This is a genomic window from Glutamicibacter bergerei (genome assembly GCF_054495185.1).
This window is the reverse complement of record NZ_CM137131.1, coordinates 288358-346028: the sequence shown is the minus strand read 5'-3', so window position 1 is coordinate 346028 and position 57671 is coordinate 288358. Positions and strand designations below refer to the sequence as shown.

Here is a 57671-nt window from a genome sequence, read left to right as displayed (position 1 = left end):
ACTCGCTGGCTTAAATTCTTTGAATCACGCGCACAGCCACTGATCACATGCACCTCAAACAAGATCCGAGATTTTCATCGTGACCGATATTAAGGGCTCTCTCGCCCGCGGGCTCACGGCCCGCCACATCCGCTTCATGGCACTTGGCTCTGCCATTGGTACCGGATTGTTCTACGGTTCCTCCGCTGCCATCCAGGCCGCCGGACCGGCAGTACTCTTCGCCTACATGATTGGTGGCGCGGCGGTATTTATCGTCATGCGCGCCATGGGCGAGATGGCGGTGAAACATCCGGTTTCTGGTTCTTTTGCACACTACGCGTCGCGCTATCTAGGCCGCTTCGCCGGGTTTGTCACCGGCTGGACCTTCACCTTCGAGATGGCGATCGTTGCCATTGCCGACGTGACCGCTTTCGGTATTTACATGCGTTTCTGGTTCCCGCAGGTCTCACAGTGGATCTGGGTTCTTGCCGTGGTGCTACTGATCGCGGTCATCAACTTGATGAAGGTTAAGGTCTTTGGCGAAACCGAGTTCTGGTTGGCAGTCATCAAAGTCACCGCAATCGTTGCGATGATCATCGGTGGCGCAGCATTAATCGTCTTCGGTTTCACCGCACCGGGTTCGGAAACAGCTACTGGTTTTGCAACCTTAATGAGCGCCGGCACACTATTTCCTAATGGATTCATGGGGCTACTACTGTCGTTCGCTGTAGTGATGTTCGCCTTCGGTGGCATCGAGACCATCGGGATCACCGCCGGTGAAGCCGAAGATCCAGCGAAGTCTGTACCAGCTGCGATCAACACCGTGCCCTGGCGCATCCTGCTGTTCTACGTAGCATCGCTTGCCGTAGTCATGATGCTCTTCGACTGGCGTCAGATCGATGGATCAGCCTCACCATTCGTGCAGATCTTTGATGCACTGGGCCTGCCTGCTGCTGCACACATATTAAATGCAGTGGTTATTACTGCCGCAGTGTCTGCGATCAATGCCGATACCTTTGGTGCCGGACGCATGATGTTTGCGATGTCACGAGAAGGCCATGCTCCGGCTTCCTTCGCAAAAATCTCCCGCCATGGAGTGCCGTGGATGACGGTAGTCATCATGTCCTTGGTGTTGCTGGTCGGCGTAGTTCTCAACGCCCTGCTGCCAGAATCGCTGTTCATGATCATCGCCTCGATCGCCACCTTCGCGACGGTTTGGGTGTGGATCATGATTCTCACCTCCTACTTGGCGATGCGCCGTGAGGACAAAAAGAGCGTTGCTCTCGAACGTGAATTCACGGTTCCCGGCGGCACCATCAGTGCTTGGATTGCGTTGGTATTTATGGCCTTTGTGGTCGTACTGCTGGCTTTGAGTGCGGAGACTCGCGTCGCACTTTACGCCGGTGCCGGTTGGCTAGTCTTGCTTGGTCTGGCCTATAAATTCCTCGTGCGTACACCGCAAGATGAGCTTGCCTCAAGCAAATAAGCTAAACCGTCTATAACCAAAAAAATCCGCCAAGTCTATGACTTGGCGGATTTTTTGTGCTTAGCGTGTGCCGCTAATCAGACGGCGTTCACGTATTAACCCAAGGCTCGCCCAACCGAGCATGCCCAGAGCCACCAACCACAATGCCGCTAGCCCAAACTGCAAATAGGCAAATGCACCACATACCGAACCGAGGGTAATCATGGCCCAAAGGATCGCGTATGGAACCCACAGAGTTCGATTTGCCCCAGATAAGGCTCCGGCCAGATGCTGACCAAGCTTCACCAGCGTCCCGGTCATATAGGTCAACCCCAACGACACTTCCCCAGAACGGGTATAGCTAACGTTGACTGCCCCCATAGCCGCTGCCAGCAGACAAGCCGTCACCGTTTCTCCCGAAGATCCTAAAATCGCTGCTACCAATAAGAGAGCCCCCGATAGATACATCACCCGGGGTCGCCTGAAGCGTGAGGCTTTGGCAGAAATCAGCGTCGCAAGGACCACCCCAAGAACGAAGCTGGCCACAAAACTCATAGCTAGCAACCAACCACTTACGTCACCAGTTGCTAGCGCGGCGGAGGAACGTGTTGAGTTACCCGACATAAAGGAGAGGAAATATCCGGAGAAGTGCAAGAATCCCACGCCGTCGACAAAACCAGCCATCATAGTGATCCCACCAGCAAAGAATATCCCTTTATAGCTCAACGACTTGGCCATTTTCCTCCTGACTGCACCGAACTTCTTTTGCTTCTATCTTGCCACCTGGTTATCGGGAATGTTGCAGGACTCCAAGTAGTTGAAACTTACATGAGCGAAAAACGAGTCCGTGTGGACATCTGGTCTGATATTGCCTGCCCTTGGTGCTTCATTGGAAAGCGCCGCTTTGAAAAGGGCGTCGAAGAATTTGAGTTCTCCGACAACGTGGATGTTTATTGGCATGCATACCAGCTGGATCCAAGCCTGCCCGAACACTATGACGGTGATGAGGTGCAGTATCTTTCCCAGGTCAAGGGTATGGATCCGGAGCAGGTGAAGGGCATGTTGGAACATGTCACCGAGCAGGCCGCCGGCGAAGGACTCAACTACAGATTTGATCAGTTGCGTCCGGCTAACTCGTTCACCGCGCTGCGCGTACTTGAGCAGGCCAAGACCGAGTCCAAAGGCAGCGAGATGAAAGAGACTCTACTTTCGGCACATTTCGAGCGCGGTCTGGATACCGGGGACCGCCAAGTTCTTGCCAAGCTCGCTACAGAGGTGGGACTCGATGAGGCCGCCACCGCAGAGACGCTGAATTCGCAGAAATATGCCGAAGAAGTCAATGCAGATATCGAGCAGGCTCGTCAGTTGGGCATCAGTGGAGTGCCATTCTTTGTTATTGACGGCAAATACGGCATCTCCGGAGCACAGCCAGCCGAGGCTTTCACCAACGCGCTGGCTCAGGTCCACGCCGAAACCGCCGGCTAGATTTCACCGGTGCTTCGCTGCCGCTATTTTGATTCGGCGCAGCGAAGCTTTCCGGGAGCGTCATTCAACTTGCGTTCCTTTTCCAGCCCTTCGAACTTTGCGCCGACCTCTAAATCTATGCGGTCATCGCGGCGGTCCTTGTCAAAGACGAACACTGCCCCGGGGACCTGCCGTTGAATGCTCAGCGCTTGCGCATAACCTTTGGGACCGGCAATCACCGCACCCACCTCTTCGGCATAGTCACTGGCAGATTCGGTGACCGAGGTGATAGTGAAGCCGCGCTCTTTAAGCCTTTCGGCCGTTGACCCTGCTAATCCTGACTCGCCGGTGGTATTCAGTACGCGGACCATCACTGTCCCCGGGTCTTGTACTTTAAAGTTCACATCAGGGCATACCGGATTTTCGATATTGGCCGGAGCATCGCTTGCTGCCTGTGGTGTTTGGTCTTTATTCCAGGGCCAGTTGCCGGTGAAGATCAGCACTGAAACCACAAAAGCGACCACGACCAGCGCGGCCATGACCGTAAAAACCACGTTCTGTCGACTACGGCGACGCTTTTTGGCCTGCCCATCGGATTGAAAGGCGAGCTCTGCTTCACTGACGATGTGTTGCCCATGCCAGCTACTTGGATCGCGACGATCCTTCGGCTCGGTCATAAACCCACCTTCCCTGCGCACCCTTCGGCCTGCGACGTGAGGCTATCTTGAGTCGAAGCCTACCCGTTAGCCTTCAAGATCCAACACCCTTGCATGGATTATTGCTCGATGGTGCAACGCAGAACGTAAGGCTCTGTGCAACCCATCTTCCAAATACAAGGTGCCCTGCCAGCGCACCACGTGCGGGAACAGATCTCCGTAGAAGGTTGAGTCCTCGGAAAGCAGTGCCGATAAATCAAGCACTGTTTTGGTGGTCACCAGCTCGTCGAGCTTCACCTGCTGTGGAGGGATCTCACTCCACTGCCGAGAGGTGGATAACTCATGCGCTGGGTACGGACGCGAATCGCCCACGGCTCGAAAAATCACTCTCTAAGCATATGTACAACTGCCAGCAAAAACACTTTGCCCTCCACAGAACTCACATTCTTCCACTCTGAAACCGACATGCGAAGAGATGACGGGCCAGATCCCACCCACTACCGAGAAAACCGTTTAGCGAATTGCAATCGCTAATGATGGGACTTTGTTAAGCAAAAAGCAAGGATTGTTACGATGGGTGAAACTTGGCGGAACTCGGCGTAACGGACGCTAGTAACAATTGTGTTTTTGGGTGCACGCTAGATGTATGAACAACGTAGTCACCGAGATCCCAGTCCTCGATATCTCTACCGCACGTAACGTCGATGGAAGCTTTAATGAAGCCTTCGTAGCAGCGCTACGCGATGCTGCGCATCGCGTAGGTTTCTTTCAGATCGTGGGTTACGGCTCCCATGAAAACCAGGATCAGGAACTCTTAGACACCATTGCCGAGTTCTTCAAAAAACCAGTCGAAGAGAAAATCAAACTCGACAACCGGAACAGTGCCCAATTCCGCGGTTACACCCGCATGGGCACCGAGATCACCCGGGGTCGCGCAGACGCCCGCGAACAGATTGATTACGGTCCAGCACGTGAGACTCTCTCCGAGGTGCCGAGCGACAAGCCATTCTTGAATCTACAGGGGCCGAACCAGTTCCCAGAAGATTTCCCACAGCTCGAGGAACGAGCCATGCAGTGGGCGGAACTGATGAATCAGACCGGCCACGAACTACTCTCTGCGCTTGCCGTTGGTATGGGGCTTCCCGAAGATCATTTTGACGAACCCTTTGCCAAGACTCCTTCTTGGATGGGCAAACTAGTACATTATGTCTCAGGCGACGTGGTTCCGGAGTCCGGCAACCAGGGCGTAGGTCTACACGCTGACTACGGTTTTGTAACCCTCCTATTACAAGACCAAGTTGGTGGCCTTCAGGTGCAGCCATACGGCCAAGAAGAGTGGATTGCGGTGCCACCTACCCCCGGCGCTTTAGTGGTCAACCTCGGCGAAATGCTCGAAGTAGCCACCGATGGATACCTGATGGCAACCATTCACCGGGTGATCGCTCCGCCAGCCGGCGTGGACCGTTACTCCGTACCGTTCTTCTATTCCCCACGTTTAGATGCGGTGATCGACAAGGTGCAGCTACCGGCAGCCCTTGCAGCGCAAGCGCGTGGAATCTCCGATGATCCACAGAACCCGATGCTCGCCTCTTATGGTGCCAATGTGCTCAAGGGTTGGTTGCGTGCTCACCCACAAACCGCGGCTATTCACTACCCAGAATTGAGCAGCCCCACGGCATCTGTCTAGTCACCGATCTCCGCTGACGTATGAAGGCTTCGAAATAGTATTGCGCTACTATTTCGAAGCCTTCACTCACTTAAACGGGTAACCATATAGAAAACCGTCCGCTCGACAGTCGATTAGTCCCCCAAGTCCTAACCTGATTCAGCACTTCGCCCGTCTGGCCCAAAGCCATGGACAACATTGTGCTCGATGAGTCTCAAGTTGACGCCATCTACAGCTCAAGATCAGCTCAAGAATTATCCAGCCAGTATTACTCGGTTTCGTGAGGCCCAATCATTCGGTACCCCACACCGCGTACCGTCTCGATCCACCGTTCTTCGCGCGCTGAATCGCCTAGTTTGCGCCTGAGATTTGCAATATGCACTTCAATGCTGCGCACGGCTGCCGGTGACACATATAAGTCCACTGCGTCCAGTTCATCTTCATCACCCAGAATGCGAGCGAGCTCCTTCTTGCTTCGCACATGCCCGGGATACACCAACAGCGCGCGCAACAGCGAAAATTCAGTAGCAGTCAGTTTAACCGGCACGTCGTCAATCGTCACCTGCCAGGTCACAACGTTGAGCGCAAGGTTTCGATGGCGAAGGATCTGGTCCGCACGCCGCTCGCGCAAGGCGAGCAAATTATTGATGTTATCTTGCCGCCGGACGAAGGAATCTACACGCGCCCTAAATTCTCGCTTTTTTATCGGCTTCGCAACTACGCCGTCAGCACCGGAGTCATAGGCGTGAACCACTTCAAACTCATCATTTGTTTCAAGCACCGCTAGTAGCAGCGCATTAACTCGTGCAGAGATCCTCCGCAGAGTTTCGTGCCCGTCAATATCTCGAAGGCCATACCCCACCACAATTACTTCTGGATTACTCCGCGTGGCTAGATCGACGCCTTCCTCGCCTGTTGAGGCTTCTTGAACAACAAATCCCACGTGTTTGAGCATTCGAGACAAGACTGCTCGGGTCTCAAATTCGTGCTCAATGACGACTGCCTTACGATTTTCCCCAACCAAGCCAGCCACACCCCCAATTAGTGATAGCCCTCACTATCCACGTGAGAAACCATGCTACCGGACGGCCTAGGCAGGTTGACCGAGAGCTGGCACTACAGCTCCTGCGATCTGAGGACGCAAAATTCGTTGCCTTCAGGGTCAAGAAGGATAACCCATGAAACATCTCTCGCATCAGCTTCAGGGTACGTTGCGCCCAGCGATAGTAGCCGCTCAACTTCTTCATCTTGCGTGCAGGCAATCGGGCGAACATCTATATGTAGCCGGTTCTTCGCTGACTTTTCTTCTGGAACCTGCGCGAAGGTCAACACAGGGTGTGGACCTAGCGATGCTTTTTCAGCAGGCCCAATAGTCACTAAGCCAGCTTCCTCGGAGAGCACCGAGAAGTCGAGTGCTTCAGCCCAAAACCGGGCAATGAGGACCGGATTTTTACAATCAATGGCGAGTTCTGCGAACCTGCAACTCATAAAAATCCTCCAAACCTACGGCGAAACGACCCATCGTCTCGCGCGAGCACCTCATACTTAGGGATGCTACCCCTGGAATCGAGCTTAAACACGAAAACCCCCGATTTCTCGGGGGTTTTCATCGGCGGAGGATAGGGGATTTGAACCCCTGAGGGCGTTAACCCAACACGCGTTCCAGGCGTGCGCCATAGGCCGCTAGGCGAATCCTCCTCAGTTTGCTCCATGGAGCAGGTACCAGCATATCTAAATATCGCCACAATCACGAATCGAGAACTTCAGCAATCATTATGCGGTTATCCGATACATAAAATTGCCTAACTTTAGGGGATTTTGGCCTTTATCCACATCTGGTAAAAGCTTCCGACTTCAACCCTGGCACCCATTAGACACTTAAAACATGAACAAACGAGAGGTATTTCATAACGACGATGATGCGCATCGTCTCCATATCAGTCCGCCGGGCACCAGAACAGATCCAGGTACCGACGGCATGTGGGCTGCCAATATTGAGCAGGATACGATCTTCGCGCAACTGGCAGCCATCACCAAGGAACTCCATCAATCGGGCAGAGCCATCGAACCTGACGGCGGACTAAACCAGTTAAAGCTCCTTGGCCAAGCGCGCAGCATGCTTGACGCTGCAGAGGCTGTGCTACTAGCCGACACCTACGAATTGGCAACCAAGCAGGCGGCGCAAACAGGTACTCAAGAATTTCTGATCGAGGACCCGCTTCAAACCCAAGCCGCAGAACGCTTTGGTGTAGACCCGCAGTCGGAACCGTTGGTGCGAGCCTCATTTATTGCCGAAGCCGCCGGTGCCTTGCGTCAAAGTGATCGCATTACCCAAAACAGACTTTTCACCGCTGAGGGATTACGTTATCTCTGTAAAGAGACTCTCAACGAGCTGAGCCAAGGCACCATCACTACCAAAAGTGCCACCGAAATCGTCGCTCAGTCTCAAGACCTCGAACCTGATAATGTCCAGCAACTGCAACAGGTACTGCTTCCCATTGCTCGCACCGGTTCGGATCGCTCGGTGAAAGACCGTGCGCGTAAGATGCGCGAACGTTTCTTGCCAGAACCAGTGGATGAGCGTCATGACAGGGGCCGCGAAACCCGTTCGGTCATCTGGTGGCCGGAAGCGGACGGGATGGCGGTGCTCCAACTACGCATTCCCGCAGAGGATGCACTGGCGATCCTCAACACGGTCAACTGGCATGCCCGCAACCACGATGATCCAGAGGATCTGCGTAACGAACAACAACGCCGTGCAGATATCCTTCGCGATGCCATCTTGGACGGCTGGCCAGCCAGCGAGGGCACACCACTTAAGGCTCGCGTATCGTTGACCATTCCAGCCCTGCAGATGCTCGCAGATCCATCTAGGACGCTGGCGGATCTTGAAGGATACGGACCGATTGGCATCGGAGCCGCCTTGCGCGTAGCGAAAGACGCTCCCTCGCTGATGGCAGTACTCACCGACCCGTGGTCGGGTGCGGTAATTGACGTGGGTAGGCGTAGATATCGACCGTCCAAGGCACTCAAAGATTTATTGCGAGAACGCGATAACCACTGCAGGTTCCCCGGATGCAACCGACTACCTGAATCCAGCGAAATCGATCATGTTGATGACTGGGCCAAAGGCGGACATACGAACCGAACTAATTCACAGTTATTGTGCAAACGTCATCAAATGTTTAAACACGCGCTCGGTTGGCAGTCCACATATATGCCCGACGGATCGGTTAATTGGCGCTCACCGAACGGAATCTTGCAGGTGGAACTTCCTGGCAGTGTCACCAGTGTGCAGAACTTCGACTTTGAGCGGAACCAGACTCCGATGCTCCCGGCGTCTGAGTTGCCTGCTCGAATACGGAGAGTACTTGGCTGGTATGACCCGCCGGACGCGGAAGTCGTGTGAGCTGACCTCATCAATCTCTTCCCCGGGTTGAGAGCAAGCGCACGCCTGCCGATTTTTATCCACCCCCAACTCTCGGGTAGTATCTTCTATGACCCCTCGTGTGGTGTCATCCTGTTGAACTCCCCCAGGACCGGAAGGTAGCAAGGGTAGATGGGCTCTGGCAGGTGCATGAGGGGTCTTTTATTTTTCTAGCAAGCCGAATGGAGTTCGCGTGGGCGTTGGTCGTTTCGCCCCAAGCCCGACTGGGCAACTCCACTTGGGCAACTTACGCACGGCTATTCTTGCTTGGCTTTTCGCCAAGTCCACCGATCGCCAATGCTTATTGCGCGTTGAAGACCTAGACCGTGTGCGCTCCGGAGCCGAAGAACAACAGCTTTCCGAGCTTGCCGCTATCGGCCTCGAATTCGATTCACCGCTGGTACGTCAAAGCGAGCGTCTACCCGTCTACCTCGATGCGATTCAATCGCTTCGGGACAAAGACCTACTCTTCGAGTGCTTTTGCACACGTAAAGATATTTCCGAAGCTGCCAGCGCACCGCATGCTGCCCCGGGCGCCTATCCTGGTACTTGCCGAAATCTGAGCCCCGAAGAACGAGCCGAAAAAGCCAAGGAACGTCCAGCAGCACTGCGTCTGCGTGCGGCGGTCGCTCAGTTCACTGTTCACGATGTAATTTTTGGCCAGTACACCGGAGTCGTTGACGATTTTGTGTTGCTACGCAACGACGGGTCCCCTGCCTACAACCTTGCGGTGGTAGTTGATGACGGTGCCTACGGCATCGACCAAGTCGTGCGCGGAGATGACCTTTTGTCTTCCGCCCCACGCCAGGCGTATCTGGCTCAGCTACTCGGAATGCCAATTCCGACCTACGCCCATGTTCCTCTAGCATTGAATTCCCAAGGCCAAAGGCTCGCTAAACGCGATGGTGCCGTAACGCTCGAAGACCTCTCCGAAAAAGGGGTAAATGGTGCCCAGATCCGCGCCTACTTGTTAGAGTCGTTGGGCTTGCCCGGAACGTCTTTGCAGGCCGCTTTGGACTCCTTCAACCCTGATGACTTGCCTCGCGAGCCTTGGGTTGTAGAACCAGAATTTATTGTCGACCAGTTGATGCCTCCGGCATCGCGCAACCGATAGGGTACCGGTGTGAGTACAGCGCTTTATCGCAGATACCGTCCAGACACTTTTGCCGAGGTTATCGGGCAGGAACATGTCACGGCCCCACTGATGACGGCTTTGGAAAAGAACCGTGTCAACCACGCCTATCTCTTTTCCGGACCACGCGGTTGCGGCAAAACCACGAGCGCTCGAATTCTGGCGCGCTGCCTGAACTGCGAACAGGGCCCTACGCCAACCCCATGTGGCACGTGTCCAAGTTGTGTGGAGCTGGCTAATGGTGGCCCAGGTTCTCTCGATGTGATTGAAATTGACGCGGCCAGCCACGGCGGTGTGGAAGACGCACGTGATCTGCGCGAACGCGCTACTTTCGCGCCTACCCGCGACCGCTACAAGATTTTTATTATTGATGAGGCCCATATGGTCACTTCGGCGGGCTTTAACGCCCTGCTGAAAATCGTTGAAGAGCCGCCAGCACATATCAAGTTCATTTTTGCGACTACGGAACCTGAAAAGGTCATTGGCACTATCCGTTCACGCACCCATCATTACCCGTTCCGTTTAGTGCCTCCCGAGGCCCTTTTGGACTATCTCAAGGTGCTCTGCGAGCGCGAAAATGTGGTGGTCGCCGACAGTGTATTGCCCCTGGTAATCCGTGCCGGCGGCGGTTCGGTACGCGACACTCTCTCGGTTCTAGACCAACTTATGGCCGGTGCCCGCGAAGGTGGAGTGGACTACGAGACTGCGATTGCTTTACTCGGCTACACCCATTCGACCCTGCTCGATGAGGTGATTCTCTCCCTGCATGAAAGCAATGGTGCTTCCCTCTTTGGAGCCATTGACCGCATCATCCAGACCGGTTTGGATCCACGCCGTTTCGTTGAAGACCTGCTTGAACGCATGCGAGACCTGATCATTGCCAAAGCGATGCCCGAAGGTCTGGAGAAAATCTTACGTGGCACTCCTGCCGACCAGTTGGAGTCGTTGCATTTACAAGCCTCGCTTGTCGGCGCCGGTGAGCTGAGTCGTTGGGCCGACGTAACAAATCAGGCCCTGAGCGAGATGAACGGGGCAACTTCGCCTCGGTTGCACCTGGAGCTACTGGCGGCACGCTTGATGCTCCCGGGTGCCGAAAATTCGGCAAGCGCCTTTGCTGCCCGGCTCGACCGACTCGAACGCCACGCGATCTCCGGCGGCGCGCTTCCCGAGCTGCCTGAAGGCGAGATGCCAGTTCAGTCTTCATCAGCGACTCCGTCTCCGGCGGCTGCTCGTCAGGGTGCGGCTGCTGTTCGTGAAGCTCTCGCAGCAGCCAAGGGTCGTAACGGCGGGGTAGAAACAGCTGCTGTCTCTGAGCAGTCCCCTGCGCCTCAGCAAGCGGCACCAGCACAGCATGCTGCCAACGTGCAGCAGCAAACGCAGCAAGAAGTTCAGACACAGCCCGAATCGCAGGCTCCGCAACCTGTTGCACCCCAAGAACAGTCACTGGAACAGTCGCCCGAGCAGTCCACGGCCTCACAACCGCAGACTCCGGCCGCGCAGGGCGAGCCAGATATTAACGCTCCGTTAGATCCAGATGCGGCTCGCTCGTTGAATACCGGGGAAGCCGCCGATTGGGGTGCCACGTGGGGCCCTAAGGAAGATCTGCACCCGGTCACCACTCCGGTCCAGCCTGGTCCGAGCGTTCCTGAGGCACGCCCAGAAGGCGTGGCCCCGTTTAGTCTGATTCCAGACCCGGCAGCCGGTGAAGATCTCTCCTTCGGTACGGGGGTTTCCATCGATGATGTGAAGCAAAACCCAGCCATGGCCGAGTTTGCACGCCGTACAGCTGAGAACCGTCAGCAGCCGACTCAGCAACAGACACCGCCGGCGCAGGCTCAGCCACAAGTTCAGCGCGAACCGTTGCAACAACAAGAAGCATCAGCTCCAGCCGCTAACCAGCAACGCCCCGAGGAGCTCCGGCAGGCTGAGGAACAGGCTGCCCGTGAGCAGGCTGAGCAGCGCGAAGCGCAGGAAAAAGCCGCCCGTGAGCAGGCTGAGCAACGTGCCGCCGCCGAGCAGCGCGACGCGCAGGAAAAAGCTGCCCGCGAACAAGCTGAAGCGCAGCAACGAGCGCAAGCTCAGCAGCAGCAGCAGCAGCAGCAGCAGGCCGCACCTCAGCAACAGGCGCCAAATGCCTCAACCCCGGTGCAGAAGTTCCAACAGGCGTGGCCCGCCATCTTGGAGCAGTTGCAGTCAAGCTCACGAGTACTTCACTCGATGGTTGCCAATTATGGTTCGGTGGCAGGATTTGATGGTCGCACGTTGACCCTTGCCTTCAGCAATACCGGCCCCATCGTCAATCTGCGTAATCGCCCAGACATGATGCAAATCTTGGTGGGCGTCCTTTGTCAGGTGGCAGGTCAACAAATTGAGGTCGTACTGACCGAGGGTGGGTCGGCAACCGCCGGTGGTGGTTCCCCAAAAGGTGAACGCCGGCCAACACCGGCGTCCGCCCCAGCAGTAGCCAACAACGTACAGGCTCCGAACGCTGGGGTTACGCCCAACGCTCCTGCACGCCCACAAACACCTCCTTCAGCAGCTCAACCCGCGGTTTCCCGTCCGGAGTCAGCGCGTTCAACAGCACCTATAAACAAGCCGGCTCCGGCTAAGGACAGCGGGTACGTCAGCAACTATGATGACGTCCCGCCACCGCTGGATGAACCATACATGGATGAGCCGCCCTATCCCGATGACGGATATGCGACAAGCGGTCCTACCTCGGCACCGGTTTCCGTGGCTTCACCACGGCCCGAGCCAACCACCGCGCCGCAGGTAAGCGAACCATCTTCGTTATCGCCTGCCGTGGTGGAACCGGTAATCCATGCTCCGCGAGCTACCGAATCACGCTCCTTCGACGGTCCGCCGGTGGCACCTCGCCCTCGGTTGACCGCCGGATTAAGCGCACGCCAGTCCGAGGTGCCGAGCCCGGCGATTTCTCGTCCGGTCTCGGAGACCCCGTTGCATCCAGGCAGCACCACCGATACTTTCGAGTCCAAGGTGATCCGTGAGCCTGAGCCACAGCCGGTAGCCGCGACACCGGTGGCCCCTGCAGTAGCAGCCACAGTTGCGACGCCATCTAAGCCAGCGGTCCAACCGGTGACCGAATCTGCACCAGCTTGGGGTGCCCCAAGCGAATCGGATGAACAGCCCGAAGCCCCAGCCCCGGTAGCTGGCGCTAGGTTGAGCCGTTATCAGCAGCTCATGAGCCAGTCGAAGGACAACGCACCGAGCACTCAGCAGACCAGTTCGGATAATGGTTGGGGTGCACCGGATCGCGTGGCCCGTGCAGCGCCAGCGGAACCCGAAGATTTCTCGCCCAGCGAGGATGATATCGAGGTCGAGGATTCCGCGCTGATCGGAGTGCCCGCGGTGGAACGTTTGCTCGGCGGTTTGGTCATTGAACAACGTGATGTGAATGGCAATGTCGTTGAAATGAAGCGCGGGCTCTAACCGGCATCTTGTCGGAGTGAGACACTAGTGTGTAACACGGTGATTAATAAACGTTTGAACCCTCAGGAAAGTGGGCATTAGGTGTACGAAGGTGCTGTTCAGGAACTGATCGACGAGCTCGGTCGGCTACCCGGCATCGGTCCTAAATCGGCGCAGCGCATCGCTTTTCACATTCTTGATGCCGACGCCGAGGATATGACGCGCCTTGCCGCTTCCATCCAACAGGCCAAGGAGAAGGTTCGCTTCTGCGAAATCTGTTTCAACATTTCCGAGCAGGAAACCTGTGGGATCTGCCGCGACGAACGCCGCGATACCAGCCAAATCTGCATTGTGGAGGAATCCAAGGATGTGCTGGCCATTGAACGTACTCGGGCTTTTAACGGCAAGTACCACGTGCTTGGCGGGTCAATTAACCCAATCGCTGGAATCGGCCCGGAACAGTTACACATTCGTGAGCTAGTTGCGCGTTTAGGAGACAGTTCCATCACCGAACTGATCTTGGCTACGGACCCAAATTTAGAGGGTGAGGCAACTGCAATCTATCTGGTTCGTCAGCTGAGCCCTTTGGGCATCAAAATCACCCGTTTGGCCTCGGGGCTGCCGGTGGGTGGCGATCTGGAGTACGCCGATGAGGTCACCTTGGCACGCGCCTTCGAAGGGCGCCGCAATACCATTGCGCCGAGTTCTTCGCGCGGTTAAGATCAACAGCAAGATTTTTCTTCGCTACAGCCCGGCCAACCTTGTGTTGAGCCGGGCTGACTTGTCTGACGAATGTGCACTCAACCACATTGGTTGATAATGGTCAACCATCGTCATATAGTTGATATCAATCAACCTTATTTTTAGACCTTTGGAGTCGCCATGACCGCAGTAGCGCCGGTCGCAAAACCCAAGATGAGCCACCGGCAGATTATTCAATCACTGACCGGTTTGCTCATGGGCATGTTCGTTTCAATTCTTGCAGGCACCGTGGTGTCCAGCTCCCTTCCGGTCATTGTCTCGGACCTGAATGGTAGCCAGACCGCCTACACCTGGGTGGTCACCGCGACCTTGCTCGCCACCACCATATCAACCCCCATCTGGGGTAAGCTCGCCGACTTGGGCAACCGTAAACTCCTGTTGCAGATCTCCCTTGGACTATTCGTTCTCGCCTCGGCCGCAGCCGGCTTCGCGCAGAACACCGAATTCCTGATCTCCATGCGCGTAATTCAGGGCCTCGCAGGCGGTGGCATGGGCGCATTGAGCCAGATTGTCATGGCCGACATCCTTTCACCACGCGAACGCGGTAAGTACATGGGCCTCTTCGGCGCTGTCATGGCACTGGGTACCGTAGGTGGCCCGCTCATCGGTGGTTTCGTCACCGATACCATCAATTGGCGCTGGAACTTCTTCGTAGCACTTCCCTTTGCCGTCGTCGCCATTATCTTGATCCAACGCACGCTGAATCTTCCTGCCATCGCTAAGCGCAAGGTGCAGATCGACTACTTGGGCATCATGCTTCTTTCCTCCGGCGTGGCACTGTTGCTGATCTGGTTGTCCATGGGTGGTAGCGAATTCGATTGGAACTCAAGCACCAGCTATCTCATGTTGGTCGGCTCGGTCATCTTGCTAGCAATCTTTGTGTTCGTCGAACTCAAGGTCGCAGAACCACTGATCTCCCTTCAGCTATTCAAGAACCGCACCTTCACCTTCGCAGTGATTGCCTCGCTTGCCGTGGGCATCTCAATGTTCGGTACGACGGTATTCCTCAGCCAGTACATGATCATGGCCCGTGGCGCCAGCGCCACACAGGCGGGCTTGATGACATTCCCAATGATGGCCGGCTTGCTTGTCATCTCCACCATCGCCGGTGCGCTAATCTCGCGCTACGGCAAGTGGAAAGCTCTTGTCGTCTCCGGAGCTGCACTTCAGATTGTCGGATTGTACCTACTGGGAACCATTCACTATGACACCCCCTTCTGGCAGGTGGGCTTGTACATGTTCATTCTCGGCGCTGGCGTTGGTTTGGTTATGCAGAACATGGTGCTTGTCGTGCAGAATGCCGTGGAACCTAAGATTCTGGGCGTTGCATCTTCTTCGGTGAACTTCTTCCGTACCCTCGGCGGCACCGCAGGTACCGCAGGACTAGGTGCACTGCTTGCGGTCACCATTCCAAATATGATTGCCGACCGTCAGAGCGAACTATCGTCTGCCATTGCCTCACTGGGCGATAAGGCCGCCGCGGTTGGCGCATCGTTGAGCTCCGGTTCCTTGCCGACCATTTCCACCCTGCCAGAACCAGTGCGCTCGATCCTCGAATCAATCTACGGTGACGGTGTTGCTTCCTTGTTCGCCTTCGCCGCACCACTGGCGCTGATTACCCTGGTCGCAGTGATCCTGTTGCCTAATCAGCACTTGAACGAGAAAACCAATACCGAACGTTTGGCTGAAGAGTCAGAGACTGCTTCCATCACGGAATCCGACGCCTAGTCGCTGTGGAAACTGTGGAAACCGTGAAAGAAACTCAGTCTTGGACTCATCGTAGCCAGCTATTCGAGGCAGCCGAACAGGAACTTTTCACTCTGCTTTCGGTGACCGCAAAGTCCCGCCGCACCATGGCAGCCAAACTCGACGAAAAGCTACCCCCTGCGGCGGTTCCGGTGCTGGGGATGATCCTCAAATTGGGAAACACCACCCAGTCAGATATTTGCGAACATCTCATGACCGATAAGGCCACGCTCTCCCGGCTGGTGACCCGGCTCGAAGAGCTTGAGCTAGTCAAGCGGGAAGTAGACGAGACCGACCGAAGAGTATTCAACCTCTTGCCCACCGAGCTTGCCAAGGAGCGCTGGCATGGCTGGTTACAGAACTGGCGTGATGATTTACGCGAACGGATCACCAAGTGGTCCGATACAGATCTGACCCATCTCACCGGTCTACTTGAACGACTCAACGCGGATCTACGGGAACTGTAAGAAGATCCACGTGGTAGCCACACTCCTTTTTATTGGAGTGTGGCTACACTCATTTTATGGCGATTAAGAGCAGCAACATCGAGGCGATCACCAAGGCCACTAGCAAGCCGTGGGAGCAGTGGATGGAGCAGTTAGATTCTGCCGGCGCTAAAGATCTGTCGCATAAACCGCTTGCTTCAATGATTTACCAGCTCATGCCCGCAGGCCTTGAAAACCCGGGCTGGTGGGCGCAATCGGTAGCCATAGCTTATGAACAGCACATCGGCCGTCGAGTTCCCGGCCAAGCAAGCGATGGAAGTTTTAAAGGCTCGGTTTCTACTACGCTGAACATGGATCTTGAGGGTGCTTTACAAAGCTGGGTCAATACGGTCGCAGAGTTCAGTGAATTTAACGGCGCCCAACTTACGGCAGAACCCACGGTCAATGGCTCCGAGAAGTGGCGCTATTGGAAGGCACAATTTAGCGATGGTAGCCGCGTGAGCGTGAACATCACCATGAAGGGTAACAAGGCAAGCGTAAGCGCTGATCACGCAAAGCTTGCCAACCCTCAGGATCTGGAGGGCTGGAAGTCATTTTGGCGACAAATATTAGCTACGATACGCAGTTGACCGGCCGTTCTAGGCATTCAAAGTGGCAGATATTAGGCAATATGACCAATGGTTACCGTCACAACTAGGTGATGCACCCTTGGTACTGCCACAATTATTAGTGGTAGATATGTCGCATCTGTTCTCACAACACGATGCGCATCAACAACTTTCATCAGTTGGAGTGTGCGCCCATGGGCCTAATAGTTCAAAAATTTGGCGGTTCGTCCGTATCCGATGCCGAAGGCATCAAACGTGTCGCGCGCCGAATTATTGACACCAAGGCGCAGGGTCATGAGGTTGTTGTTGTTGTCTCGGCCATGGGAGATTCCACCGACGAACTCCTTGACCTCGCCGCGCAACTCACCGATGACGCCCCGGCTCGCGAGATGGATATGCTCCTCTCGGCAGGCGAGCGCATTTCCATGTCCTTGCTCGCCATGGCCATCGACCAATTCGGCGAAAGCGCAGTATCCTTCACCGGCTCACAGGCCGGCCTAATCACTGACTCGACTCACGGCATGGCGCGCATCATGGAAGTTTCGCCGCAGCGCATCCGCCGTGCCATCGACCGCGGTTTCATTGCCATCGTCGCCGGCTTCCAAGGCATGAGCAAGGAATCAAAGAACATCACCACCATGGGCCGTGGTGGTTCGGACACCACCGCGGTGGCACTTGCCGCTGCGCTGGGTGCCGATGTCTGCGAAATCTACACCGATGTGGACGGCATCTACACCGCCGACCCACGAGTGGTTCACGCAGCAAAGAAGATCGACACGATTTCAAGCGAGGAAATGTTGGAGATGGCAGCCAGTGGCTCCAAGATCCTGCACCTACGCTGTGTGGAGTATGCTCGCCGCTTTGGTGTGCCACTGCATGTGCGTTCCTCATTCAGCACTAACGAGGGCACCTGGGTGCTCCCGGACCCCAACGACAAGATCAAGATTCAAGAGGGAGAACCCTTGGAACAGCCAATCATCTCCGGTGTTGCCCACGACCATTCCGAAGCAAAGGTCACCATCATCGGTGTACCGGATATTCCGGGTAAGGCAGCACAGATTTTCGGGGTTATCGCGGCCGCGCAAGCCAATATCGACATGATCGTACAGAACATCTCGACCAAGGGCTCGGGTGCCACCGACATCTCCTTCACCTTGCCAATGACCGAGACCAAGCGCGTTCTCGCTGCGCTGGAAACCGCACGCGGTGAAATTGGATTTGAAGACATTGAGCATAACGACGAGGTCGGTAAGCTTTCACTGATTGGCGCCGGCATGCGTTCGAACCCGGGCGTCTCATTCACCTTCTTCGAAGCCCTGCACCAGGCCGGGATCAACGTGGACATGATCTCCACCTCGGAGATTCGCATCTCCGTGGTCACCGACGCCGACAAGCTCAATGATGCGGTTCGAGCCATCCACACCGCATTCAATCTCGATACCGATGTGGAAGCCACCGTGTACGGCGGCACCGGACGCTAAGTCTCTCAAGTAAAAGTAGCGGCGCAGATCTTTGGGATCTGCGCCGCTACTTTTATGCTGTTTGCACTAGCCGTGCGGTTAGCGCACCGGCTCTAGGGTTTTACTGTAGACACTTTCGCCGAGGCCGTTACGCAGCGAAACTGTAAACCTTTGAGATTCGTCGAGGTCAACGTGTCCGAAGAACTGTCCTTTACCATCACGCGGTGATTGGTTACTGGTCCCGGCGAGCGCGAATTCCACCTGAGCTCCGAAGGTGCCATCCATCTTATTGGGACCAAAGGATCCTGCGTTGACCGGACCTGCTACAAACTCCCAGAACTCGTTAAAATCACTGAAGGCGGCGCGTTCCGGTGAGTAGTGGTGAGCGGCGCAGTAATGCACATCCGCGGTTAAGAAGACCACGTTTTTCACGCCACGGTCCTTGATGGCTTTCAGCAATCGAGCCAGTTCCAACTCACGGCCCAACGGTGCACCGTGGTCGGCGTTGGCAATGGATTCCTGAGCTTTACCGTCGGGAACGATAATTCCCAGCGGCAGATCGTTGAGAATGACCTTCCACGTGGCTTTCGACTTGTGCAGCCCATCGAGCAACCACTGCAGTTGTTCTTCGCCGAGGATCGCCGTCTCGTGGCTTTCCAACCCGTCGGTGTTCTCCGATTTGTGGCTCCGCATATCCAATGCGAAGAGGTCTAGTGCTGGGCCGCGAGAAATCTTGCGGTAAATTCGTGTGGGTTCAAAACCGGTTCCTCCTCGCATGGCACGAGGGTCGGCAATTGGCTGGTATTCCTGCCAGGCGCGGCGCCCCCTGACGGCCAAGGTATTGATATCTCGCACCGTGTAACGTTCATCTTCGATAGTTTCCCCGGCCCACCAGTTGTTGTGGGTTTCGTGGTCATCCCACTGGGCAATCACTGGCACTTCGGAGTACATGGCACGCACGTTGGCGTCCATGAGGTTGTAGCGATGCCGGCCACGGAACTCCGCTAAGGTTTCGGCAACCTTGGAGACTTCCTCGGTGACCAGGTTGCGCCAAATTTGGCCGTCAGATTCCACTACCTCGGCGGAGATTGGACCATCGGCGTAAATGGTGTCACCGCTGTGTACGAAGAAATCCGGTTTGGTGGCATGCATCGCGGCATAGGCACGCATGCCACCGATTTCTTCGTTGATTCCCCAGCCTTGTCCCACGGTATCGCCAGACCAGACGAAGCTCTGCGACATCGAAGCTTCGTGATTGCGTCGGCCGGTACCTGAAGCGGCGGTGACAAAGGATCCGCTAGTCGTCTCCCCCAACGTGCCATTTTCATCTTCGAAGCCGATACTCACCGCGAAGCGGGTGCCTGCAGGAAGATTGGAGGCGGCGATTTTGGCGGTGTAGTCGGTTTGTGCGCTGGCTTGGGCTCCGCGCAGGGTTCGTGCAAAGGAACCCCGTCCGCGAATGACCTGACCTGCCTGATCGATGGCGCGCAGCTGTGCGCGTAAGCGGCCCTCCCCGGTAGTACGCGCCCAAAACACCGCGTTATTGGTGGAGACATCTCCCATGGAAAAACCGCTGGTTAACCCGAGTCTGGAACGCACCAGCCGTGGGCTGTTAGCTGCCAGCGCAGTGCCGGCCGGGGTCACCAGGCTCAGAGCCCCGACTCCGAGTGCACCGGTGAGCAGATTTCGTCGAGATATTTGTGTCATGCTCGCCAGTATTTCGTCTCAAGTTTTCCACTTGATGGCAGTCTTATGAACTGCAAACTAAACTCTGCACTAAGAATCGGGGCTTAAACCTAGCTAGCTTTTGATTCCTCACGGGCCGTGCGGATTGCCAAATTCACTACGGAGATCACAAATCCGGCCACGCTCAACAAGACCAGGTACAAACCCCAGGGGTCAGCGATGCGCGAATTCCACGCGAGGCTCATTGAAATCAGAAAGGCGATAAAAAATCCCACCGAATATTTAGCGTGCAGCTGTCTCATTTGTCCTCCTGAGATGAGCTTGCTACCGACGCTACCGCAGTACCAGCATGCCAGGCAAAAAATCTGGAACCGCGCGGAGGACGCGTGGGCAACGCAGGTTCGGGGTGGCTCGGTTTGCTGGTTACCTCGCGAGGTACCGGTGTTCCGGGCGGCCTCTCGTGCCGTATCCCAGCTGCAGGTCAAGGGATTCGCTGGCTACCAGAGCGGCGAGATAGCGTTGGGCCGTCGCCCTTGCAACACCTACAGCCTCGGCAACCTCTGCCACATTCATCGGTTCACGCGACTGGCGTACACAGGCTAAGACCGCTTGTTCGGTGGGAGCGGTGCTGGTCGTGGCCGCGGTATCCTCCGCACCCTGCACGGTGCGATATAGCCGATCCACGCCTTGCTGATCAAAATCGGTGGCTGCCGCCAGCTGTCGGCGGTACCGGGCCCAGCCCTTAAGTTTGGCCGCCAGGGTTTTGGCACCAAACGGTTTGATAATGAAAGCCAGCGCCCCGGCTTGCAAGGCCGCCGCCACATTTTTCGGCTCGGTGGCTGCGGAGATCATGATCGCGTCCACGTGCAGCTCGCGCAGCAATTCCACGCCACTGACATGCGGCAGATAAAGGTCCAGCAGCACAAGGTCCGGTTGCAAGCTGGCGACCAGCTGCGGAACCGTCCGAGGGTCCTGCACCGGGTCCAGAGCCTGGAATCCGGGAATTTCATTAACCATGTCGGCATGCAACTGACCAACCCGAAAGTCGTCGTCTACTATCAATACCCGGTAATCTCCCGCGGCGGTGCTCTGCATCATTGCTGCTCCCCTTATCGTGATTGCTAGTTCTTCGGTTCGGCCAAAACCGCCGGTAGCCTCGCGGCAATCACCGCGCCACCATGTTCGCCTCCGGCATCGGCAATCCAGACCTCACCACTGCGCGAGCGCGCCAGCCGGCGGATCAAGGGTAACCCCACGCCGGATCCATGACCTCCACCTAGCGAAGATCCGGTACTCACTCCGGGAGAGAAAATATCGTCATCGGTCGCTATCCCGGCGCCCGAGTCGGCCACCGCGAGATGCAAGGTGCTTCCCTCGGAAAGCAGATCCACCTCAACCCACGGGTCGTTGCTCCCACACAGGCTGGCGGTGAAGGCATTATCCAAGAGATTCCCAAGCACCGCGGTAACATCTTGCGCGTCGGAGGCCGAGGCGACCTGTTCAAAAAGCATTGATTGTGGCGAGACGCGCAACTCGATGCCCAGCTCGTGGGCGCGTACCCCCTTAGCCGAGAGAAATGCCGACAGGTAAGCGTCCTGGACTAGTTCCAATCCGGGAACCGGGGCAATTATCGGCCCCGAATCCATAACTTCACGCAGGTATTCTTCGGCTTGATCCGTTTTGCCTAGCGTAATCAGACCGAGCACCGCGTGCATCCGGTTGGCAAATTCGTGGCGTTGGGCGCGCAAGGCATCGGCCATATCCTGGACCGCATCAAGTTTGGTGCCCAGCGCCTCGACGGTACTCACGTCGTGGAGCAAAATTACCTGGCCCAGCTCCACCCCGTCACGCACCACATCGGAGACGCGCGCAACGATGGCATTCGAGTTGGCTTCCAGCCTGATCGGGGCACGTTCATGCTCTTTAATCGCTTTCACCAACCGCGAATCCAGTCCCGCCGACTCGTAGTGCCGGCCGATAATATCTGCCAGTTCGGTACGGTGCGGAAGTCCCAGAAGCTGGCGGGCGGCCTTATTGCGCACGGTGATGATGCCATCGGGGCTCAAACCAATCACGCCCTCGCTAACGCCGTAGAGCACCGCCTGCTGGTCGCGGACCAACTGGGCGATTTCGGCTGGTTCCAGACCTAGGGTTTGGCGTTTGAGCGTACGCACGGTGAATCGCCCTGCCAAGGTTGCCAACAGGGCAGCCAGCAAGGCGAAGAGCACAATCCAGCCAAAGGACGCCGCCAACGCACCGGTCAACGATTCGGTGGCTACACCGACAGATACCTCGCCGATCACCTCGCCATTTGCGGTGCGGATCGGCACCTTGGCGCGCACCGATTCGCCCAACGTTCCGTGTTCCCGGGCCACACTTTCAACGCCGGTCAGCGCCACCGGATCGGTGGAGACCAGTTGGCCGATCTCGGCCGGGTTTGGGTGGCTCAAGCGCAGTCCGCGGTCCTCGGTGATCACCACAAAGGCGGCCTGCCCACCGGTGCGCACCGATTCGGCCAACTGTTGCAATGGTCCGTGACGCAGTTTTTCTAGCGCAAGCTTGTCTTGCGCGGAATATACCGACACTTCCTCGATGACCTGTGGCAGTGAGGCGACCGAACGGGCGATACCCAGCGAGGTATCTTCGGCCCGGTCAAAAACCTGATTGTAGCTATTAACCAGCGTCGCCGCGGTGACCAGCACAATGAGCACGCCAAGGACCACAAACTGCAGGCGCATGATGCGCGAGGCGAAGTGGCGGGTGGCTATTGTCTGGGGCATTTGTCCAGCATAAACCGTCAGCGATTTTAATGAGCAAAAAGATTCTAAAAACCTAAAGGGATCACAAGACTTTCAACCCGCCTAACGTGAGCACCGCCACGTAGTTTAGTTCAGTGCCCGCACCCCCGCTGGCATCATCACATGCCACACACTTCAGGAGGTCGGCGCAATGTTAGTTGCTCTCGGATTCCTCATGATCATCACCTTCATGGTGCTGATCATGACCAAAAAAATGACGCCACTGTTGGCGCTCATTCTTGTCCCCACCATTTTTGGCCTTTTCACCGGCGCAGGCTTTGGCCTGGGCGACATGATCATGGACGCGGTCAAGGACATGTCGGGCACCGCGGCTCTACTTATGTTCGCCATCATGTACTTCGGCATCATGATCGACGTGGGGCTCTTCGATCGTCTGGTCTCGGGAATCCAGAAGCTTGTGGGCAACGACCCGGCAAAGGTAGTCATCGGCACCGCCCTGCTCACTGCCGTCATCTCACTGGACGGCGACGGCTCAACGACCTTCATCGTGGTCACCGCCGCACTGCTGCCGATCTACCAGCGTCTGGGCATGAGCCCGGTCGTATTGACCTGTGTGGCCGGCTTGACCAACGGAACCCTGAACATCGTTCCTTGGGGTGGCCCCACCGCCCGCGCTGCGGCCGCCTTGGGCGTTGACGCGGCAGACATCTTCGTACCAATGCTCCCGTCCTTGGGTATTGCCTTGATCGTGATCGCAATCTTCGCCTGGCAGCTGGGTCTGGCTGAGCGCCGCCGGTTGCAACGCGACCGCCCAGAGATCTGGGGCACCGGCTTCGGTGGCGGAAATCTGACCGGCCCCCAGGGCGGTCAGGGCGGCACCGACGCCTCGCCTTCGGGCTCGTCCGTGTCCGTGCTTGAATCGGTGGCCCGCAAGGGTGATGGCTCGGAAGCGGCCACCATGGACGGCACGGTGCTCGATCCACATCGCGATACCCTGCGCCCGAAGATGTTCTACTTCAACCTGGCGCTCACCGTAGCGATCATGGTGTTGCTCATTGTTGACGTGTTGCCACTGTCTTACCTGTTCATGATCGGTACCGCGATCGCTTTAGTAGTGAACTTCCCGAAGGTCAATGACCAGGTGAAGATGATCGCCGCACACTCAAGCGAAATCATCGCCGTAGTTTCCATGGTGCTCGGCGCCGCGGTGCTCACCGGTGTACTCTCCGGAACCGGCATGGTTGACGCGATGAGTCTATGGCTGGTCGATATTATCCCTGACTCGCTGGGCCAATACATGGCGGTCATCACCGGCTTGATTTCAATCCCGGCAACGTTCTTGATGAGTAACGACGCTTTCTACTTTGGTATTCTTCCGGTCCTCACCGAGGCCGGCGCGCACTTCGGAGTTCCAGCGGTGGATATGGCTCGCGCCTCCATCACCGGACAACCGGTGCACATGCAATCTCCGCTCGTCCCGGCAATTCTCTTGCTGGTCTCGCTCTCTCGTGTGGATTTGGGCGATCACCACAAGAAGGTGCTGTGGCGTGCGGCAGTGGTAAGCCTGGTCATGCTCGCTTCGGGCGTGCTCTTCGGCGCGATCCACATGGGCTAAAACCCAAGGACCTACTGGTCCGTCGTCAGCTAAGCTCCGCGTCATTGGGCAGAAATGCCCAATGACGCGGAGCTTAGTGTTTAAACAGTAGAACTCAGCTAGTTCCCGCCAAGGCAGTGGGCCAGTTCCAGTTCAATGTGTTCATGCCGAAATTCATGTCCAGTATCCAACAGCTTCTGCGGGACTACCCGCTGGTCCGCCAAGGCCAACAACTGGGTACCTTCCGTACCGAGCAGCAGCTTCGGCGCTGCCGCGGGCACAGGAATGATGGCTGGACGGCGCACTGCTTTGGCCAGAGCCTTGGTGAATTCGATATTGTTCACCGGGTGAGGTGCCACAGCATTTACCGGACCATCAAGCTGCGTGTCCCACAAAGCCCGGTGGTAAATATCTACTAGATCGTCAAGACCGATCCACGACAGGCATTGGGTACCAGTACCTAGTCGGCCGCCGAGTCCGGCGGTGAAGATTGGCCGAAGCACCGCAAGCATGCCACCGCGGGGGCTGAGCACAATACCTGTACGGATTTGCACTCGGCGCATCGAGGATACTCCGGCACCGGCTGCTTGTTCCCAGCGCTGAACAACGTCGGCTAAAAAATCTGAGCCAACGGGTTGCGGGATCGACTTTTCATCAACCGGGGCGGGCCCACTCTTTGCACCATATATTCCCACGGCAGAGGCGCTGACGAACGTTGACACGTTTGCTCGGGCAGCAAGTTCGGCCAGGGCCTGTGTCGGCTCAATACGACTGGATTCAATCGCCTGACGGTGTTTGTCGCTAAACCTGCCAAAGATGCTAGCTCCAGCGAGGTGAATCACCGCGTCGCACCCGTCAAGCAAGTCATCCGCCGGCGCCATCGAATCCCAACGTCGCTCATCGGCAGACTTCGGGGTGCCGCGCACTAGCTTGATTACGCGATGCCCGCCGGTGGATAAGAACGCACACAATGCTTCCCCGACCATTCCGCTTGAACCGGTCACCGCGATGGTCAATGGCTTCAGCCCTGCGGCGGCGGCTCGCTGGTGGGCGGCAAAGTCTGCGCCGAGCTGACGATGACGATAGGCAAGCATGCGCGCAGTCTGGCGGGCAGGAAGATTCGAATTGATACGGTCGATAACCGTCGTCGCATCTCCGTCGGCAGGTTCGAAGAGGTGCTCATGCTTCCAGTTCACCGCCCGTGTGGCGATGGCTCGCAAACCTTGCGGTTCTACTTCGTCGACAAATTTTCGTTCTGGAATATAACCATCTGGCTGGTGCTGGGCGAACCAACGCAGACCGCCTGGCAATCCCAGCACCGCCGTTCCGTCACGTAACGACTCGGCTTCGGCTACTACTTTCAGCGGAAGCCAGGGCGGCAGGAGTCTGCGAATTGCTCCGGGGCGAGAAAACCACGCAAAAACCTCGGCAGGGGGTGCTTGAATTTCGCTTGAACGCTGGTGTGTCATGGGGCAATACTACGTCGGACCGGGCGCCTGTCTTGCCCCCAAATTTTCTCTATCGTGCATTCATTGACATCTAGATTCAGGCATACCAAGCCGGAAGATAGTCGAAAGGTGCATCCTCGCCGACTCGTCCGTCGATAGCCTCACGCAGTAAGTCCGCATGTCCGGTATGCCGGCCATATTCCTCGATCAGATCACAGATCACCCGACGTACACTGGCGTGCCTGCCTTCAAACTCCAATGCCGACGGTGCATCGAGTCCCCCGGCAGCGACCACTCCGGCTTGTATTCTCCGACTTTTAGCGACCATGGTGTCGTAGCGCTGGTAAAGCGCCGAGGGGTCATCTTTTGGGTTTACCGCAAACTGGTCACGTCCTTCCGCGGTGAGTTCAAGAAGAACCTCTGGACGTTCACGAGCGATGAAGTAAGTGAACTTTTCATCCTCAACGGCCGCAAGATGTTGCAGTAATCCGCCAAGGCTCAACTCACTGCTGGGTAGCCTGAACATCAACTGCTTAATGTCCAGACCGTCGGCCTTATATCTGAAAGTGACTCGCAACCGGTCAAGCATGCCAAGCAGGTGCACTTGCTCGGTTCCACCCATTGGCGGTTCCCACGGGGGAAAGTTTTCCATGTTGCACTCCTTTATCCGAGATGTGAGTTGACGTACCAAACTGGTTTCGTCAGCTAATGAACTGAATAATTAGAAGTATGCTCCCGACCGGAACCACATTGGAAGCCCCGCAGTGGCTAGCACGCGCCGCCGCGCATGAAGAACGCGCGCGGACCTTTGGCGAACCATTTGTGCAACGGCGAATGACCGGAGCAAAACATCCCATCGAAGATTTTCTCTTCACCTATTACGCGCAGAAGCCGGGCCAGCTTTACCGTTGGCACCCCGGAATTGGTGTGGCCTTACTCGGCGAAGAAGCTCAAGAACGTGCCGATTGGAAATTTTATCGCGCGGTACAAACACCTGACGGACCTGGCCTAGAACTTGATATACAGAAGTTCTCCGAGTCGCGAACACGTGTCACCGAATTTGCTCGCATCCTGTTGCGCAATACCGCACAGCGGCCAGCGAACTTTTCCTGTTTTGGATTACATGAGTGGGCAATGGCCTACAAATCTGAGCTCAACGGTATCCGTCATGAATACTTGCCATTACGCTTGGGCGCCAGCGGAACCGATCAGGTGGTTGAAAACCATAAGATTCGCTGCACCCACTTTGATGCGTTCAGGTTTTACACCCCTCAAGCGGTGCCGCTCAACGAATTGCAGCCAACGCGGGACACACAGGTGGACCTTGAACAGCCCGGATGCCTTCATGGAAATATGGACCTCTATAAATGGGCCTATAAGTTGAGCCCTGCGGTACCGACCGATTTAGTCATGGACTGCTTTGAGCTTGCATGGGACATTCGTACCATGGACATGCAAGCTTCCCCCTATGATTTGGCCAAGTGGGGTCATGCTCCCATCCGGATCGAAACTCCCGAGGGCAAGGCGCAGTACGTGAGGTTGCAAAAAGAGTTTGCACAGCGTGCGGATGTGCTTCGTTCCAAACTATTGCAGGTAGCACTTAGCCTGCCAATTGCCCCAAAACACTAGCAAACTCCCATGTTGGCCGAGCACAATGAGCTTATGGGACGACTCAAAGATCAGCTCAGCACCTCTGCTTTAGCGTGTCTAACACCGCTTTTGGCCGGGCTGTTGCTCGCCGGTTGTGCGACGTCGAATCCCCAATCGGCTTCCGCTCCCGCTAGCACATCAGCGGATCTAAAGATCAGCATTAGTTTTGATGGTAAATCTGTGGACAACGAATATCATCTTCAGTGCCGTGGCGCCCGAGCGACCGAATCCAGCACACTTCCGAACGCCAATGATGCCTGCGAATTACTGGTGAAAAATCCCGAATTACTCACCAGCAAACCCTCCGCACAACAAACTTGCACCGAAATCTATGGTGGACCGGTCACCGCGAAAGTTAAAGGAGAAATTGGGGATCAGCCTGTCCAAGCAAACTTTGACCGACACAATGGTTGCGCCATCAGCATCTGGGATTCGCTGGCTCCGTTGCTAGGCGAAGGACTGCGGTAACGAGTTATTTTTCCTCGCAAATACCTTGAGTTATAGATGCCGCGACTAGAATAGGAAGACTATGGAGTTCTTCCTGCTGATCATTGCGCTGTTATTCGCCACTATATTGATTGTCGGACTGGGTGAACGCATCAAGCTGCCCTATCCGATTTTGATGTTGATCGTGGCGACCTTGGCAGGGTTCTTGCCGTTCATCCCCGAACTGCATATAGAACCGGAATTGATCCTCCCAATTTTCCTGCCCCCATTGCTCTTCGCCACAGCGCAACGAAGCTCTTGGTCGGTGTTCCGGCTGCGCTGGAAAGCACTGATCCGACTGGCAGTGGTGTTAATCGTGGTGACTGCCGGTGCAGTCGCGGCTACCTCGCTCGTCTTCGCACCGTTCCTTTCTATTCCTTTAGCTATCGCTCTCGGAGCGATCGTGGCACCACCTGACCCGGTCTCCGTTGATGCCATCGCAACCAAGGTGAAGATGCCACGCAGGCTCACCTCATTATTGGAAACTGAGGGTCTCTTTAACGACGCGATGGCTATCGTGCTCTTCCAGCTTGCGGTCACCGCAATGCTAAACGGCACCGAGGTTGGATTTAATCTTGTCCCAAGCTTCTTGATCGGTGCAGCACTTGCCATACTCGTGGGCTTCATCATGGCCTGGATCGTCGGTGCATTGAACCGCTTCGTGCCTAACCTTGCAGCACGTTGTGCCGCAACCTTGGTGGCACCCTACGCGGTGTACATGCTGGCTGAAGAAATCCATGCCTCGGGCGTGGTCGCCGTCGTAGTTTTGGCCCTAGAACTTGGGCGGCGCGACCGCCCACAGGACTCCCAGGAGCGTCTAACTCGACGCGCGTTCTGGGAAGTACTCGAAATGTTAGCCACCGGTCTGGCCTTCGGAATGATGGGTTTGGAAATGAACTCGGTCATCCAAGAAGAAGGCAGCAACCTAATCCGTTTCATCCCCGGCGTCGCGGCGATCTGTGTGGTGGTGATTTTGGTGCGCACGCTATGGATGTTCGGGACCTATCACTTGCCAAATACCTTGCGGGGAATGAACAAAGTCTCCGCGGCAAAAGACTCCTTGGTGCTCACGTGGTGTGGCATGCGCGGTTTGGCGACGCTGGCGCTAGCCTTGGCGTTGCCGAAGGTCACCGCGGATGGCACACCTATCGAGGGAAGAAACTTCGTAGTCGTCGCAGCGTGCACGGTGTTGCTAGCGACCCTGGTGGTTCCCGGTTTAACGCTTCCGGTACTGATGCGCGTGCTCAAATTGCGGGACAATGACCAAGCGACCAAAAAGGCACGCCGGGCGTTGGCCCGACGTGCCGAAGATGTAGCGGTAAAGACGTTGAAGACAAATATGGATTTGCATGATCTACCGGAAAACTACCGACATGTAGTCACCCGACGCATGCACGATCTACACAACATCCTGCTGTCGGATCCTGATACCCACGATGCGATCACCGATGAGAAGTACACACAGTTGCGCGCGGTAATCACCAAGGCAGACGCGATCCAGTCCACCGCGCTAGCAGCAGCTCGTGATGAGCTGCTTCAGGCCAGGCGTGAACCGGGCGTCGATCCGCACATGGTTGACGAGATCATGCTGCGCATTGATAGGCGCACCGCGACCTTGGATCGCTAAATCGGCGTCTAGCTCGCGATGCGTTCCAGACGAACAATGACCTCATAGTGATTTGTCTGTGGGAACATATCCATCACCCGCGCTTGTTTGGCGCTAAAGCCATCAAGGCGCTCCAAGTCGCGGGCCAGAGAATTAGTGTTGCAACTGGAATACACCAGATGTTGCACGCTGGAAGCATTCAGCCATTGAGCCAGCTCAGCAGAGATGCCGCGGCGCGGAGGGTTAAGTACTACGGCGTCCGGCGCTAGCTCTGCAGCTAATGCGAACTCGGTGGCGTCCATGGCTGTAAAGGTCGTATTTTCTTGACCCAGTTCTTCGGCCGCAAGATTAGCCGCCGCAACCGACTCGGTACTGGTTTCAATTCCTTGAACCCGACGATCGCCTTCGGCACAGTGCAGCGCAAAACCACCGACACCGCAATATAGATCCCAAACGCTGGCCGGGTTCGCGTCGTTAATCCACTGTCGCGCCTGACGGTACAACGCCGCGGCGATTTCGGTATTTGTTTGGAAGAAGCCCTGTGGGCGTAGGTGCATCGGCACCCCATTAAGACCGAATTCCAGGGTAGTGCGACGAGTGAGGATAATTTCTTCCTCGCCTTCCAATACGGCTTTGTGCTCGGGCAGGAAGTTCACCGAGACAACGCTATACCGTGGCAGCAGCTCCAAAAACTGCGGTAATGAATCACGCAGCGCAACAAAATGTTTTTTAGTGCGTAGTACCCAACGCACCATCACAGCACCGGTATCTGACAGCGTGAGAATGACGTGTTTGAGCTCGCCCTTACGCTTCGGCACGCTGTAAGGAATCATTTTCAGTTCCTTGATGAAGCGCTCGATCACGGGGAACAGCGCGCGCAACTCGGGGGCGCATACCCCGCAGTTACGTAGGTCAACGCCGTGTCCATCGGCGTCGAGAATACCGATGGTGGGATTGTCGGTAGTTCCGGAGATCACCATTTTCGCCTTGTTGCGGAATCCTGATTCCGAGCTGGCCTGTGGCGGCAAAAATTGTAGATCGGGGAACTGCGCCAGCGAGGTGGCGCAGTGATCGACTTTGGCTTGGAGCTGATCAGCGTATGGCACCGTCATTTGCGTGCAGGAGTGGCAACGGTCGGCGGAGAAGTAAAGGCATTCCATGGTGTCTTCGATTTTACCGAAGTTCTCTGAACGTTCGGCACAAAGCAATTTCGACGGTTATTGACCGCAAATCTTCAGCTTTCCCCGATATGCTCACTAGCAGATCGATATTAGGTATGAACTACGGTGACTACCCAGAAACTTCCGATTTTCGAAAGGAAAGATGGCACTTCGACACGGGCATTCCACTCAAATGCGTGGTTACGCATTACTAGCGCTCCCCTTGGCAGCCGTAATCGGAGCATGCACGAGTTGCTCTTCCTCAGTTCCTCAAGCTGCGCCCGTCCCGTCGACTGCCTCTTCCAGCGCTCCAGCAAGCCTGCCGGTTCAAAGCCCAGCTGCAGCGCCTTCTGCCACTCAACCTAAAAAAGCCACAGCTTCTAGTGCCCCAGCCAGCGCGGCAACTAAGACTGTCACCAACAACCGGTCTAAGCCAACAACATCACCGACAACCTCCGCTACGCAGGGAGACGTGACCCCGCTGTCCAGCGCCGCGGCCTCCGGTTCTGGTTCGGCTAGCTTCAAGCAACTTCCCGGAAGCACTCCAGCACTTTCGGCTTCTACCACTGCTCTTTATGCGGCGGTTGCCGACCGGAATCCGAAGGCCGCACGCAAGGCCTTAAAAGCCGGCGCCGAGCTGGAAGCACAGGATTCACGGGGGAACACTCCGCTGATGCGTGCGGTACTCAATCGCGATCAGAAGGTCGCAAAGACCTTGATAAACGCTGGTGCCCTACCTGATGCAAAAAATTCTTCCCAAGATTCACCCTTCTTAAAGGCCAGTGCTTTGGGCTTAGAAGAAGTTCTGCGTTCGGCTCTGTCCCACGGAGCGAATGTGAACAGTGTGGACCGCCTCGGCAGTACCGCCCTCTTCTTAGCTAGTGAAGAAGGCCAGGTCGAGTCGGTACGGATCTTGTTACAGCATGACGTTCCATTGGACAAGGTTAATGACCTTGGCTGGAGCGCGTTGCATGTGGCTATCGCCTTGGGGCAAGGATCAAATAGTTCGCTGTCAATCGTCCGTTTGCTCTTAGCAGCCGGAGCCAATCCACACCTGAGCGACCCGTCGGGGTCCAACGCATTTGATTTGGCAGAGAAGCGTAATCTCACCCAGATGCTGTCAACTCTTCGCACTTCAAGCAAGTAGCCTCCAGCGCGTTATAGGGCATCGACGTAAAACCAAGCACCATTTTCGCGCACGAATGAGCTCACTTCACGTTGGCTAGCTTGTCCACGTCCATGGGCGTAATGCGCCTCAAAGTCCACGACCCCTCGTGTAGCGTCCGGACCTCCAGCTCGGGTTTGATGAATTTCCAAGCCCAACCAGCGCATACCGGCATCTAGTTCAAGTTCCTTAGGACGTGTGGTTTCGTGCCAGGTATCAAGTAAATACTGCGTTTTCCCCAGCACAAAGGCGCTATAGCGTGAGCGCATTAATTCTTGGGCGGTCTGTGGCAGATTTTCTCCGTTGGCACGCCCGTCATGAAAACGTTGGCAGCAGTCTAAATATCTGCGCTGTTCGGCGTCGAGCTCACGGCAGGGACAACGGGTTTCCTTGGAGTTTTGCACGTATTTAGTTTACTTGGGAGCTACGGTGGCCCGGCCCACGAGCCGAAGATCACATGACTTATAACGGGCTAGAACTGTGCTTATACACACCTATGCGTTTTACCTCTCGCTTACCCGGTAGACTGATTAAGCAAGCTCGCGGAGCGCCAAATCCCCCTGGTGTGAGACGGCATCTCCGTGTGGCATTTAACTTAACCTCGCCAACAGGAGATATGCCGGATGCCCCGCATCGTTGTAGATGTCATGCTCAAGCCAGAAATCCTTGACCCTCAGGGCAAGGCCATCGCGGGAGCACTTCCCCGCTTAGGCTTCACCTCCTTCGAAGCTGTCCGCCAGGGCAAGCGTTTCGAACTCTTTGTCGATGGCGAGGTGACCGACGAAATTCTCGCCCAGGCGCGCGAAGCTGCAGAAACTCTGCTTTCTAACCCGGTTATCGAAGACGTTGTCAACGTCGAGGTCGTCGCAGACTAATGAGCACCGAACTTCCTTTAATTGGCGACTACTCAACGCCAACTACGCAACTGTCTGGTGCACGCATCGGTGTGGTGACCTTCCCGGGCACCCTCGATGACCGTGACGCCGCTCGTGCGGTTCGCGCTGCCGGTGCCGAAGCGGTGTCCTTGTGGCACGCCGACACCGATTTGCAGGATGTCGACGCCGTGGTGATCCCCGGCGGATTCTCCTATGGCGATTACCTGCGCGCCGGAGCGATCTCCCGCTTCGCACCCATGATGGACAAGATTGTTGATGCCGCAAATTCGGAGGCGAAGCTTCCGGTTCTGGGTATCTGCAATGGTTTCCAGATCCTCACCGAGTCGCATCTGCTACCCGGTTCGATGATTAAAAATGATCACCTGAAGTTCCTCTGCCGTGACCAGCTGTTGCGCGTTGAGAACAATCAGACCGCCTGGACCAACGGCTACGAAGCCGGCCAGGAGATCACCATCGTGCTGAAGAACCAGGACGGCCAGTACGTGGCTGACGAGAAGACCCTGGACATGCTCGAAGCCGAAAACCGCGTGGCATTTAGCTACGTGGGCTGGAACCCTAACGGCTCGCGCCGTTCGATCGCCGGCATCAGCAACGAAGCGGGCAACGTGGTCGGCCTGATGCCGCACCCAGAGCACGCCATCGAAGCCGGTTTCGGTCCAGATCACCGTGGTACCGACGGGCTGACGTTCTTCACCAGTGTTTTGACCCACCTTGTTGGAGGCAAAAAATGAGCCTAGAAGCCACCAAAGAATTTAACATCGACACCGTCGAGAACGCCGCAGCTACCCCAAAGGTGGAACTGCCTTGGGCCGAGCTTGGCCTGAAGGACAATGAGTTTGCCGAGATCGTCAAGATCTTGGGACGCCGTCCAACGGCGGCGGAACTGGCCATGTATTCGGTGATGTGGTCCGAGCACTGCTCGTATAAGTCCACCAAGAACCACCTGCGCCAGTTTGGCCAGAAGGTCACCCCGGAGATGAAGAAGGACCTGATGGTCGGCATGGGCGAAAACGCCGGTGTCACCAACTTGGGCGATGGCTGGGCCGTCACCTTCAAGATCGAATCGCACAACTCCCCTTCGTTTGTTGAGCCGCACCAGGGTGCTGCTACCGGCATCGGCGGTATCGTGCGCGACATCATCTCCATGGGCGCACGCCCCATTGCAGTGATGGATCCATTGCGTTTCGGCGCAATTGACCACCCGGATTCCCAGCGTGTGGTGCACGGCGTGGTTTCCGGTATCGGTAGCTACGGCAACTCACTGGGTCTGCCGAACATCGGCGGCGAAACTGTCTTCGACCCTATTTACCAGGGCAACCCACTGGTGAACGCACTAGCCGTAGGCGCACTGCGCCACGAAGATCTACGCCTGGCTAACGCCTCCGGCGTGGGCAACAAGGTCGTGCTCTTCGGTGCACGCACCGGTGGCGATGGCATTGGTGGCGCCTCGGTGCTGGCTTCGGAATCATTTGATGACACCAAGCCATCCAAGCGCCCAGCGGTACAGGTTGGCGACCCGTTTGCCGAGAAGGTACTCATCGAGTGCTGCCTGGAACTGTTCAAGGCTTCGCTGGTTGAAGGTATCCAGGATCTGGGCGCCGCAGGCATCTCCTGCGCCACCAGTGAATTGGCAGCCAACGGCGACGGCGGCATGAACGTCGAACTGACCAGCGTCCTACTGCGCGATCCAACCCTGACCCCAGGCGAAATCCTGATGTCAGAGTCCCAGGAACGCATGATGGCTGTGGTGACCCCGGATAACGTCAAGGCTTTTGAAGCCGTGATGGATAAGTACGCCGTGGAATACTCCTGGCTAGGCGAGGTCACCGACGATAACCGTCTGACCATCACCTGGAACGGTGAGGTCATCGTAGACGTTGACCCAAGCACCGTGGCAGTAGACGGTCCGGAATATGACCGCCCCTACGCACGCCCACAGTGGCAGGACGCGCTGCAGGCCGACACCTTCAAGGCTTCGGATGCCGGCAAGAACTTGCCAGCTTCCGGGGATGAGATCAAGGCTGCGGTGCTTGAACTCATCGCTAGCCCGAACATGTGCGACAAATCGTGGATTACCCGCCAGTATGACCGTTACGTCGGCGGTAACACCGCGTTGTCTTCCCCGGATGATGCTGGCGTTGTCCGTATCGATGAGGAAACCGGCCTAGGCGTAGCCATCGCTACCGATGCTAACGGCCGCTACACCTACCTGGACCCTTACCTAGGGGCCCAGCTGGCGTTGGCCGAGTCCTACCGTAACGTCGCTACCTCCGGTGCGATCCCGATTGCTGTCTCCGACTGCCTGAACTATGGATCCCCCGAGGATCCTGATGTGATGTGGCAGCTGGCAGAAGGTATCCGCGGACTGTCCGATGCCTGCCAGGTGCTCGGCGTTCCGGTCACCGGCGGTAACGTGTCCCTGTACAACCAGACCGGCACCACTGCGATCCACCCAACCCCGGTGGTTGCGACTCTGGGCAAGCTTGATGACGTAGCACGTCGCACCCCTTCGGGCTGGCGCGAGGATGCAGACGGACAGGCAATCTACCTTATTGGTAAGACCTTCGATGAGCTAGACGGGTCGGAATTCGCCAACCTGCGTGGGCACCTGGGCGGTCTGCCTCCGAAGGTTGACCTGGAAGTTGAGAAGGAACTCGGTGAGATCCTGATCAACGCCAGCCGCGACGGCATGATCGACGCGGCGCACGACCTGTCTGAAGGTGGCCTTGCAGCTGCCTTGTCAGAAATGGTTCTGCGCTACGGCGTCGGCGCCCGTGTGGCCTTGGATGACATCAAGAAGCGTGACGGACTGGATTCCTTCACCACCTTGTTCTCCGAGTCACAGTCACGTGCAGTGGTTGCAGTTCCACGCAGCGAAGAAGTTCGCTTCAACGACATGACCAGCGCCCGCGGAGTTACCGTGGCACGTTTAGGTATCGTCGATGCGCAGTCAAAGTCTCTTGAAGTACAAGGTGAATTCACCGTGTCTGTCGAGGACCTACGCGAAGCGCACGAAGGCACCATGGTCAAGTACTTTGGCTAAGCCATAGTTACTGCTCTGAAACGGTGGTCTTCCTCAATTTGAGGAAGACCACCGTTTTTTGCATACCGGTCATTTGGAACTGAGCGCCTCTTCAATTTTCTCGCCCTCCACCAAGATTTCGGCTTCCCCGGTACCCGCTGCGATCATCGCCGTGTATTTGAGCTGTTCGACAATACGCGGATCATCACAAGTACCACTTGAACTGACGGTACCGTTTAGCTGGACCGTCACCACATCACCGTCCACCATGGACGACACGTATTCGAGGTCCGAGGCGGTCAACGCATTGCGTAGACCAGAACTTCCAAGCTCCTCGGCATCGTTCGCAAGCAGTGCCGCTACCGACGCCTCGACCTGGTTAGTGAATTCTTTCGGACCGGTTTCGGTAGCAACTATCGAGTCACCACAGCCAATTTCGGGTCCTGATTTACCTGCGTCGCCTACCGCTACGTAAAACAGCGTCAGGCTGGCACTCGTCGCCGACGTCGAGCTTCTCGCACCGGCTGGGGCAGAACTGACGGGAGCTGGGGAATCTTGTAACGGGGTTGAGCTCTGGGTAGCGGCTGGAGGCGCAGAGCTTTCGGTCATGCCTTCACCATCGTTTGCGCTGCAACCGGCAGCAAGGAAAAGTATTCCGAGCCCGAACGCTATGGGCAGTTGAGAAATCCGTTGAGGTCGCATGGTTTCCTCCTCAGGAGCCTGCACGAACAGTGCTTCAACTGTAACGACGCGCGTTGGGGTCATACCAGCACGGCTGGATTGCAGTTTGACGCCTTTGCGGCCACCTCTTTCTAACGGGCGCGCACCTAACTGTTGTCGGAAACCACCACGACATTTGGTCTCGTAAAACAGGTCAATGGTGCTCCCCCGCGAAGACGTAGATTCCATTGACAACTAATTAATGCAAAATGGTTCGGGGTGGCAGATAATTATTATCTGCCACCCCGAACCATATTCTAGGTTCTTCTGAAGTGAGAAGCGCGAAGCTAGTTCTCACGAAACGGGAGGTTAGTGTCCCTCGCGTTCCTTATGCGATGAGGATTTCTTGGCGTCATGGGCCGCGCGCAGATCCTCGGAGTCATGCTGCTCAGCGGCCTTTTCCTGATGAATGGCTTCGGCAAAAAGCTTCTCCATCTCTTTCGCCACACCACCGGCCGACGCAGGGTTTTGACCTGTGACTAGGCGCTCGTCGACAACAACTTTTTCTTCAAAGTTCTCGGCTGCCTCATGAGTCGCGCCCTGCTCAACGAGCTTGTCCTGCAAGAGGAATGGAACGATCTTCTCTTTACCAACAGCTACTTCTTCGTCATTCGTGAATGCTGCGACGGTGCGCCCCTCGACGAGCCGCAGACCGTTCTTCAGTTCCACGTTGACCAGTCCTGCTGGACCATGGCAAACGGCTCCAACCAGTCCACCTGAGTCGTAGATGCTGCCCACTAGCTTCTGCAGCCCCTCGTTGTCTGGGAAGTCCCACATGGTGCCGTGCCCACCGACGAGATACACACCGTCGTACTGTTCCGGATCGACAACGTCGATTCGGGCGGTGTTATACAAACCTGCCCGCGTAGTCTCGTCCTGCGTGAAAGCCACCTGGATTGGATCATCTTTATCGACGGTATCTTGTGGCGGCTGACCTCCCTTGATGGAAGCAAAGTCAACAAAATGCCCGGAATCTTTGAAGACTTTCCATGGGTGCGCAGCCTCGGCCACGTTGTACCCGGTCTTCTCTCCGGTCTCTTCAATTTCGGAAACGCTAGTTAGAACCATGAGAATTTTTTTCACGGAATGCTCCTTTCGCCCTTTTTACAGCCTAGGCACGTGATCTCATTCTGGCTAGCAATCTCAGCGACCTTTCAGCCGGGACTCAGCAAAATCATCATGCTTGTTCTACTTTTCCTAAGGTGGCCAAAGTTCAAGATTTGACGCTATCGGTTCGCATAACCGTAGACATCAAGAGCCATGGGCTTGTCAGCTTGCGTGACGTGACGGACACTCAAGGAAAGAGCATTGTCGGAAAATAAAAGCAGCGGGGGCACCGGTCATGTCTAAACACTATAAACATAGTAGGTACGGTCCTCAGCTCGTCGTCGAGGCGCCAGAACATTTCACCTTGCAGGTGCTGAACCAGGCAGAAAAATCTGGTGCCAAAGTTGGGGCTAAAATTGCCAAGCGGGCGCTGAAAAATGCTCGCGGTAGCGGTGCCGAACTCAACGCCCTGCAAACCGATGAGCTACTCCTTGCCGCACAACAAGCAGGAGCCGCTGCTGCGATAGCCGCGGCACGTCGCGTTTTGGGAAAATCCCTGCGCTCAAAGGAACCGATTCCCCAAGTTATCGATATCGGCGATACATCTCTTCGGTCTGAGCGGGAAAGAACGCCGTCTACTAACAACGGATTCGGCCAGCATGTGCTCGTCGTTAAACGTGTTGAAAATCTAAGCCCAGAAATGATTCGCGTTATCGCTGGCGCCAAACAACTTGCTGGATACCGACCGAATGGCAAAGCAGACCAGTACGTCAAGGTTTTCTTTGCCGATCCGGCACTTGCCCTCAACGCACCGTACGACCTCAAAACCTTGCGCCGCTCACTGCCGCGCGAACAGGTTCCTTGCACCCGTTCTTATACGATCCGATGGATCGATCAGGAGGCAGAGGAACTAGCCATCGACTTCGTATTGCACGGTGATGGTGGTCCTGGCAGCGCATGGGCCGCGACTGCTAAGCCAGGAGATCCATTGGTCATCTCTGAATCGCGCGGGAAATTTAGTCTAAGCGGCAGGGTCGATAACTACGTGTTCGCCGCAGACGAGGCCGGGATACCAGCAGTCTCTGTGGCCATGGGGATGCTCCGAAGCGATGCCAAGGGTGTTGCACTTCTTGAAGTTGATGGTCCGGAGAGTGAATTTGATATTGACCATCCGTCGGGAATTGAGTTGCGCTGGGTACATCGTAATGGGCTCCATCCTGGAACCAGTGACGTGCTCGTTAATGCCTTCTCCTTGCTCGCGCCGCCTAACACCAGCACTAGCGTGATGGTGCATGCCGAGCGCTCCACAGCAAAGACAATTTCGCATATGGCCAACAGATGGGAGCTAAACAAGCGAGACGTTCATGTCTCCTCCTACTGGACCTTGCGAACTAAGCGTCCAAGAACCCAACCGCAGTAGTTTCGGGTACGCAGCTCACCCACGAACACTGCGGGCTATCCGTAAAGATGGATTTCATACCGGCCTCGGACGCTTGGTTCTGGGTCGATATTTACACGTAGCGACTCAGCCGATGTCTTTAGTTCAAAACTCTTTTTGACCGTGGATAGCGGCTGTTCGCAAAGGAGTGACGTCGTCATGAGCCGTTTGTCGTCAGCGAAAGCCGAGATTTCAACTTGACCTTCACCCGAGCAAGCTAACAAGACCCCATAGGTTCCTGGTTTATGTTCACCCGATAATTCGAGGGCATCCCCCATGGCCCCGTATTCGGTATCGACGGTAAAATACCCTGCGTTGCTGAGGCCCATCGTGACCCCATCATTATCCAGCGACTCATCGTCAATCAGATCAACCTCCCTGACCGCGTTAAACACCTCTTCCAGAGGAACCTTCGGTTCTACATATGTGCCTGTCTCGATTGCAACCTGCTCCTCTTCCCAGGCACTGAGCTGTTGTTCATGTCGTATCTGGAGCTCTTCTAAGCCTGCTTGCTTCTCCAGCACGGAGGCTGGAGTGCCGGTACAAGCGGTCAAGGCCATCATCGATGCAACCAATACAGATAGCATTCTTCTCAACGGTATCGCTCCTCAATTAGCCACCCTGACCTCGCTCTAGAAAAGATTATTTCATCGGATGAAGTTAAACAATAGGAGTCAGAATGTTTGATTCGCATTACGACGCTCAATCTGGTGCGAAGTTTGAATTGCGCACGCGCTAACGGAGCCATCTCACAATGCCACACGCCTTCGAATGCGTCTTTTCGTCGGTTGCTCAAAATATAGTGCAAAGGGTGGAGCGTATCTCCACGAAATTTAATTTGAGCAGGAGAACCACCCGAGCATGCGCTTGTTGCGTCGCACTTTATCTATTGCATTACTTGCCAGCACCCTCGCATTGGGTGGTTGCGCTTCGCTGGGATCCATCGAATTTTCTGATTTTCAGGCCGAAAGCACTACGCCAGCTACAGCTCCCACGCTGGGCAATCCGGAAGAATTCACGACTTCGCTCAAACAATTAGAGACCATCAGGATTAAAGGTCGCGCCCCAAAAACAGGCTACACGCGTGACCAGTTCGGCAAGGGATGGAAGGATCCAGACCGAAACGGCTGCGACGCCCGCAATGATGTCTTGGCACGCGATCTGGTAAATGTAGTGTTCAAGCAGGCCCGGGTGAACTGCGTAGTTCTCAGTGGTGTTTTCCACGATCCTTATACCGGAGAATCAATCGATTTTCAGCGCGGTCAGACAACCAGCTCGAAGGTTCAAATCGATCACGTAGTCGCACTATCGGACGCCTGGCAAAAGGGAGCTCAAAAATGGGATCCGCAGACTCGGCTCGAATTCGCGAATGACCCGCTGAATCTAATGGCCTCGGATGGTTCTGCCAATGCTTCCAAGGGTGACAAGGACGCGGCAACGTGGCTACCGCCGAACAAACAGTTCCGTTGCGCCTACGTTTCGCGGCAGACGCAGGTCAAAGCAAAGTACGATGCTTGGATGACTAACGCGGAGCATGCGGCGATCAGCACGATCCTAAAATCTTGCCTCTAAGCCGCACTCGGAGGTAGGCATCCTACAAAAGGATGAGGGCAATAGGTCAAAGTTGCACCAAAAGTTTTATATTCAAAGCAGACAAACTGTGGCAGAATTCTATTAGTCCAGCGTTTCGCGTATGTACTTGGGCGCGACCGATGATTTTCTACAGAAACTGGTGCACCATGAAGACACGACTGCTCGGCTCATCAATCTTGGCCGTCAGCGTCTGCGTCTTCCTGCTCGCTTTGAACATTGGGCAACGTGAAATTGCGACGACCTGCTGGGTAACGTCCTCATTGATGTTCATCGCTGCAGCAATGATCCTAGTGACCGGCACCCTTGACCGTTCAAACGTCACCGCCGGCGATCCACATCGCCAATAGGTTTAACAGACTAGATTTTCTTCACGATCGAAGACTTCAATTCCATTGATCCAAAACCATCAACTTTGGCAAAAATATCGTGGTCTCCGCTACCTGGCGTGAGTCGGATATTGCGAACCTTAGTTCCAGATTTTAGTGCACTCTGCGCGCCTTTGACCTTCATGGTCTTCACGATGGTGACCGAATCGCCGTCCTGCAAAACATTACCAACGGCATCTTTAATCTCAGCGCTTGCTTCATCGCTCGATTGATCGGCTGTGGGAGCCGCATTCCATTCGTGGGCACATTCAGGGCAAACCAACAACGTGTCCATGGCGTAGGTGTATTCGCTGGCGCATTCTGGGCACGGCGGCAAAGTTTCACTCATGAGCTGTAGTTTACCAAGGCCATCGAATCAACAGCCAACACAGCGTCCCACCGTGTGTCCGCCTAAAAATTTACCGAACGATGGACAAATTTCATAAGAAAACATCGACAGGTTCACCTTCTTGCGATAGACATGATGCATGTCACTCGCACACTACTAGGAGGACCTATGTCTGCAATCAGGCAGATAAGGAACACTGGGCTAGCATCACTAGCCACTTTGTCCCTGCTCACTACGGGCGCATTCGCCGCTCAGGCAACAACCACCGCAACACCAGCGGCGGACGAAAACGTCACCCTCAACCTGCTGGGAATCAATGATTTTCACGGCCGCATCGCGGCCGATGGCGATTCGGCAGGCGCTGCGGTACTCACCGGCGCAGTTGATGCGCAACGAGCCGAAAACCCGAACACGCTATTTGTGTCTTCCGGCGATAATATCGGCGCTTCCACTTTCGCTTCCGCCTCGCAAGAAGACAACCCGACCATCGATGCACTCGCCGCCGGCGGATTAGATGTTTCGGTCGTTGGCAACCACGAGTTTGATCGCGGGTTCGCTGACCTCACCGAACGGGTCATCCCACGTTTCGGCGATAAAGCTGGAGAAGACGGTGCTGACTTTGCCCTCGGAGCAAACGTCTACGAGAAGGGCACCAAGGAGCCTGCTTTACGCGAATATGCAATCCGTGATGTAGCTGGCATCAAGGTGGGCTTCATCGGCACGGTCACCGCAGATGTTCCATCATTGGTGAGCCCAGAAGGTATCAAAAACCTAGACTTCGGCAGCGAGCTGGAAGCCGCAAACCGTGTCGCCAAGCAACTCTCTGACGAGGATCCCGCAAACGGCGAAGCAGACGTATTGGTCTTGCTGACTCACAACGGTTCAGACAGCACCGACTGCGGCGCGATCGCCGGCGAAAAAACTGATTACGGAACACTGATCCGCGACGTAGATGACAGTGTCGACGCAATTTTCTCCGGCCACACCCACCAAGCATATAACTGCGATATTGACGGACGTCCGGTCATCCAGTCGCACCAGTACGGAACAACTCTTGGCCAGATTTCCCTCGAAATTAACCCGGCCACTTTTGAGGTCGCGAAGAGTACCAGCGCATTGATTCCACTGGCCGAAGAAGACGCCAATGGTGACTGGTCGCCGTTGTTCGAGGCCAACGCCGAGGTGCGGAGCATCGTGGATCAGGCTGTGGAAGATTCAGAGGTAGTCGGCAGTGAACCGGTCGGCCAGATTTCCGAAGACATCCTGCGTGGCGGCGAGGAGCCAGGTTCTGACCGCGGTGTCGAATCAACCCTTGGCAATACCGTGGCAGACATTCATCTATGGGCCACTTCTAATAAAGATTTTGCTGGTGAGCCAGCAGAAATTGCATTCATGAACCCTGGCGGATTGCGCGCTGACTTGCTCTATGGCGAGGACGGAACGGTGACCTACAAGGCTGCCGCGGATGTCCAGCCGTTCGCCAACACGCTCATCACCTTCGATATGACGGGTCAGCAGATCCGTGAAGCCCTGGAGCAGCAGTGGCAGCCAGAAGGCTCCGAGCGTGCCAAATTGCACCTGGGAATCTCTGACGGCTTGGAATACACCTACGTCGAAGAAGCCCCTTTTGGCAAGCACATCAAGACCATCACCTTTAACGGTGAACCACTTGATGAGAGCGCAACATTCAAGGTATCTGCCAACGCGTTCCTGGCCACCGGCGGCGACAACTTCACAGCTTTTGCCGATGGAACAGGTCATGCAGATAGCGGCCAGATCGATTTGGACGCAACGGTCAACTACTTCAAATCCCATGATGTAGTCTCGCCGGCGCCCCTAGGCCGCGCTTCACTGGCCGGCACCGACTGGGCCACCGTAGAAATTGACCCAACCAAGGTTATTGCCGGCGAAAGCGCGCAGGTATCCATTTCCGGTCTCACCGAGGGTGCAGAACTCACCGCTGCCGCATTTGATGGAGAGCTGATCGTTGACGATATTCCGGCCGCCGACGCGGATGGCAAAACAACCTTCGCGCTTGCTGTTCCTGCCGACGCGACATTGGGCGAGAACGCACTGGTAGTCTCGCAGGTTCAGCACGAGGACATCGCGGTAGAATTCACCGTCATCGAAGAAGCCGTCGCACCGTCGCCGACTGAACAACCAACCGCTGAACCAACCGAAGAGCCGTCGCAGAGCCCAACGGCCGAGCCAACACAGAGCCCTTCGCAGTCACCAAGCGTTTCCCCATCAAAGGACACCAACGAGTCCCCAAGCAAACAGCCCCGGGACAATGATTCCTTGGCCGACACCGGTTTCTCAGCGAGCTGGATCGGTATTGCAGCTGGCGTAGTAATCGTGGCCGGAATCATCTTGTTGCTAGTTCGTAGCCGCAAGAAGAACTCCCACTAAGAAAATTCACTAAAATATGGCACCTCGGAATTATTCCGGGGTGCCATATTTCATTGGATCATTGAGTTTTTACTCAAAGCTTCCTAAGACGTCATTGAGCGCTTCGGTAGAAGATGGATGGGTAAAGATCGAATCGCGCAAAGTGCTCGAACTGATCCCCGCACGCATGGCCACCGCAACTAGGTTAATCACCTCTTGCGAATCTACGTGCATGAGCGCGGCATCAAGGATTTGGTCCGTCTTACGGTCCGCCACAAATTTGATGATTCCCCGTGGATCACCCACGATCTTGGGGCGCGGCATCGCCGCCTGTTTCGTGCCACGGTTTGTGATTGAAAAACTCAATAGGTTGATGACCTGGTTATTTGTTTTCACGACCAGGCCGAAATACTTACTAATAAATAGGTTCCCGGTACTCTGAAGCCATGGGTTCACGCTTCATCCGCAAGGTCCGCACCGCATCCGGCGCTGTTGCCGTGCAAATCGTTGATCAGTCTGGACGCGCCACCACCTCCGTGGAGCACATTGGCTCAGCAAATACCGACGCTGAACTCGCCTTACTCCTGCAAACGGCCAAGCAGCGCCTTCATCCAGGACAACTTGCCTTTGACTTCGGAGACTTGGAACAAGAGCCCGCAGCCTTAGAGGAAGTCTCCGACTGGACCAAAAACGCCGAGCTACCCGTTGAGAACACTGGCCGAGGAAGGCCAAAGACCGGCACCGTCGGAGCGGCCAAAGTTGTCGCGTCCCCAGCCGTGGAACTCTGGGAAATTCTCACGGCAGCCTACGCACGGCTTGGCTTCGAAGTCCTAGCTGACGAGGGGTTTCGCGCCATGGTTCTCGCACGGTTGATCGAACCAACGTCCAAGGCCGACGCGATCAGAGTGCTGGATGACATCGCGGCCCCGCACCCATCATTGCGGACCCTGTTCCGTAGCTTGCACCGTTGCCACGACTTGGATTACAAAGATGCGTTGGCCAAAGCCATGGTCGCCTACCGAACCCAGTCCGTGGGACTCGGCGCGATGATCATGTATGACGTTACAACTTTGCATTTTGAATCCAAAGACGAGGATGACCTGCGAAAAGTCGGCATGAGCAAGGAGCGCCGAGTCGACCCTCAAATCCAGGTCGGACTCCTGGTTGATCCGGCCGGATTCCCCTTGGAAATGCATATGTTTGCCGGAAACAAAGCCGAAACCACCACCATCGTTCCGGTCGTCCAAGCTTTCCAGCAACGTCACGGAATCACCGACATGGTGGTCGTCGCTGACGCCGGCATGCTCTCCGCTGCGAATCTGACCGCGTTGGAAGATGCCGGGTTCAAATTCATTGTTGGCTCACGCATGGCCAAAGCGCCCTATGACTTGCAAGAACACTTCGATACGAAAGGAAGCCGTTTCGCCAACGGGCAGATTCTGGAATCGAAGCGAGTCATGGGCACCGGGGCTAAAGGCAGAGAACGACGAGTGATTTACCAGTGGTCTGCGAAGCGTTTCGTCCGGGATAACCGGAACATCAATCTCATGGAACGCCGCGCCATGGATATCGCCGAAGATACCAGCCAGATGCGTAAAGCCCGATTCGTGAAAACAACTGGCAACAAGCCCGTGGTGGATGAGGGCAGAATTGAGCGAGCACGAATGCTGGCAGGGTTGAAAGGCTACGTCACGAACATCGAGCAGTCCGTGATGAAAGGGCAGCAAGTCCTTGATCCATACCATGACCTCTGGCAAGTCGAGGCGTCGTTCCGGATGACGAAGAGCGATTTGTCTGCGCGGCCGGTGTTTCACCGGGACGAGGATGCCATTGATGCTCATTTGACCGTGGTGTTCGCTGCGTTGGCTATTGGTCGGCATTTGCAGGAGCGCGCTGGGATGAGTTTGAAGCGGATTATTACTGAGCTGAAGTCTATTCGTTCAGCGAAGATCCAAGTCAAAGATGATTACGTCATTATCCCGGCTGAAGTTTCTGACGAGGGGCGGGCGCTGCTAGCGACGCTCAAACGGGACTGAAAGTACTTACTAAGCGTTTGGCACGAAACAGGTCAAAGCTTCCTAAGACGTCATTGAGCGCTTCGGTAGAAGATGGATGGGTAAAGATCGAATCGCGCAAAGTGCTCGAACTGATCCCCGCACGCATGGCCACCGCAACTAGGTTAATCACCTCTTGCGAATCTACGTGCATGAGCGCGGCACCAAGGATTTGGTCCGTCTTACGGTCCGCCACAAATTTGATGATTCCCCGTGGATCACCCACGATCTTGGGGCGCGGCATCGCCGCGATATCTGCAACCCTTTTCGTCGCCACTTTGATGTCCAGCCCTTGCGCGCGTGCTTGTTCTTCACTCAACCCCACACGGGCCAGTGGTGGGGTGGTGAATATGGTGTTCGGTACCCCGACGCGGTCTTCAAGGTTTCGTTTACCCTCACCTAAAAATTGGTCCTTGAGTATGCGGTGGTCATCCAACGACGTATAGGTAAACTGGGCTCCTCCGATGACATCGCCCAGTGCGAAGATCCCCTCGGCATGCGTAGCTAGGTATTTGTCCACCTTGATTTCACCGTTGTCACCCAACTGCACCGCGGTGTTCTCTAATTTTAACGACTGCGTAGCGGGGCTCCGGCCCAGTGCAAGCAAGGCAGCATCCGCCTGCAACCGGCGCTCTTGCCCATCTAGCTCGTAGGACACCGTGACACCCGCAGAGTCTTGGCTCAGGGCGGTGACGCTGGCGGAGGAAATGATCGTTGCTCCCGCGTCAGAAAGCGCAGAAACTACCTCACCGGCGACATCTTCGTCTTCACGTTTCAACGGTCGTGCGCCGCGGTCCAAGACGCTGACCTTCGAACCGAACTGTGCGAACATCGAAGCGAACTCGAGGCCCACATATCCGCCACCAATGACGGTGAGTTTTTTCGGCAGTTCTGCGTGTTGCAGGGTCGTCGAATCGTGGATTCGACCACCGACCTCGGCGCCCTTGATCGGTGGAATGGACGGCGTTGCACCGGTATTGATGATAATTTTAGTTGCGCTCAGCTCGACAACTTCATCGCCACCTTCCACCTTGATGCTGTGTGCTCCGGTGAAGCTGGCCCGTCCGGTAAGCACCAAGACGGAATCCAGGTCGTCAAGCATGGAGAAGTTCTTTTGGCGCATTTTGGCGGTGAGCTCATCGCGGCGTTCAACCGCGGTATTAAAGTAGTCGGCATCTGCGCCATTGCCGCGGTGCTGTTCGGCGTCGTGAATTAAGATCTTCGTTGGCACGCAGGCAATATTGATGCACGTTCCCCCGTACATCTTTTCCGACTGTTCCACGATAGCTACGCGCCAACCTGCACGTGCCAGCGTTCCGGCCAACGTTTTGCCGCCTTTGCCCCAGCCAATAACGATGACATCAAGTTCTCTAGCCACAGTCGCGTCCTCACAGTTGTTTGGTTGCTTTCCTTGCCGAGTCTTCACCGCGTAGTGCACTAATGCAACCTACTTTTATCAGTGCAACAACAAAAACGCGGCCCGTGAGTGGAGATTTCTCCATTCACGGGCCGCGCCGATATTTGGTCTTGGGGACTAGCCGATCTGCAGCTCGCCCATTTCTTCCCAATCTTCGCCATCAATCTTGCGAGAGATGATCTTCGGGGTCTGGACAAGCAATGGACGCATGGATTCAAGTCCAGCAGCGAAGTGCTCAGAGTTAACGTGAGCCGAAGCAGCTTCGTCATCGCGGAATGCTTCGACTAGAACGTACTCATTTGCATCTTCAACACTGCGTGACCAGTCAAACCACATGTTGCCTGCTTCGGCGCGGGTGGCCTCAGTGAACTGTGCAACGTGGGACATGAAGCTCTCGGAAAATTCCGGCTTTACCTGATATTTAACGACAATGAAGTACATATACGTCAGTCTAACGATTCACCCGAGATTTTGGTTTGAAACCGAACGAATTCTTGGTCACGCCTGGGCATGCCTTCGATCACCAGATCATATGAGTCTTCAATCAGTTCTCTCATGTGCTCGGTTTCCAGCCCAGGGAGCAGAGAATTCCAGTGCTTTTTGCTCATATGATATCCGGGGATAATCTGCTCATATTCGTTCCGCAACTGATCTGCAATCGCTGGTTCGCATTTCAAGTTCAGTAACAGCTGACCGTCGCGTTCCATCAGCAATCCGAACATCTTGGCTTTTGCGCGATCACGACCGGCAATTTTGAACACGGCGCTGCCTTCACCGAAGGGAAAATCTTCAAAAGCTCCGGGCAACTCCAGACAGAGAGCACGCCACCGCTCATGAAGTACTCCGAGCGAATCATCTGGCATCAAATATCCTTCAGAGGTAAGACAGAGCTGGTTCTTTTACCGTATCAATATGGTTTGACTAGCATCCGCTAGTTCAATGGTTCAGAGCAGCGGATACTCAATTTTTGGGCAGGTATCCATGACCACTTCAAGGCCCGCATCCTTGGCGCGCGCAGCGGCGGCCTCATCGATAACCCCCAGCTGCATCCAGATAGCTTTTGCACCGACCTCGATTGCCTGGTCCACAATATCGCCGACCTTTTGCGAATTGACGAAACAGTTCACCACTTCGATCTGCCCAGGAATCTCATCGAGTCTCGCATAGCCTTTTTCACCAAGCGCATCTTCGGCACGTAGCGAGACAGGAATGATTTCCATGCCTAGGTCATCGCGGAGATACCTAGCAATGGAGGGCGCCACCCGATGCGGATTCGCGCTCAGTCCTACGACCGCCCACCGCGCAGGTGTCGTCAATAATCTCCGGACTATTGCCTGATCGTTGACATGTTGCTTACTCATGCTCGTCACCCTACCGTGCGCGGCCAAACGACCAAAGCTTCGCAGAGAATTCTCGCGAGATCACCAAGGGACAATAATTCGCGGTCCTCGATTTCACTGCAAATCACCGCCCAACGCTCTGGGTTCGGGCTAGCGGGCCCGCTGTAGATCCTTCTCCAGATGAGCGGCAGACAGCGCACCGAAAGCGCCACGATACTGAGCCGCTGGGTGGTTTTCTGGCAGCCTGTCTCCCCTACCGAAAACCTTCTGACGCAGGCTGCCCGGAGCGTATTCAGTCTGCGCCAATCCGCGACGTTGTAATTCGGGAAGTAGCCCCTCGATGAAGTTGTCATAGGATCCAGGCAAGATGTGGTTGATGACGTTCAATCCGTCGATACCTGCATCCTGCCATTCGAGCAGCTTCTCGGTGATCTGTTCTGGGGTTCCCACGATCTGCTGCGCCTTCGCCCGGTAATGTGCGAGGTCCCGCAAAGTTGGGTTACGTCCCGGGGTAGAAGCCAACGCGGCCTCCAACACGCCCTGAGCACCCTCCGTTTTAACTTCGCCGAGCGGCGTATCCAAGTCCAGTCCGCCCAGATCCACGCCAATGCCACCCCCGATATGCGCAATGATTGCGTGTGGATCAAGATACTGATCGTATTCGGCTTCCAAGGCCTTTGCCTCAGTCTCGGTAGAACCCACCACGAAGGACAGGCCCGCGAAGACTTTAAGGTCTTCACGGCTTCGACCGGCAGCCTGCAGATTCTGCGTCAGGCCGGCAACTTTCTTCGCCACATACTGTGGGTGCGGCGCAAAGAGGAAGGTGGCTTCGGCATGGGTTGCCGCGAACTGGCTTCCGCGCGGTGAAGAGCCCGCTTGGAAAAGGAACGGTGTGCGCTGAGCGCTCGGAAGCGCCTGGTGCGGACCGTCAATTGAATAGATTTCACCACGGTGATTGATCTTGTTAATGCGAGCCGGGTCGGCGTAGATCCCGGTTTTTTTATCAGCCTTCAACGCGTCGTCTTCCCAGGATCCTTCCCAGAGCTTGTAGGCGGCGTCCACATATTCCTCGGCCCATCCATATCGGTCATCATGTGCCATGAGGCTTTTCGCACCAAAATTTCGGTGCGTATTTTCAAGAACACTGGTCACGATATTCCAGGCCACTCGCCCTTGAGAGAGGTGGTCCAGGGTAGAAATCTGCCGCGCAAATTGGAACGGGTGGGATTGCACCACAGAACTAGTCATGGCCAGACCAATATCCTTGGTCGTAGCGGACAAAGCCGAAAGCAAAACCATCGGATCATGGCTAGGAATCTGCAGCCCCTTACGCGCCAGTGAGGCCCAACCACCTTCATGATCCCCATAAAGCCCAGCCACGTCAGCAAAAAAGAGGTTGTCGAATTTAGCGTCTTCCAGCTTCTTGGCCAGATCTACCCAAAGCCCAAGTTCGTGGAAGCGGTCTTGTTGCGCGTCTGGATGACGCCACATTCCGCCAAGAATATGGCTGGAGGTGTTCATCAGGAACGCTGAAAGGATGAAACGAGGACGTGTGTCGAAAGTACCCAATTTATTTTGCTCCCGTGGCGTCGCCAATTGAATTAAGACCTGTAGGGATGGTGCCGTTGATAAAGTAGTCGCCCACCGAGCGTGCTTTGAATGCAACTGGGTTGTGCGTGGCAACAGTGCGTGCGTTACGCCAGAAGCGGTCCAGCGATTTGCTGGTGGAAACCGCCGAGGCTCCGGTAACGTCAAAGAGTTCGCTGGTTGCATCCAATACAAGCTTGGGTGCCGCAACGTGTGCTTGCTGCACCGCAAGTTCCGCACGCAGATAGGCTGTCTCGTGATCAAGGTTCAATGATGGATCATAGGCCGCGTCAAGTGCACGCGCGGCCGTGACCACGATGGATTCGGCGGCATAAACGTTGGCCGCGAGCCGTCCTACCAACTCTTGTATCTGTGGGTCGTTGCGGAACAGTTCACCCGATCCGGTGTTGAAAGTTCGGGTGCGTGTTGCCACGATACCTGCGGCTTCGTCACGTGCAGCTTTTCCGATGCCAACTAAGACTGCAAGCAAGCAGAGCTGAAAGAAGGCAGGCTCCAGGGTGGACGCCACCTTACGCTGCAGGATATTCGCATCCTCTACCGGAACATTGATGAAAATACCCGTCCCGGTACCGGTTAACGGCTGGCCGAAACCGTCCCAGTCATCCAGGATCTCCACACCCTTGCTATGGCGATCAACAATTGCATATTGACGTCCTTCGACTCCGTCGGTGGAGGCCATGACCACCACCCAGTCGGCAAAAATCGAACCGGTCGTGTAGTACTTTTCGCCGTTCAGCACCCAGCCTGCGGAGGTCTCCTGCAACCGCGTATTGGTAGTTCCTAGCGCGTTACCGCCACGCTCGGTGGCAGCGTTGCCGAAGATCTGACCTGCAAGTACTCGAGGGAACCAGCGATCCTGAAATTCTTGGGGCTGTAAGGCGATAGTTTCAACAAAAGAGAAGTGGCTACGCAGCAGATGGGCAACGTTCGAATCAGCGGCGGCAAGTTCAATCAACAAGCGGAAAAGTTGTTCGTGACTGACCGGATCACCACCATGGCTGTGTGGCACACGCAGCGTAGTGAAGCCTGAATCTTTGAGCCACCCAACCTGTTCAAAGGGAAGTACACGCTGCTGCTCACGTTGTGTGGCGCCCTCAGCAATACGCTCAAAAACCGGGTTAAACCGGTCAATCAGGCGTTGATAAGTAGCTTCGGGGCTTAAGGTTTCGGTGAAGTTAATACTCATGGGCTTCTCTTCTCTAATTTTGTATCGGCGCAGCGATGTTCTGATCTCTAGGCGCGGCGCAGGTGTTCAAGCTCGCGCAACTTCTCTCCGGGATTCGCTGCCAGCAAGGTACGCGTGTATTCGTGGGTCGGATTGGAAAATACCTGATCAACGGTTCCTGTTTCCACCAGTTCTCCTTGGCGCATTACCCCAACGTGGTGGCTGATGCGTTCGACCACGTGTAGGTCATGAGAGATAAATAAATAGGTCAATTGTTGTTCGTGCTGGAGCCGATCAAGAAGGGTGAGGATCTGTTCTTGGGTCAGCACATCCAGCGCGCTGAGCGCTTCATCAAGCACGAGAATCTTTGCCCCGCTCGCCAGCGCACGAGCAATGGCCACACGTTGGCGTTGACCGCCCGATAGTTCCGGCGAGCGCTTTTCGGCAAGTTGTGGTGCGAGATTTACTTGCCCCAGCAACTCGTTGACACGCGCTTCGCGCCAAGGGGCATCGCCAAGCTTGTAATTGCGCATCGGCTCGTCGATGATCGCGCGGACCGTTTGGCGTGGGTCCAACGCGGAGTCGGGGTTTTGATAAACCAGCTGTGCCTGACGCCAGAGCTCGTAACGTCGTTTACCGCTGATCGATGAGACATCTTCGCCGTTTACCTCGACGCTGCCCTGGCTTGATGCGAGTAGTCCCATGATGATTTTTGCGGTAGTGGATTTGCCCGATCCAGATTCTCCTACGAGTGAGAAGGTAGTTCCGCGAGCTACTTCAAAGCTGACGTGGTTCACCGCCTTATGAGCATTTGAACCACGGCCGAATTCTTTTCCGAGGTCCTTAACCCGGATGACCACGTCGTGGTTTTCGCTGAGCTCACGGCGCTGATTGTTTGCGTAGGCCTGGTCTAGCAGAGCCTTGGTGTAATCATTGGTGCTAGCCGAGATCAGCTCACTTACCGACCGGTCTTCGAGCACCTTGCCGCCGTTCATCACCAGGATTCGGTCGGCAATATCTGTGGCTACCGCGAGGTCATGGGTAACAAAAAGGACGGTAGTTCCCTTCTGCCTCGCAAGGGAGACAAACACTTCAAGTACAGTGCGTTGCACCGTGACATCCAGTGCGCTGGTTGGCTCATCGGCGATGAGCAACTGCGGATTCAGGGCGAAGGCGATAGCGATCAGCACTCGTTGCTTAAGTCCCCCGGATAGTTCGTGCGGGTATTGGCCCAGTCGCTGCTCTGCCCTGTCGACTCCTACGCTTGCCAGCAATTCGATGGCCTTGTCACGCCACTGTTTTTTGGGTACCGAACGTTTCGGATGCAGGCGGAACACTTCAATCAGCTGCGATCCGATGGTCTGCACCGGGTCGAGAGAGGCCCCCGGATCCTGTGGGACCAAGCCGATGCCGGCTCCACGAATCTCACGCCACTGGCCAAGATCTAGCGTGGTGACCTCGGTTCCTCCGAAGCGGATGCTGCCTGAGGTGTTGGCGTTATCTGGAAGCAGGCCAATGAGGGCCTTGGTAAGTGTGGATTTTCCGGAACCAGATTCACCAACAATCGCGACAATTTGTCCTGCGGGAATTTCTAAGTTGATACCTTGCACCGCGTGGGTTCCCTGCGCATAGCGAACAGCTAGGTCTTCGATGCGCACTACCGGGTGAGCGTGCTGCGTGGCAGTCATAGTCTGCCCCCTTTACAAGTTTATGGATACCCTCACGGGTTAGAAGCGGAAGGTTTTGCTGATGGCCCGGCCAAGCGTTGCGGTGAGCATGACGGCAGCAACAATAACAAGTCCTGGAAGGGTGGTCAGCCACCAGGCCACGGTAAGGTATTGGCGCCCTTCGGATATCAGCAGCCCCCATTCGGGAGTAGGCGGTGGCGAACCGAAACCCAGAAAGCCCAGCCCGGAAATCGCTAGAATCGCCGCGCCGAGGTCTACCGCCAGGAGGGCGAGGATCGGACCGATCACGTGCGGAAGGATGTGGCGGCGCAATACGCTGAAGTAGCCACCCCCGCTCATCAAGGCCGCCTGGACAAAGTCACGTGCGCGCACCCGCAGCACCTCGGTGCGTACTAGTCGTGCGAAGGCAGCGATCGAGGCAATACCCACGCCGAGACCCAACGAGAAGGGGCCGGGTTCGGTTGCGGTAACAAGAATCAGTGCAATCAAAAACGCCGGAATCGCCAGCACGACGTCGACAAAGCGCATCGCCACCGAGTCTGCAAAACGTCCGGCGGTGGCCGCCAACAGGCCAAGTAAGCTACCGACCACACTACCGATGAGACAGGCAAGGCCGGCCGTCATCAGTGTTTGGCTGGTTCCGTGAACCACACGGGCGTAAACGTCACGTCCCAGATGATCGGTACCGAACGGGTGTGCCGTCGAGGGCGCCGAGAGTTTCTCCTGTGGAACACCGGTAATCGGGTCCGCGCCGGTGAACAGGCCAGGCAGCAACGCCCACGCCACGAGGACCGCAAGTGGAATGAGCACCCACCAAGCGCCCAACCACGCGCGCACCTTGCTCCGGGTTGTCGGTGTTGGCTCTGGGCGTTGTGGCGCCGTGGCTGTGGAACTCACGGTCACATCGTTGTTAGTGCGTTCGGTCAATAGACTCATGATCGTTTCCTCATCCCTTAGACAACTAGTGCGCGGGGCGAACCCGCGTGGGCGGTAATGATGCGTGGATCAAGCTTCGGATGAATCAGGTCAACGAGCAGGTTCACCACGGTGAATGCCGCAGCCGTGAGCAAGACCAGCCCTTGCACCAACGGAATATCTTGTACGGTGACCGCTTGCAACACCAACTGCCCCAAACCGGCACGGGCGAAGACGGTCTCGGTGATAACCGATCCAGCCAGCAGCGTGCCGACCGTAATACCCGCAATGGATAGAGCCGAAGGTGCCGCATTTTTCAGGGTGTGGCGGTAGAAGATCCAGGATTCACTGGCTCCCTTAGCTCGCAGCACATCAACGAATGGCTGCCGGTTCACTTCCTGCACGCTTTTGATCAGCACCTGCGCTATGGGTGCGCTGAGGTGAATTGCTAAGACGATGATCGGCACCGCCAACGCGAGCAATGAGCCGTCGGGGAATAAGGACATCACACCGAGCTGAACAGCGAGGATCTGCAACAGCACCAACCCAAGCCAGAACACGGGAATCGAAATCATCAACGGTGGCAAGTTGAGCAACGCTTTGCGCACTGTGTTGTTGCGCGACAGGCTAGCTGCCGCGGTCAAGAGCACCGCGAGCACAATGGCCAATGCGAAGGCGCTACCGGCGAGGATCAACGTAGAGCCGATGACCTCACCGATGCGGGTGGATACCGCCGACCCCGAGGACAACGAATACCCCAAGTCCCCGGTGAATAGCCCGCCAAGCTGATTGAGATACTGAACGATCAGCGGCTGGTCATATCCGTAGTAGGCCTTCATCTGTGCGATGGTGGCCGGATCGGCAGAGGAGTCTGCGGAAAGGAAGATTGTCACCGGGTCGTTCGGCAATGCCTGCACCGCCAGAAATACTGCGGTGTAGGCCAACAAAATCACCAGTAGTGCCTGCCCTATGCGTTTAGCAATGTATCCACCCATGATGTGTTTCCTTAACCGTTGCTCTTCCAAGCACCCTGGAAGATTGGTGCGGTGCCGGAAGTGAAGTCGATATGTGCGTCCTTATTGGCGCCGTATACCTGCACTTCATCCCACAGCACGAGGGTCAGCGCCTTGTCGAGTACCAGCTCACGCTGTTCTTCTTCCACGAGTTTCAGGTGTTCTTCCTCGGTGGTCGCCGCCTGCTCACGGGTGAACAGGTCGTTCAGTTCTTTGTCTGCATTGAGGGTCTGGTTGTTAGTGGCCGGTGCATAAACCGGGCCCAGGCCTCCGTAGGCAAACTGCCTGGTTCCGAAGAATTCGATCTGGTCATCGACCATGGCGTTAGTGAGGAAAGAATTATCTGCAGCACGGTTCACCAGCTGAACACCGATCTGGCGCCACTGCTGCTCAATCAGTTCAAAAGCAGGCTTAATGACCACAGAGTTATTCGAGCTGGCTACTGTGATTTCAAGTTTCTTGCCGTCCTTTTCACGGATCCCATCCGTACCCACCTTCCAGCCAGCCTCCTCGAGCAACAACTTGGATTTTTCCGGGTCATAGCCAAGCTCTGCGGAAAGGTCCACAAAACCTGGAGCCTGATGGTTGAGGATCGAACCGGCGAGGACATAGCTGTCAGAAAGCACCGTGTCCTTCAACGCCTGCCGGTCGATACCTACCTGCAATGCCTGGCGCACCTTCGGGTCATCCAGCTTGCCTGAGCCGATGCGTATCGCTGCGTGATTAGTTGTCAGATCGACGCCCTGCGCGGCCAATACCTGGCCACCGCCAGCGCTGAGCACATCCTCGTCTACCGGTTGCAGCCCGCGGACCAGATCAACCTGGCCTGATTGCGCGGCACCAGCACGGTGGGCCACCTCGGGCAGGTATTTGATCACCAACTTTTCCAGGTAGGCATCTGCCTGGTTTGCTGCGGTTTCTGGCGCCCAGGCGTAATCATCCCGGCTGGTAAAAACAACTTCTTCATCGGCTTTTTCGGATTCAAAGACAAACGGGCCGGAACCAACAATTTTCGCGATCGCTGTTTGTCCTGCGTTATCCAGCTTCAGGGTCTCCGGGGAGACTAGCCCGGCAGTGACCGAAGACGTCGCACGGAGGAAGTTAGCATCCGGGCGCTTCAGCGTCACCTTGACCTTGTTCTTGTCTACAACTTCGGAGCTTTTGTAAGCGGCGAAATCTACGTTGGGCTGAATCTGTGCCGATTTAATGCCTAAGCCCAGGGCATCTAGGTTCTTTTGCACTGCTTTGGCGTCTAGGTCCGTGCCGTCCGAAAAAGTTACACCGTCGCGGATAGTAAAGGTGAATTCCGTTTGCGTCTTATTCGCGGTGAAGTCCGAGGCAATCCAGCCCACAACTTTCCCGGATTCAACGTCAAAGTAGGTCAACCGGTCCAGTACCGAGTTGAGCACATTGGCCTTCTCATAGAATCGTGCGGCCTGGGTCTGCCAGTTATTGATCGGGGTGACTTCCGCGAAGGTAAAGGTTCCGCCTTCCACCGGCGTTCCGCTACCTGCGGCCGTCGTAGGATCGGAGCTTTGACCCGTTGCGTTGCTTCCGTCACAGGCTGTCAACGTTAATCCAACTGCTGCCAGCAACGCCACGGTCTTAAGACCAAGGTTCTTATTGCGCATTTTCTGGTGTTCCTCTCGGTAAGTTCCCGAGGATTACGCCTAGATCCTGGCCCTACCGCAAGGTTGCGGGAAGGGAAAAGACAGACTTCTCCCCTGTGTGGACCGTTGCGAAATCTAGCAATCTCCATCGGTCCTGGCCTTAGCACCGCTCCTGCTAAAGGACGGTTGCTGCGACGTCAACGAGCCAGGTCTCTCAGTCGCTCTGGATGGTTAGCATTCGGTGTGTTTTCCGAATAATTCAAGTCTGTGCCCGGGGCTATGGTGTGACCAACCATGACGTCATATACGCGTCACGAAGCCATCTGCGAGCTGCTCGACACGGAAAAACGCGTCACATTCTTCTCAAGATCTCGTCATAAGTCACTTCGTGACGCTGTTACAAATTATTCCTTGACGGTACTCCAAAACTGCGCGTTAATTTCAGCTGAAAAATCTTAAAAGTTAAGGTCAGTTCGAACCGAGATAGTTCGAACTGACCTTTCAGTTCGGCTTGGTTGCCAGATACGCTACTTCGCCGATACCGGAGTCAGTACACCGTGCACTAAGGGATCTTCCGTGCTTTCCAGATACTCCTGCAACCGCGGGTCGGAGAAGACCTCAATCAGTTTTGCAGCGTCAGGGGTCTTGGAGAATTTGGTACCAAAAATTAGCTTTGAGGCGAAAGTCCTCGGTGGTTCAGGGAACAGGAGTCCTTTATCTCGACCCACTTTTCCGGCATCAAACTGTGAGACATAACCAATCGCGACATCCACGTCGTCAAGCATGCGTGGCATGGTCATCAGCTCCGCTTCCTTCAGCTTGAATTCATGCGGATTGTCTACCACGTCAGCCATTTTGGCAGTGCGTGGTTCGATGTCTGGGTTCAGGCCGAGCAGACCTTCGCGTTCGAGCAGCCAGAGCGCCTGGCCCTGGTTCGCGACGTCATTGGGAAGTAGCAGTGTCGCCCCCTTGGGCAGTTCCTCGACCGAGCCATACCGGCTGGAGTACAACCCGAAGCCCCACTGATAGAGCTCTACGGTTGCGGTGAGATCAACACCGGCGGCCTCTGCAGACTGTTTCATGTACCACTCGTGTTCAAAAATGGTCGCATCGAATTGCCCCTCGGCCACGGCGCGGTTGGCCTGGATCGAATCCTGCAACCCAACGGCTTCAATTTCAATTCCGTAGTCCGGTGCAATGTTCTCGGCGACGTATTTCAGTATCTGCTCTTCCCCGGCCATCGCTGGTT

The 57671-nt window shown here is 55.8% G+C and carries 53 protein-coding genes, 1 tRNA gene, 1 other RNA gene and 1 riboswitch (1 of these 56 running past the window's edge); of the genes, 25 read left to right on the top strand and 30 right to left on the bottom strand.

Translation table 11 applies throughout. The features are described 5' to 3' along the window. Positions 1-136 precede the first annotated feature (136 nt). Positions 137-1465, top strand: coding sequence for an amino acid permease (locus tag ACX5K5_RS01635; RefSeq protein ID WP_443458598.1), 1329 nt, complete (start codon positions 137-139; stop codon positions 1463-1465). 60 nt (positions 1466-1525) lie between these two features. Here the strand turns inward: ACX5K5_RS01635 and ACX5K5_RS01630 are convergent, their stop codons facing one another. Continuing rightward, positions 1526-2182: a YoaK family protein gene (locus ACX5K5_RS01630; protein ID WP_442346946.1), complete on the bottom strand. Its 657-nt coding sequence runs from the start codon at positions 2180-2182 to the stop codon at positions 1526-1528. Positions 2183-2272: 90 nt separating this feature from the next. On the opposite strand from ACX5K5_RS01630, the gene ACX5K5_RS01625 reads away from it, so the two are divergent. After that, complete coding sequence (locus ACX5K5_RS01625) at positions 2273-2929, top strand: DsbA family oxidoreductase (protein ID WP_442346947.1); 657 nt, start codon at positions 2273-2275, stop codon at positions 2927-2929. A 23-nt stretch (positions 2930-2952) separates the two neighbouring features. On the opposite strand, the gene ACX5K5_RS01620 is transcribed toward ACX5K5_RS01625, so the two are convergent. Both ACX5K5_RS01620 and ACX5K5_RS01615 read right to left on the bottom strand, forming a co-directional pair. Next, positions 2953-3585, bottom strand: coding sequence for a LytR C-terminal domain-containing protein (locus ACX5K5_RS01620; RefSeq protein WP_443443582.1), 633 nt, complete (start codon positions 3583-3585; stop codon positions 2953-2955). 66 nt (positions 3586-3651) lie between these two features. After that, positions 3652-3951, bottom strand: a complete 300-nt coding sequence (locus ACX5K5_RS01615; protein WP_096254069.1) for a type II toxin-antitoxin system VapB family antitoxin — start codon at positions 3949-3951, stop codon at positions 3652-3654. Positions 3952-4210: 259 nt separating this feature from the next. Here ACX5K5_RS01615 and ACX5K5_RS01610 point away from each other — a divergent pair, with 259 nt between their 5' ends. Beyond that, a complete protein-coding gene (locus tag ACX5K5_RS01610) occupies positions 4211-5251 on the top strand; it encodes an isopenicillin N synthase family dioxygenase (protein WP_096254066.1) in 1041 nt (346 codons plus the stop codon). 247 nt (positions 5252-5498) lie between these two features. On the opposite strand, the gene ACX5K5_RS01605 is transcribed toward ACX5K5_RS01610, so the two are convergent. The 3 genes from ACX5K5_RS01605 to ACX5K5_RS01595 all read right to left on the bottom strand — a co-directional run bounded on the left by ACX5K5_RS01605 (position 5499) and on the right by ACX5K5_RS01595 (position 6928). After that, the gene (locus ACX5K5_RS01605) at positions 5499-6263 is read right to left on the bottom strand and encodes a response regulator transcription factor (RefSeq protein ID WP_188687276.1); all 765 of its coding nucleotides are present in this window, start codon (positions 6261-6263) and stop codon (positions 5499-5501) included. A gap of 83 nt (positions 6264-6346) precedes the next feature. After that, the gene (locus ACX5K5_RS01600) at positions 6347-6718 is read right to left on the bottom strand and encodes a VOC family protein (protein ID WP_188687277.1); all 372 of its coding nucleotides are present in this window, start codon (positions 6716-6718) and stop codon (positions 6347-6349) included. Between the two features lie 125 nt (positions 6719-6843). Then, positions 6844-6928, bottom strand: a tRNA-Ser gene (locus ACX5K5_RS01595). A gap of 187 nt (positions 6929-7115) precedes the next feature. Between ACX5K5_RS01595 and ACX5K5_RS01590 the strand changes: the two genes are divergently transcribed. The 9 genes from ACX5K5_RS01590 to ACX5K5_RS01550 all read left to right on the top strand — a co-directional run bounded on the left by ACX5K5_RS01590 (position 7116) and on the right by ACX5K5_RS01550 (position 18261). Next, positions 7116-8639: an HNH endonuclease signature motif containing protein gene (locus ACX5K5_RS01590; protein WP_459174909.1), complete on the top strand. Its 1524-nt coding sequence runs from the start codon at positions 7116-7118 to the stop codon at positions 8637-8639. 87 nt (positions 8640-8726) lie between these two features. Further along, an RNA gene (gene ffs, locus ACX5K5_RS01585) (signal recognition particle sRNA small type) lies at positions 8727-8823 on the top strand. Between the two features lie 27 nt (positions 8824-8850). Next, positions 8851-9771, top strand: coding sequence for a tRNA glutamyl-Q(34) synthetase GluQRS (gluQRS, locus tag ACX5K5_RS01580; protein ID WP_096254060.1), 921 nt, complete (start codon positions 8851-8853; stop codon positions 9769-9771). A gap of 9 nt (positions 9772-9780) precedes the next feature. Continuing rightward, complete coding sequence (locus tag ACX5K5_RS01575; protein WP_459174908.1) at positions 9781-13239, top strand: DNA polymerase III subunit gamma and tau; 3459 nt, start codon at positions 9781-9783, stop codon at positions 13237-13239. 81 nt (positions 13240-13320) lie between these two features. Continuing rightward, the gene (gene recR / locus ACX5K5_RS01570; RefSeq protein ID WP_096254057.1) at positions 13321-13938 is read left to right on the top strand and encodes a recombination mediator RecR; all 618 of its coding nucleotides are present in this window, start codon (positions 13321-13323) and stop codon (positions 13936-13938) included. Positions 13939-14100: 162 nt separating this feature from the next. Continuing rightward, a complete protein-coding gene (locus ACX5K5_RS01565) occupies positions 14101-15708 on the top strand; it encodes a DHA2 family efflux MFS transporter permease subunit (protein WP_240520431.1) in 1608 nt (535 codons plus the stop codon). Between the two features lie 23 nt (positions 15709-15731). After that, complete coding sequence (locus tag ACX5K5_RS01560; protein WP_141392840.1) at positions 15732-16193, top strand: MarR family winged helix-turn-helix transcriptional regulator; 462 nt, start codon at positions 15732-15734, stop codon at positions 16191-16193. A 56-nt stretch (positions 16194-16249) separates the two neighbouring features. Further along, positions 16250-16801, top strand: coding sequence for a hypothetical protein (locus ACX5K5_RS01555; RefSeq protein WP_096254054.1), 552 nt, complete (start codon positions 16250-16252; stop codon positions 16799-16801). Between the two features lie 173 nt (positions 16802-16974). Then, positions 16975-18261: an aspartate kinase gene (locus tag ACX5K5_RS01550; RefSeq protein WP_096254052.1), complete on the top strand. Its 1287-nt coding sequence runs from the start codon at positions 16975-16977 to the stop codon at positions 18259-18261. Between the two features lie 78 nt (positions 18262-18339). Here the strand turns inward: ACX5K5_RS01550 and ACX5K5_RS01545 are convergent, their stop codons facing one another. The 4 genes from ACX5K5_RS01545 to ACX5K5_RS01530 all read right to left on the bottom strand — a co-directional run bounded on the left by ACX5K5_RS01545 (position 18340) and on the right by ACX5K5_RS01530 (position 22706). Continuing rightward, on the bottom strand, positions 18340-19947 hold the full coding sequence (locus ACX5K5_RS01545) for an alkaline phosphatase D family protein (protein ID WP_188686169.1): 1608 nt from the start codon (positions 19945-19947) through the stop codon (positions 18340-18342). 89 nt (positions 19948-20036) lie between these two features. Then, a complete protein-coding gene (locus ACX5K5_RS01540) occupies positions 20037-20228 on the bottom strand; it encodes a hypothetical protein (protein ID WP_346059677.1) in 192 nt (63 codons plus the stop codon). A gap of 121 nt (positions 20229-20349) precedes the next feature. Next, a complete protein-coding gene (locus ACX5K5_RS01535) occupies positions 20350-21024 on the bottom strand; it encodes a response regulator (RefSeq protein ID WP_229677143.1) in 675 nt (224 codons plus the stop codon). A gap of 23 nt (positions 21025-21047) precedes the next feature. Further along, positions 21048-22706: an ATP-binding protein gene (locus ACX5K5_RS01530; RefSeq protein ID WP_188686172.1), complete on the bottom strand. Its 1659-nt coding sequence runs from the start codon at positions 22704-22706 to the stop codon at positions 21048-21050. 169 nt (positions 22707-22875) lie between these two features. Between ACX5K5_RS01530 and ACX5K5_RS01525 the strand changes: the two genes are divergently transcribed. Beyond that, positions 22876-24300, top strand: coding sequence for a CitMHS family transporter (locus ACX5K5_RS01525; RefSeq protein ID WP_096254045.1), 1425 nt, complete (start codon positions 22876-22878; stop codon positions 24298-24300). Positions 24301-24398: 98 nt separating this feature from the next. On the opposite strand, the gene ACX5K5_RS01520 is transcribed toward ACX5K5_RS01525, so the two are convergent. After that, entirely contained in the window at positions 24399-25748 is a 1350-nt protein-coding gene (locus ACX5K5_RS01520) for a TIGR01777 family oxidoreductase (protein ID WP_459174907.1), read from the bottom strand. Between the two features lie 76 nt (positions 25749-25824). Beyond that, positions 25825-26379: a DinB family protein gene (locus tag ACX5K5_RS01515; protein WP_096256223.1), complete on the bottom strand. Its 555-nt coding sequence runs from the start codon at positions 26377-26379 to the stop codon at positions 25825-25827. 77 nt (positions 26380-26456) lie between these two features. On the opposite strand from ACX5K5_RS01515, the gene ACX5K5_RS01510 reads away from it, so the two are divergent. The 3 genes from ACX5K5_RS01510 to ACX5K5_RS01500 all read left to right on the top strand — a co-directional run bounded on the left by ACX5K5_RS01510 (position 26457) and on the right by ACX5K5_RS01500 (position 29490). Further along, the gene (locus tag ACX5K5_RS01510; RefSeq protein ID WP_459174906.1) at positions 26457-27356 is read left to right on the top strand and encodes a 3-methyladenine DNA glycosylase; all 900 of its coding nucleotides are present in this window, start codon (positions 26457-26459) and stop codon (positions 27354-27356) included. 9 nt (positions 27357-27365) lie between these two features. Continuing rightward, positions 27366-27845: a hypothetical protein gene (locus ACX5K5_RS01505; RefSeq protein WP_188686179.1), complete on the top strand. Its 480-nt coding sequence runs from the start codon at positions 27366-27368 to the stop codon at positions 27843-27845. 61 nt (positions 27846-27906) lie between these two features. Continuing rightward, positions 27907-29490, top strand: coding sequence for a cation:proton antiporter (locus ACX5K5_RS01500; protein ID WP_096256226.1), 1584 nt, complete (start codon positions 27907-27909; stop codon positions 29488-29490). An 8-nt stretch (positions 29491-29498) separates the two neighbouring features. Here the strand turns inward: ACX5K5_RS01500 and ACX5K5_RS01495 are convergent, their stop codons facing one another. After that, on the bottom strand, positions 29499-30629 hold the full coding sequence (locus ACX5K5_RS01495) for a methyltransferase domain-containing protein (protein WP_459174905.1): 1131 nt from the start codon (positions 30627-30629) through the stop codon (positions 29499-29501). Between the two features lie 472 nt (positions 30630-31101). On the opposite strand from ACX5K5_RS01495, the gene ACX5K5_RS01490 reads away from it, so the two are divergent. Beyond that, positions 31102-31776: an ankyrin repeat domain-containing protein gene (locus tag ACX5K5_RS01490; RefSeq protein WP_170947848.1), complete on the top strand. Its 675-nt coding sequence runs from the start codon at positions 31102-31104 to the stop codon at positions 31774-31776. Between the two features lie 11 nt (positions 31777-31787). Here the strand turns inward: ACX5K5_RS01490 and ACX5K5_RS01485 are convergent, their stop codons facing one another. Beyond that, complete coding sequence (locus ACX5K5_RS01485) at positions 31788-32198, bottom strand: YchJ family protein (protein WP_096256228.1); 411 nt, start codon at positions 32196-32198, stop codon at positions 31788-31790. A 219-nt stretch (positions 32199-32417) separates the two neighbouring features. Here ACX5K5_RS01485 and purS point away from each other — a divergent pair, with 219 nt between their 5' ends. From purS to purL, 3 genes are read left to right on the top strand one after another with little or no spacing between them, the layout of a single operon-like run. Continuing rightward, complete coding sequence (gene purS / locus ACX5K5_RS01480; protein ID WP_105677800.1) at positions 32418-32669, top strand: phosphoribosylformylglycinamidine synthase subunit PurS; 252 nt, start codon at positions 32418-32420, stop codon at positions 32667-32669. Next, complete coding sequence (gene purQ / locus ACX5K5_RS01475; protein ID WP_096256230.1) at positions 32669-33421, top strand: phosphoribosylformylglycinamidine synthase subunit PurQ; 753 nt, start codon at positions 32669-32671, stop codon at positions 33419-33421. The genes purS and purQ overlap by 1 nt, the downstream gene beginning before the upstream one ends. After that, positions 33418-35733 (top strand): phosphoribosylformylglycinamidine synthase subunit PurL, encoded by a 2316-nt coding sequence (gene purL, locus ACX5K5_RS01470; protein ID WP_346059672.1) that lies wholly within the window; start codon positions 33418-33420, stop codon positions 35731-35733. Before purQ ends, purL begins: the two co-directional genes overlap by 4 nt. A 69-nt stretch (positions 35734-35802) precedes the next feature. On the opposite strand, the gene ACX5K5_RS01465 is transcribed toward purL, so the two are convergent. Then, positions 35803-36414: a GerMN domain-containing protein gene (locus tag ACX5K5_RS01465; RefSeq protein WP_459174904.1), complete on the bottom strand. Its 612-nt coding sequence runs from the start codon at positions 36412-36414 to the stop codon at positions 35803-35805. Positions 36415-36741: 327 nt separating this feature from the next. Then, complete coding sequence (locus tag ACX5K5_RS01460; protein ID WP_096256232.1) at positions 36742-37515, bottom strand: type 1 glutamine amidotransferase domain-containing protein; 774 nt, start codon at positions 37513-37515, stop codon at positions 36742-36744. 259 nt (positions 37516-37774) lie between these two features. Between ACX5K5_RS01460 and ACX5K5_RS01455 the strand changes: the two genes are divergently transcribed. After that, entirely contained in the window at positions 37775-38899 is a 1125-nt protein-coding gene (locus ACX5K5_RS01455; RefSeq protein ID WP_443446852.1) for a siderophore-interacting protein, read from the top strand. A gap of 35 nt (positions 38900-38934) precedes the next feature. Here ACX5K5_RS01455 and ACX5K5_RS01450 read toward each other — a convergent pair whose 3' ends face one another. Beyond that, positions 38935-39504 carry a hypothetical protein gene (locus ACX5K5_RS01450; protein WP_443446853.1) on the bottom strand — a complete coding sequence of 190 codons (570 nt, stop codon included), beginning with the start codon at positions 39502-39504 and terminating at the stop codon, positions 38935-38937. Positions 39505-39778: 274 nt separating this feature from the next. On the opposite strand from ACX5K5_RS01450, the gene ACX5K5_RS01445 reads away from it, so the two are divergent. Then, entirely contained in the window at positions 39779-40489 is a 711-nt protein-coding gene (locus tag ACX5K5_RS01445) for an HNH endonuclease family protein (RefSeq protein WP_443446854.1), read from the top strand. A gap of 167 nt (positions 40490-40656) precedes the next feature. Continuing rightward, positions 40657-40857, top strand: a complete 201-nt coding sequence (locus tag ACX5K5_RS01440; protein WP_096256236.1) for a hypothetical protein — start codon at positions 40657-40659, stop codon at positions 40855-40857. 10 nt (positions 40858-40867) lie between these two features. Here ACX5K5_RS01440 and ACX5K5_RS01435 read toward each other — a convergent pair whose 3' ends face one another. Then, the gene (locus ACX5K5_RS01435) at positions 40868-41224 is read right to left on the bottom strand and encodes a zinc ribbon domain-containing protein YjdM (RefSeq protein ID WP_096256237.1); all 357 of its coding nucleotides are present in this window, start codon (positions 41222-41224) and stop codon (positions 40868-40870) included. A 168-nt stretch (positions 41225-41392) separates the two neighbouring features. Here ACX5K5_RS01435 and ACX5K5_RS01430 point away from each other — a divergent pair, with 168 nt between their 5' ends. Beyond that, the gene (locus ACX5K5_RS01430; RefSeq protein WP_459174903.1) at positions 41393-43633 is read left to right on the top strand and encodes a 5'-nucleotidase C-terminal domain-containing protein; all 2241 of its coding nucleotides are present in this window, start codon (positions 41393-41395) and stop codon (positions 43631-43633) included. Between the two features lie 69 nt (positions 43634-43702). Here the strand turns inward: ACX5K5_RS01430 and ACX5K5_RS01425 are convergent, their stop codons facing one another. Then, positions 43703-44008: an oxidoreductase dimerization domain-containing protein gene (locus ACX5K5_RS01425; protein ID WP_459174902.1), complete on the bottom strand. Its 306-nt coding sequence runs from the start codon at positions 44006-44008 to the stop codon at positions 43703-43705. A 50-nt stretch (positions 44009-44058) separates the two neighbouring features. On the opposite strand from ACX5K5_RS01425, the gene ACX5K5_RS01420 reads away from it, so the two are divergent. Further along, positions 44059-45648, top strand: a complete 1590-nt coding sequence (locus ACX5K5_RS01420; RefSeq protein WP_459174901.1) for an IS1634 family transposase — start codon at positions 44059-44061, stop codon at positions 45646-45648. On the opposite strand, the gene ACX5K5_RS01415 is transcribed toward ACX5K5_RS01420, so the two are convergent. The 11 genes from ACX5K5_RS01415 to ACX5K5_RS01365 form a co-directional block, all read right to left on the bottom strand. After that, positions 45635-47044, bottom strand: coding sequence for an FAD-dependent oxidoreductase (locus tag ACX5K5_RS01415; protein ID WP_459174900.1), 1410 nt, complete (start codon positions 47042-47044; stop codon positions 45635-45637). The genes ACX5K5_RS01420 and ACX5K5_RS01415 overlap by 14 nt on opposite strands. Before the next feature lie 156 nt (positions 47045-47200). Then, entirely contained in the window at positions 47201-47524 is a 324-nt protein-coding gene (locus ACX5K5_RS01410; RefSeq protein WP_170947849.1) for a putative quinol monooxygenase, read from the bottom strand. Between the two features lie 5 nt (positions 47525-47529). Further along, positions 47530-47946, bottom strand: a complete 417-nt coding sequence (locus tag ACX5K5_RS01405; protein ID WP_459174899.1) for an MmcQ/YjbR family DNA-binding protein — start codon at positions 47944-47946, stop codon at positions 47530-47532. An 81-nt stretch (positions 47947-48027) separates the two neighbouring features. After that, on the bottom strand, positions 48028-48444 hold the full coding sequence (locus ACX5K5_RS01400) for a CoA-binding protein (RefSeq protein ID WP_096256242.1): 417 nt from the start codon (positions 48442-48444) through the stop codon (positions 48028-48030). A 129-nt stretch (positions 48445-48573) separates the two neighbouring features. Continuing rightward, positions 48574-49992 (bottom strand): NtaA/DmoA family FMN-dependent monooxygenase, encoded by a 1419-nt coding sequence (locus ACX5K5_RS01395; protein WP_096256243.1) that lies wholly within the window; start codon positions 49990-49992, stop codon positions 48574-48576. Between the two features lies 1 nt (position 49993). Further along, the gene (locus ACX5K5_RS01390; protein WP_459174898.1) at positions 49994-51217 is read right to left on the bottom strand and encodes an acyl-CoA dehydrogenase family protein; all 1224 of its coding nucleotides are present in this window, start codon (positions 51215-51217) and stop codon (positions 49994-49996) included. Positions 51218-51264: 47 nt separating this feature from the next. Continuing rightward, the gene (locus ACX5K5_RS01385) at positions 51265-52884 is read right to left on the bottom strand and encodes an ABC transporter ATP-binding protein (protein WP_443446858.1); all 1620 of its coding nucleotides are present in this window, start codon (positions 52882-52884) and stop codon (positions 51265-51267) included. Between the two features lie 39 nt (positions 52885-52923). Next, complete coding sequence (locus ACX5K5_RS01380) at positions 52924-53820, bottom strand: ABC transporter permease (RefSeq protein ID WP_188686189.1); 897 nt, start codon at positions 53818-53820, stop codon at positions 52924-52926. A gap of 17 nt (positions 53821-53837) precedes the next feature. Further along, entirely contained in the window at positions 53838-54794 is a 957-nt protein-coding gene (locus ACX5K5_RS01375) for an ABC transporter permease (protein WP_096256247.1), read from the bottom strand. 11 nt (positions 54795-54805) lie between these two features. Continuing rightward, positions 54806-56443, bottom strand: coding sequence for an ABC transporter substrate-binding protein (locus ACX5K5_RS01370; RefSeq protein WP_459174897.1), 1638 nt, complete (start codon positions 56441-56443; stop codon positions 54806-54808). Between the two features lie 121 nt (positions 56444-56564). Next, positions 56565-56656: riboswitch (SAM riboswitch) on the bottom strand. 293 nt (positions 56657-56949) lie between these two features. Then, a protein-coding gene (locus ACX5K5_RS01365; RefSeq protein ID WP_096256249.1) for a MetQ/NlpA family ABC transporter substrate-binding protein crosses the window boundary here: on the bottom strand, positions 56950-57671 show its 3' portion. Its footprint extends 190 nt past the window's final position; the window shows 722 of its 912 coding nt (coding positions 191-912); its start codon lies beyond the right edge, outside the window; it ends in the stop codon at positions 56950-56952.

Bases quoted from the DNA above. Each gene is read 5' to 3' on its own strand.
- ACX5K5_RS01400 (WP_096256242.1), bottom strand. From the start codon at position 48,444: ATGAGTAAGCAACATGTCAACGATCAGGCAATAGTCCGGAGATTATTG.
- ACX5K5_RS01435 (WP_096256237.1), bottom strand. From the start codon at position 41,224: ATGAGTGAAACTTTGCCGCCGTGCCCAGAATGCGCCAGCGAATACACC.
- ACX5K5_RS01515 (WP_096256223.1), bottom strand. From the start codon at position 26,379: ATGGAAAACTTTCCCCCGTGGGAACCGCCAATGGGTGGAACCGAGCAA.
- ACX5K5_RS01555 (WP_096254054.1), top strand. From the start codon at position 16,250: ATGGCGATTAAGAGCAGCAACATCGAGGCGATCACCAAGGCCACTAGC.
- ACX5K5_RS01520 (WP_459174907.1), bottom strand. From the start codon at position 25,748: ATGACACACCAGCGTTCAAGCGAAATTCAAGCACCCCCTGCCGAGGTT.
- ACX5K5_RS01390 (WP_459174898.1), bottom strand. From the start codon at position 51,217: ATGAGTATTAACTTCACCGAAACCTTAAGCCCCGAAGCTACTTATCAA.
- ACX5K5_RS01455 (WP_443446852.1), top strand. From the start codon at position 37,775: ATGTCTAAACACTATAAACATAGTAGGTACGGTCCTCAGCTCGTCGTC.
- ACX5K5_RS01370 (WP_459174897.1), bottom strand. From the start codon at position 56,443: ATGCGCAATAAGAACCTTGGTCTTAAGACCGTGGCGTTGCTGGCAGCA.
- ACX5K5_RS01385 (WP_443446858.1), bottom strand. From the start codon at position 52,884: ATGACTGCCACGCAGCACGCTCACCCGGTAGTGCGCATCGAAGACCTA.
- ACX5K5_RS01550 (WP_096254052.1), top strand. From the start codon at position 16,975: ATGGGCCTAATAGTTCAAAAATTTGGCGGTTCGTCCGTATCCGATGCC.
- ACX5K5_RS01625 (WP_442346947.1), top strand. From the start codon at position 2,273: ATGAGCGAAAAACGAGTCCGTGTGGACATCTGGTCTGATATTGCCTGC.
- ACX5K5_RS01410 (WP_170947849.1), bottom strand. From the start codon at position 47,524: ATGTACTTCATTGTCGTTAAATATCAGGTAAAGCCGGAATTTTCCGAG.
- ACX5K5_RS01495 (WP_459174905.1), bottom strand. From the start codon at position 30,629: ATGGAATGCCTTTACTTCTCCGCCGACCGTTGCCACTCCTGCACGCAA.
- ACX5K5_RS01565 (WP_240520431.1), top strand. From the start codon at position 14,101: ATGACCGCAGTAGCGCCGGTCGCAAAACCCAAGATGAGCCACCGGCAG.
- ACX5K5_RS01375 (WP_096256247.1), bottom strand. From the start codon at position 54,794: ATGGGTGGATACATTGCTAAACGCATAGGGCAGGCACTACTGGTGATT.
- ACX5K5_RS01445 (WP_443446854.1), top strand. From the start codon at position 39,779: ATGCGCTTGTTGCGTCGCACTTTATCTATTGCATTACTTGCCAGCACC.
- ACX5K5_RS01535 (WP_229677143.1), bottom strand. From the start codon at position 21,024: ATGATGCAGAGCACCGCCGCGGGAGATTACCGGGTATTGATAGTAGAC.
- ACX5K5_RS01380 (WP_188686189.1), bottom strand. From the start codon at position 53,820: ATGAGTCTATTGACCGAACGCACTAACAACGATGTGACCGTGAGTTCC.
- ACX5K5_RS01465 (WP_459174904.1), bottom strand. From the start codon at position 36,414: ATGCGACCTCAACGGATTTCTCAACTGCCCATAGCGTTCGGGCTCGGA.
- ACX5K5_RS01500 (WP_096256226.1), top strand. From the start codon at position 27,907: ATGGAGTTCTTCCTGCTGATCATTGCGCTGTTATTCGCCACTATATTG.
- ACX5K5_RS01440 (WP_096256236.1), top strand. From the start codon at position 40,657: ATGAAGACACGACTGCTCGGCTCATCAATCTTGGCCGTCAGCGTCTGC.
- ACX5K5_RS01600 (WP_188687277.1), bottom strand. From the start codon at position 6,718: ATGAGTTGCAGGTTCGCAGAACTCGCCATTGATTGTAAAAATCCGGTC.
- ACX5K5_RS01525 (WP_096254045.1), top strand. From the start codon at position 22,876: ATGTTAGTTGCTCTCGGATTCCTCATGATCATCACCTTCATGGTGCTG.
- ACX5K5_RS01540 (WP_346059677.1), bottom strand. From the start codon at position 20,228: ATGAGACAGCTGCACGCTAAATATTCGGTGGGATTTTTTATCGCCTTT.
- ACX5K5_RS01405 (WP_459174899.1), bottom strand. From the start codon at position 47,946: ATGCCAGATGATTCGCTCGGAGTACTTCATGAGCGGTGGCGTGCTCTC.
- purS (WP_105677800.1), top strand. From the start codon at position 32,418: ATGCCCCGCATCGTTGTAGATGTCATGCTCAAGCCAGAAATCCTTGAC.
- ACX5K5_RS01420 (WP_459174901.1), top strand. From the start codon at position 44,059: ATGGGTTCACGCTTCATCCGCAAGGTCCGCACCGCATCCGGCGCTGTT.
- ACX5K5_RS01510 (WP_459174906.1), top strand. From the start codon at position 26,457: ATGCTCCCGACCGGAACCACATTGGAAGCCCCGCAGTGGCTAGCACGC.
- ACX5K5_RS01635 (WP_443458598.1), top strand. From the start codon at position 137: ATGGCACTTGGCTCTGCCATTGGTACCGGATTGTTCTACGGTTCCTCC.
- ACX5K5_RS01450 (WP_443446853.1), bottom strand. From the start codon at position 39,504: ATGCTATCTGTATTGGTTGCATCGATGATGGCCTTGACCGCTTGTACC.
- ACX5K5_RS01530 (WP_188686172.1), bottom strand. From the start codon at position 22,706: ATGCCCCAGACAATAGCCACCCGCCACTTCGCCTCGCGCATCATGCGC.
- purL (WP_346059672.1), top strand. From the start codon at position 33,418: ATGAGCCTAGAAGCCACCAAAGAATTTAACATCGACACCGTCGAGAAC.
- ACX5K5_RS01630 (WP_442346946.1), bottom strand. From the start codon at position 2,182: ATGGCCAAGTCGTTGAGCTATAAAGGGATATTCTTTGCTGGTGGGATC.
- ACX5K5_RS01545 (WP_188686169.1), bottom strand. From the start codon at position 19,947: ATGACACAAATATCTCGACGAAATCTGCTCACCGGTGCACTCGGAGTC.
- ACX5K5_RS01590 (WP_459174909.1), top strand. From the start codon at position 7,116: ATGAACAAACGAGAGGTATTTCATAACGACGATGATGCGCATCGTCTC.
- purQ (WP_096256230.1), top strand. From the start codon at position 32,669: ATGAGCACCGAACTTCCTTTAATTGGCGACTACTCAACGCCAACTACG.
- ACX5K5_RS01620 (WP_443443582.1), bottom strand. From the start codon at position 3,585: ATGACCGAGCCGAAGGATCGTCGCGATCCAAGTAGCTGGCATGGGCAA.
- ACX5K5_RS01430 (WP_459174903.1), top strand. From the start codon at position 41,393: ATGTCTGCAATCAGGCAGATAAGGAACACTGGGCTAGCATCACTAGCC.
- ACX5K5_RS01610 (WP_096254066.1), top strand. From the start codon at position 4,211: ATGAACAACGTAGTCACCGAGATCCCAGTCCTCGATATCTCTACCGCA.
- ACX5K5_RS01505 (WP_188686179.1), top strand. From the start codon at position 27,366: ATGTTGGCCGAGCACAATGAGCTTATGGGACGACTCAAAGATCAGCTC.